The 55458-nt window shown below is 64.4% G+C and carries 60 protein-coding genes (2 of these 60 only partly in view); 24 read left to right on the top strand and 36 right to left on the bottom strand.

The genetic code is table 11. The annotated features are described in order from the left end of the window. The 4 genes from G513_RS0117340 to G513_RS0117325 form a co-directional block, all read left to right on the top strand. On the top strand, positions 1-180 hold the 3' portion of the coding sequence (locus G513_RS0117340) for a 2Fe-2S iron-sulfur cluster-binding protein (RefSeq protein WP_022978130.1). The gene continues 144 nt to the left of window position 1, outside the view; 180 of the gene's 324 nt are visible here — the last part of the coding sequence; its start codon lies beyond the left edge, outside the window; the stop codon is at positions 178-180. Positions 181-270: 90 nt separating this feature from the next. Further along, complete coding sequence (locus tag G513_RS23840; protein ID WP_169560689.1) at positions 271-1653, top strand: OmpP1/FadL family transporter; 1383 nt, start codon at positions 271-273, stop codon at positions 1651-1653. Between the two features lie 19 nt (positions 1654-1672). Beyond that, the gene (locus tag G513_RS0117330; protein WP_022978128.1) at positions 1673-1927 is read left to right on the top strand and encodes a hypothetical protein; all 255 of its coding nucleotides are present in this window, start codon (positions 1673-1675) and stop codon (positions 1925-1927) included. Between the two features lie 33 nt (positions 1928-1960). Next, entirely contained in the window at positions 1961-2884 is a 924-nt protein-coding gene (locus tag G513_RS0117325) for a DUF7064 domain-containing protein (protein ID WP_022978127.1), read from the top strand. On the opposite strand, the gene G513_RS23835 is transcribed toward G513_RS0117325, so the two are convergent. From G513_RS23835 to G513_RS0117285, 8 genes are all read right to left on the bottom strand, one after another. Further along, positions 2881-3753: a 23S rRNA (adenine(2030)-N(6))-methyltransferase RlmJ gene (locus tag G513_RS23835; RefSeq protein WP_022978126.1), complete on the bottom strand. Its 873-nt coding sequence runs from the start codon at positions 3751-3753 to the stop codon at positions 2881-2883. The two genes, G513_RS0117325 and G513_RS23835, sit on opposite strands and share 4 nt — an antisense overlap. A 97-nt stretch (positions 3754-3850) precedes the next feature. Beyond that, the gene (locus G513_RS0117315; protein WP_022978125.1) at positions 3851-4393 is read right to left on the bottom strand and encodes a hypothetical protein; all 543 of its coding nucleotides are present in this window, start codon (positions 4391-4393) and stop codon (positions 3851-3853) included. Positions 4394-4478: 85 nt separating this feature from the next. Then, complete coding sequence (locus tag G513_RS25140) at positions 4479-7118, bottom strand: protein kinase domain-containing protein (RefSeq protein WP_022978124.1); 2640 nt, start codon at positions 7116-7118, stop codon at positions 4479-4481. A gap of 304 nt (positions 7119-7422) precedes the next feature. Then, complete coding sequence (locus G513_RS0117305) at positions 7423-7914, bottom strand: hypothetical protein (protein WP_022978123.1); 492 nt, start codon at positions 7912-7914, stop codon at positions 7423-7425. 139 nt (positions 7915-8053) lie between these two features. Beyond that, complete coding sequence (locus G513_RS0117300) at positions 8054-9169, bottom strand: beta/alpha barrel domain-containing protein (protein WP_022978122.1); 1116 nt, start codon at positions 9167-9169, stop codon at positions 8054-8056. Then, a complete protein-coding gene (locus G513_RS0117295) occupies positions 9166-9681 on the bottom strand; it encodes a hypothetical protein (RefSeq protein ID WP_022978121.1) in 516 nt (171 codons plus the stop codon). Before G513_RS0117295 ends, G513_RS0117300 begins: the two co-directional genes overlap by 4 nt. Beyond that, complete coding sequence (locus G513_RS25860; RefSeq protein ID WP_156891778.1) at positions 9668-10369, bottom strand: hypothetical protein; 702 nt, start codon at positions 10367-10369, stop codon at positions 9668-9670. Before G513_RS25860 ends, G513_RS0117295 begins: the two co-directional genes overlap by 14 nt. A gap of 38 nt (positions 10370-10407) precedes the next feature. Beyond that, positions 10408-10890, bottom strand: a complete 483-nt coding sequence (locus tag G513_RS0117285) for a YHS domain-containing (seleno)protein (protein ID WP_028475686.1) — start codon at positions 10888-10890, stop codon at positions 10408-10410. A gap of 219 nt (positions 10891-11109) precedes the next feature. Here G513_RS0117285 and G513_RS23825 point away from each other — a divergent pair, with 219 nt between their 5' ends. The 3 genes from G513_RS23825 (at position 11110) to G513_RS25135 (ending at position 15860) form a co-directional block, all read left to right on the top strand. After that, the gene (locus tag G513_RS23825) at positions 11110-12927 is read left to right on the top strand and encodes an N-acyl-D-amino-acid deacylase family protein (protein WP_022978118.1); all 1818 of its coding nucleotides are present in this window, start codon (positions 11110-11112) and stop codon (positions 12925-12927) included. Position 12928: 1 nt separating this feature from the next. Next, positions 12929-13573 (top strand): TetR/AcrR family transcriptional regulator, encoded by a 645-nt coding sequence (locus tag G513_RS23820; RefSeq protein WP_022978117.1) that lies wholly within the window; start codon positions 12929-12931, stop codon positions 13571-13573. A 181-nt stretch (positions 13574-13754) separates the two neighbouring features. Continuing rightward, positions 13755-15860 carry a putative bifunctional diguanylate cyclase/phosphodiesterase gene (locus G513_RS25135; RefSeq protein ID WP_022978116.1) on the top strand — a complete coding sequence of 702 codons (2106 nt, stop codon included), beginning with the start codon at positions 13755-13757 and terminating at the stop codon, positions 15858-15860. 9 nt (positions 15861-15869) lie between these two features. Here G513_RS25135 and G513_RS25130 read toward each other — a convergent pair whose 3' ends face one another. From G513_RS25130 to G513_RS0117255, 3 genes are all read right to left on the bottom strand, one after another. Beyond that, positions 15870-16745: a hypothetical protein gene (locus G513_RS25130; protein ID WP_156891775.1), complete on the bottom strand. Its 876-nt coding sequence runs from the start codon at positions 16743-16745 to the stop codon at positions 15870-15872. A gap of 9 nt (positions 16746-16754) precedes the next feature. After that, positions 16755-17576, bottom strand: a complete 822-nt coding sequence (locus G513_RS0117260) for a HEAT repeat domain-containing protein (protein ID WP_169560687.1) — start codon at positions 17574-17576, stop codon at positions 16755-16757. A 127-nt stretch (positions 17577-17703) separates the two neighbouring features. Continuing rightward, positions 17704-19509: an acyl-CoA dehydrogenase gene (locus G513_RS0117255; protein ID WP_022978113.1), complete on the bottom strand. Its 1806-nt coding sequence runs from the start codon at positions 19507-19509 to the stop codon at positions 17704-17706. A gap of 159 nt (positions 19510-19668) precedes the next feature. Between G513_RS0117255 and G513_RS0117250 the strand changes: the two genes are divergently transcribed. After that, complete coding sequence (locus G513_RS0117250; protein WP_022978112.1) at positions 19669-20844, top strand: acyl-CoA dehydrogenase family protein; 1176 nt, start codon at positions 19669-19671, stop codon at positions 20842-20844. A 52-nt stretch (positions 20845-20896) separates the two neighbouring features. Here G513_RS0117250 and G513_RS23805 read toward each other — a convergent pair whose 3' ends face one another. The 15 genes from G513_RS23805 to G513_RS23790 form a co-directional block, all read right to left on the bottom strand. Continuing rightward, positions 20897-22090: an MFS transporter gene (locus G513_RS23805; RefSeq protein WP_022978111.1), complete on the bottom strand. Its 1194-nt coding sequence runs from the start codon at positions 22088-22090 to the stop codon at positions 20897-20899. Positions 22091-22121: 31 nt separating this feature from the next. Next, positions 22122-22439, bottom strand: coding sequence for a hypothetical protein (locus G513_RS0117240; protein WP_022978110.1), 318 nt, complete (start codon positions 22437-22439; stop codon positions 22122-22124). A 9-nt stretch (positions 22440-22448) separates the two neighbouring features. Then, positions 22449-23900, bottom strand: a complete 1452-nt coding sequence (der, locus tag G513_RS0117235; RefSeq protein ID WP_245563142.1) for a ribosome biogenesis GTPase Der — start codon at positions 23898-23900, stop codon at positions 22449-22451. Between the two features lie 178 nt (positions 23901-24078). Further along, a complete protein-coding gene (gene bamB / locus G513_RS23800; RefSeq protein ID WP_245563141.1) occupies positions 24079-25251 on the bottom strand; it encodes an outer membrane protein assembly factor BamB in 1173 nt (390 codons plus the stop codon). Then, positions 25248-25910 carry a YfgM family protein gene (locus G513_RS0117225; RefSeq protein WP_022978107.1) on the bottom strand — a complete coding sequence of 221 codons (663 nt, stop codon included), beginning with the start codon at positions 25908-25910 and terminating at the stop codon, positions 25248-25250. Before G513_RS0117225 ends, bamB begins: the two co-directional genes overlap by 4 nt. Positions 25911-26013: 103 nt before the next feature. After that, positions 26014-27282 carry a histidine--tRNA ligase gene (gene hisS, locus G513_RS0117220; protein WP_022978106.1) on the bottom strand — a complete coding sequence of 423 codons (1269 nt, stop codon included), beginning with the start codon at positions 27280-27282 and terminating at the stop codon, positions 26014-26016. Positions 27283-27353: 71 nt separating this feature from the next. Then, positions 27354-28319 carry a RodZ domain-containing protein gene (locus G513_RS0117215; RefSeq protein ID WP_022978105.1) on the bottom strand — a complete coding sequence of 322 codons (966 nt, stop codon included), beginning with the start codon at positions 28317-28319 and terminating at the stop codon, positions 27354-27356. Next, positions 28316-29092 carry a type IV pilus biogenesis/stability protein PilW gene (gene pilW, locus G513_RS0117210; RefSeq protein ID WP_022978104.1) on the bottom strand — a complete coding sequence of 259 codons (777 nt, stop codon included), beginning with the start codon at positions 29090-29092 and terminating at the stop codon, positions 28316-28318. Before pilW ends, G513_RS0117215 begins: the two co-directional genes overlap by 4 nt. Continuing rightward, positions 29089-30246: a dual-specificity RNA methyltransferase RlmN gene (rlmN, locus tag G513_RS0117205; RefSeq protein ID WP_033418085.1), complete on the bottom strand. Its 1158-nt coding sequence runs from the start codon at positions 30244-30246 to the stop codon at positions 29089-29091. The genes pilW and rlmN overlap by 4 nt, the downstream gene beginning before the upstream one ends. Before the next feature lie 91 nt (positions 30247-30337). Further along, positions 30338-30769: a nucleoside-diphosphate kinase gene (gene ndk, locus G513_RS0117200; protein WP_022978102.1), complete on the bottom strand. Its 432-nt coding sequence runs from the start codon at positions 30767-30769 to the stop codon at positions 30338-30340. Between the two features lie 137 nt (positions 30770-30906). After that, a complete protein-coding gene (locus G513_RS0117195; protein WP_022978101.1) occupies positions 30907-31233 on the bottom strand; it encodes a HesB/IscA family protein in 327 nt (108 codons plus the stop codon). Continuing rightward, entirely contained in the window at positions 31230-32822 is a 1593-nt protein-coding gene (locus G513_RS23795; protein WP_022978100.1) for an aminotransferase class V-fold PLP-dependent enzyme, read from the bottom strand. The genes G513_RS0117195 and G513_RS23795 overlap by 4 nt, the downstream gene beginning before the upstream one ends. After that, entirely contained in the window at positions 32819-33952 is a 1134-nt protein-coding gene (locus G513_RS0117185) for a cysteine desulfurase family protein (RefSeq protein WP_022978099.1), read from the bottom strand. Before G513_RS0117185 ends, G513_RS23795 begins: the two co-directional genes overlap by 4 nt. 35 nt (positions 33953-33987) lie before the next feature. Then, positions 33988-34920, bottom strand: coding sequence for an isopenicillin N synthase family dioxygenase (locus G513_RS0117180; protein WP_022978098.1), 933 nt, complete (start codon positions 34918-34920; stop codon positions 33988-33990). Next, positions 34917-35711: an RNA methyltransferase gene (locus G513_RS23790; protein ID WP_084711601.1), complete on the bottom strand. Its 795-nt coding sequence runs from the start codon at positions 35709-35711 to the stop codon at positions 34917-34919. The genes G513_RS0117180 and G513_RS23790 overlap by 4 nt, the downstream gene beginning before the upstream one ends. An 84-nt stretch (positions 35712-35795) precedes the next feature. Between G513_RS23790 and G513_RS0117170 the strand changes: the two genes are divergently transcribed. Both G513_RS0117170 and G513_RS0117165 read left to right on the top strand, forming a co-directional pair. Next, complete coding sequence (locus tag G513_RS0117170) at positions 35796-36599, top strand: inositol monophosphatase family protein (RefSeq protein ID WP_022978096.1); 804 nt, start codon at positions 35796-35798, stop codon at positions 36597-36599. A gap of 110 nt (positions 36600-36709) precedes the next feature. After that, on the top strand, positions 36710-36928 hold the full coding sequence (locus G513_RS0117165; RefSeq protein WP_022978095.1) for a hypothetical protein: 219 nt from the start codon (positions 36710-36712) through the stop codon (positions 36926-36928). A gap of 73 nt (positions 36929-37001) precedes the next feature. Here G513_RS0117165 and secF read toward each other — a convergent pair whose 3' ends face one another. From secF to yajC, 3 genes are all read right to left on the bottom strand, one after another. Further along, the gene (secF, locus tag G513_RS23785) at positions 37002-37967 is read right to left on the bottom strand and encodes a protein translocase subunit SecF (protein WP_022978094.1); all 966 of its coding nucleotides are present in this window, start codon (positions 37965-37967) and stop codon (positions 37002-37004) included. A 24-nt stretch (positions 37968-37991) separates the two neighbouring features. Next, positions 37992-39860 (bottom strand): protein translocase subunit SecD, encoded by a 1869-nt coding sequence (gene secD / locus G513_RS0117155; protein WP_022978093.1) that lies wholly within the window; start codon positions 39858-39860, stop codon positions 37992-37994. Positions 39861-39976: 116 nt separating this feature from the next. Then, a complete protein-coding gene (gene yajC / locus G513_RS0117150; RefSeq protein ID WP_028475683.1) occupies positions 39977-40318 on the bottom strand; it encodes a preprotein translocase subunit YajC in 342 nt (113 codons plus the stop codon). Positions 40319-40494: 176 nt separating this feature from the next. On the opposite strand from yajC, the gene G513_RS0117145 reads away from it, so the two are divergent. The 4 genes from G513_RS0117145 to G513_RS23780 all read left to right on the top strand — a co-directional run bounded on the left by G513_RS0117145 (position 40495) and on the right by G513_RS23780 (position 44238). Next, entirely contained in the window at positions 40495-41070 is a 576-nt protein-coding gene (locus G513_RS0117145; protein WP_022978091.1) for a hypothetical protein, read from the top strand. A gap of 208 nt (positions 41071-41278) precedes the next feature. Further along, positions 41279-43024 carry an acyl-CoA dehydrogenase family protein gene (locus tag G513_RS0117140; RefSeq protein ID WP_028475682.1) on the top strand — a complete coding sequence of 582 codons (1746 nt, stop codon included), beginning with the start codon at positions 41279-41281 and terminating at the stop codon, positions 43022-43024. Positions 43025-43111: 87 nt separating this feature from the next. Beyond that, the gene (locus G513_RS0117135; RefSeq protein WP_022978089.1) at positions 43112-43597 is read left to right on the top strand and encodes a glutathione peroxidase; all 486 of its coding nucleotides are present in this window, start codon (positions 43112-43114) and stop codon (positions 43595-43597) included. Further along, positions 43597-44238 carry a DUF6989 domain-containing protein gene (locus tag G513_RS23780; protein ID WP_022978088.1) on the top strand — a complete coding sequence of 214 codons (642 nt, stop codon included), beginning with the start codon at positions 43597-43599 and terminating at the stop codon, positions 44236-44238. The genes G513_RS0117135 and G513_RS23780 overlap by 1 nt, the downstream gene beginning before the upstream one ends. On the opposite strand, the gene ypfJ is transcribed toward G513_RS23780, so the two are convergent. The 3 genes from ypfJ to G513_RS0117115 form a co-directional block, all read right to left on the bottom strand. Then, positions 44235-45101 carry a KPN_02809 family neutral zinc metallopeptidase gene (gene ypfJ / locus G513_RS0117125; RefSeq protein WP_022978087.1) on the bottom strand — a complete coding sequence of 289 codons (867 nt, stop codon included), beginning with the start codon at positions 45099-45101 and terminating at the stop codon, positions 44235-44237. The two genes, G513_RS23780 and ypfJ, sit on opposite strands and share 4 nt — an antisense overlap. 103 nt (positions 45102-45204) lie before the next feature. Continuing rightward, positions 45205-45537, bottom strand: a complete 333-nt coding sequence (locus G513_RS0117120) for a DUF4168 domain-containing protein (RefSeq protein WP_022978086.1) — start codon at positions 45535-45537, stop codon at positions 45205-45207. A gap of 66 nt (positions 45538-45603) precedes the next feature. Next, positions 45604-46836, bottom strand: a complete 1233-nt coding sequence (locus G513_RS0117115; protein ID WP_022978085.1) for a tRNA guanosine(34) transglycosylase Tgt — start codon at positions 46834-46836, stop codon at positions 45604-45606. Positions 46837-46943: 107 nt separating this feature from the next. Between G513_RS0117115 and G513_RS0117110 the strand changes: the two genes are divergently transcribed. The 8 genes from G513_RS0117110 to G513_RS25120 all read left to right on the top strand — a co-directional run bounded on the left by G513_RS0117110 (position 46944) and on the right by G513_RS25120 (position 50892). Continuing rightward, on the top strand, positions 46944-47558 hold the full coding sequence (locus G513_RS0117110; protein WP_022978084.1) for a glutathione S-transferase family protein: 615 nt from the start codon (positions 46944-46946) through the stop codon (positions 47556-47558). A gap of 30 nt (positions 47559-47588) precedes the next feature. After that, the gene (locus G513_RS23775) at positions 47589-48008 is read left to right on the top strand and encodes a hypothetical protein (RefSeq protein ID WP_022978083.1); all 420 of its coding nucleotides are present in this window, start codon (positions 47589-47591) and stop codon (positions 48006-48008) included. Between the two features lie 18 nt (positions 48009-48026). Continuing rightward, a complete protein-coding gene (locus G513_RS23770) occupies positions 48027-48320 on the top strand; it encodes a MafI2 family immunity protein (RefSeq protein WP_022978082.1) in 294 nt (97 codons plus the stop codon). Positions 48321-48517: 197 nt separating this feature from the next. Further along, the gene (locus G513_RS0117095) at positions 48518-49057 is read left to right on the top strand and encodes an MAPEG family protein (protein WP_028475681.1); all 540 of its coding nucleotides are present in this window, start codon (positions 48518-48520) and stop codon (positions 49055-49057) included. A 74-nt stretch (positions 49058-49131) separates the two neighbouring features. Then, positions 49132-49716 carry a sugar O-acetyltransferase gene (locus G513_RS0117090; RefSeq protein WP_022978080.1) on the top strand — a complete coding sequence of 195 codons (585 nt, stop codon included), beginning with the start codon at positions 49132-49134 and terminating at the stop codon, positions 49714-49716. Next, a complete protein-coding gene (locus G513_RS26490; RefSeq protein WP_366511665.1) occupies positions 49637-49957 on the top strand; it encodes a cysteine-rich CWC family protein in 321 nt (106 codons plus the stop codon). Before G513_RS0117090 ends, G513_RS26490 begins: the two co-directional genes overlap by 80 nt. Before the next feature lie 68 nt (positions 49958-50025). Continuing rightward, entirely contained in the window at positions 50026-50457 is a 432-nt protein-coding gene (locus tag G513_RS25125; protein ID WP_022978078.1) for a hypothetical protein, read from the top strand. Positions 50458-50469: 12 nt separating this feature from the next. After that, entirely contained in the window at positions 50470-50892 is a 423-nt protein-coding gene (locus G513_RS25120) for a hypothetical protein (protein ID WP_022978077.1), read from the top strand. Positions 50893-50984: 92 nt separating this feature from the next. Here the strand turns inward: G513_RS25120 and G513_RS0117070 are convergent, their stop codons facing one another. Beyond that, complete coding sequence (locus G513_RS0117070; protein WP_022978076.1) at positions 50985-52604, bottom strand: flavin-containing monooxygenase; 1620 nt, start codon at positions 52602-52604, stop codon at positions 50985-50987. Positions 52605-52745: 141 nt separating this feature from the next. Further along, positions 52746-53120 (bottom strand): limonene-1,2-epoxide hydrolase family protein, encoded by a 375-nt coding sequence (locus G513_RS0117065; RefSeq protein ID WP_022978075.1) that lies wholly within the window; start codon positions 53118-53120, stop codon positions 52746-52748. Between the two features lie 102 nt (positions 53121-53222). Between G513_RS0117065 and G513_RS0117060 the strand changes: the two genes are divergently transcribed. Further along, positions 53223-53471 (top strand): DUF1272 domain-containing protein, encoded by a 249-nt coding sequence (locus G513_RS0117060; RefSeq protein WP_022978074.1) that lies wholly within the window; start codon positions 53223-53225, stop codon positions 53469-53471. Between the two features lie 190 nt (positions 53472-53661). Then, complete coding sequence (locus G513_RS0117055) at positions 53662-54456, top strand: LamG domain-containing protein (protein WP_022978073.1); 795 nt, start codon at positions 53662-53664, stop codon at positions 54454-54456. A 9-nt stretch (positions 54457-54465) separates the two neighbouring features. Here the strand turns inward: G513_RS0117055 and G513_RS0117050 are convergent, their stop codons facing one another. Next, on the bottom strand, positions 54466-55200 hold the full coding sequence (locus tag G513_RS0117050; protein ID WP_022978072.1) for a type III pantothenate kinase: 735 nt from the start codon (positions 55198-55200) through the stop codon (positions 54466-54468). Beyond that, a protein-coding gene (locus tag G513_RS0117045; protein ID WP_022978071.1) for a biotin--[acetyl-CoA-carboxylase] ligase crosses the window boundary here: on the bottom strand, positions 55197-55458 show its 3' portion. The gene runs 749 nt beyond the window's last position; only the last 262 of its 1011 coding nucleotides appear in the window; its start codon lies off the right edge, out of view; it ends in the stop codon at positions 55197-55199. The genes G513_RS0117050 and G513_RS0117045 overlap by 4 nt, the downstream gene beginning before the upstream one ends.

Genomic DNA, 55458 nt, shown 5'->3' with positions numbered 1-55458 from the left:
TGCCATGTCTGGGTCGATCAGAAGTGGCTGGACAAGATCGGCCCGGCGCGGCCAGGCATCGAGCAGGAGATGCTGGCGCTGACCGATGGCGCGACGCCGTTCAGCCGTCTCGCCTGCCAGATCGAGCTCGACGACAGCCACGACGGCCTCGTGCTGCGGATGCCAACGGATCAGCACTAATCGTGGTGATGACCCTCGTGCAGAATTTATGTAACACCGTTCACAATACGCGCAGGCCCTCCTGATCCAGTCCCCATGCGCGCGAATCCGATGACCCCTTTCCTCCGCCAGCTGTTCACCGTCGGCGCCTTGCTCGCATCGGTCGCCACGGCGCAGGCGGCCGAGCTGGCAAGAGTCGAAGGCTTCGGCCCGGTATCTCGGGGTCTCGGTGGCGGTGGCCTTGCCCATCCGACGGGTGCGGCGGCGATGCTGCTCAATCCGGCCGAGTTGCTGTCGATCCAGGGCGAGCACGAGTTCCAGTTCCAGTTCACCGAGATCCAGGCGCGAGTCGAGGTGATCAACACGGCAACCGGCGAGCGCGCACGCAACCTCGGCTACGGCGCCAACCGTGGGCCCTACGACCTCCCGGAAGTCGCCTTCGCCATCCGCCGCGGCAACTTCGCATTCGGCACCGGCCTGTTCGCGGCGGGTGGCTTCGGCGTCGAATTCGGGCGCGATACCTTTCTGTCGCGCACCACCACCAACAATGTCGTGACCGGCCTGCCCGCGTCGTCGCGCATCGGCGCGCTGCGGATTCCGCTGGCGATCGCCTGGCGGCCGCATCCGCAATGGCGCATCGGTGCCAGCCTCGATTACGTCAATTCCTCGGTCAACCTGGCCAGCCTGCTCGATGCCCAGCAGGTCGGCGGCCTGATCGCCTCGGGCCGCGCGACCGGCAGCCTGGTGCCGGTGCTGGCCGGTATCCCGAATCTGTCCGGCGCGCACTTCGACTTCATCCGCAACAACTATCTGGCCTCGGCGCTGACCAGCCAGGGCATCGGCGGCCGGCTTGGCGTCACCTGGCAGCCGACGCCGGCAACGGCGGTCGCTCTCGGCTACGAGTTCAAGACCCTGCTGGCCAACTATTCGGGACGCGGCGCGCTCACCGCGATCGACGCCGACAACAACCAGATCGTCCTGCCCGGCACCGGCAAGCTGCCGCGCCTGCAGTTCCCGGACGCCTGGCTGATCGGCCTCTCGCAGCGGCTGACGTCGCACTTCGCGGTGGTCGCCGATCTGCGTCACATGTTCTGGTCCAAGTCCTTCGGCAACACCGTGGTCGCCTTTCGATCAGATGATGGCGGCGATCTGCGCGTATCGCTGCCGACCGGCTTCCGCGACATCACCACCTTGTCCCTTGGCGCCGAGTGGCAGTTCCTGCCGGCCTGGACCTTGCGCGCCGGCGGCTCACACACGTTCCAGCAACTGCAGGACAGCGGCGCACTGAGTGCCGCGTTCTCGACCACCACCCGCAACCACCTGACCTCGACTCTGGTCTGGCGACTCGCCACCGCTCACGAGCTGGGTCTGGGCATGAGCTATGGCTTCACACCAGCGGTCTACAACCCGGGCGGCAACGTCAACAGCGTGCCGCCGATCGAAGTCCGCAATCGCCAGTTCAATCCGGTGCTGAGCTATGGCTACCGGTTCTAGCCCGACAGGAAGAAACGACATGCAGAATCTTGGTCAGAGCGGCGGCGAAGCCTGTCCCTTCTCGTTCAACTTCGATCCGGCCAGCTTCAAGGCTGGCGATCTGGTCAGCTATCGAGTGCCGGATCGCTTCGACGATTTTCCGTTCGTCGGCACCCTGCTCGCTGTCCACGACGATCACGTCGAGATTTCACCGAACGATCCGACCATGCCCGGCAAGCGCATGCGCGGCAGCCGGGAGAGCAGACCGGTCGTGCATAGTTCGGAAGCGCTCTGATCCTCTCAATCCTTTGTCACTGCAACCGAATCCATGTCCCAGAACATGTCTCAAAACTACGAGCAATACGAAGGCCTGATCTCCGGCAACGGCAACCCGCGTTGGAGCCAGAGCTACTACTACAACGCCTATGACCCGGCGACCAAGACCGGTGTGCTGATCCGCATCGGCCTGCTGGAGAACGCGCCCGAAGCCAACACCTGGCTGATCGCGTTCAAGGACGGCCTGCCGGTTTTTACCCGCACCAATCTGAACCTGCCGTACACGACCACGCGCCCGCTCGAGGGCCTGGAACTGGCCGGCATGCGCGTGCACGCCGAAGTGCCGCTGAAGCGCACGCGAATCACCTTCGCGATGCAGGATTTTTCGCTCGATCTGGTCTGGGACGAATTGCAGCCGATGGAAGACTGCATCGCCATGACCCAGGACAAGGAAGGCTCGTTCGCTCGCGAGATCGCCCATATCCATCTCGAAGGCACATCGACCGTCAGCGGCCATCTGATCCATCGCGGCACGCGCATGGAACTCAACGGCCAGGGCTTCCGCGACATCGCCGCCGGCCCGCGCAACTGGGACGCGCTGCAGCACTATCGCCTGGCCTGGCCGATCTTCGACAACGGCATGGCGCTGTCCGGCATCCGCGGCATCTCGACCCACGGCGGCTCGGCCTACATGCGCATGTTCCACGACGGCCAACGCTGGCTGCGCGTGACGCACATCGAAGACCAGCTCGAATTCGGCGCCGAGCCGTTCACCGTCACCAGCGCCCACTGGCGCTTCACCGACGAACTCGACCGCAGCTACGAATTCACCGCGAAGCCGCTGTTCAGCTGGCTGTTCCCGCTCGATACCTTCGTGCTGCGCGAGCAGTGGATGGAATACCGGATGAGCGACGGCACGTTGGGCTACGGCCTGTTCGAAACCGGCTATCGCCTGCCCTGGAACGGACTTGCTTAGTCGACGAAGCTGACCGTCCACTCCGCCCGCGAACCCTGCGCCAGGATCGGCGTGAGGTAGGCCAGCACCGCGCGCATCTCGGCATCGAAACCGAACGGCGGATTGACCACCAGCAGCCCGCAGGTCGACATCGGATGCTTGACCACGCCGGTGATCGGCGACGGCTCTCGCGCCGGAGTATCGACCTCGATCGACAGCTGCAAGGTCGGCTTGCCGGTCTCGCGCGCCACACGGCGCACGAAGCTCGAGGCCACGTGGGTGTTCTTGATCGGATACCAGGCCGCGTAGATGCCATTGGCGAAACGCGCCACCGACTTGCGGATCAGCTCGGATACCGCCTCGTACTCGTCGGTACGCTCGAACGGCGGATCGATCAGCACCAGCCCGCGCTTCTCCGGTGGCGGCAGCAAGGAATGCGCTTCGTAACCATCGCGAACATGGATCGTCGCCCCCGAACCGCGCATCGTGCGGCGCAGTTCGTCCGCCACTTCCTCGATCTTCTCGCACAGGATCAGCCGATCACCGAGCGCCGGCCGCAACATCTGCTGCGCCAGCGGCGGTGAACCCGGATAGAAGCGGCAACCGCCATCGGCATTGCCCGCCCGAACCAGCCGCAGATAGGCCGCAACGGCGGGCGGCGTCGAAGGCGCATCGACCGAAACATCGGCCAAGCGCCCGATGCCATCGCGCCACTCGCCGGTGCGATCCGCAACCGGATCACCGAGGTTGTAATCGCCCGCGCCGGCATGGGTATCAACAAAAGCCCAGGGCTTGTCCTTGCGGCTGAGCGCAGTCAGCAGCCCGGTGACGAGGACATGCTTGAAGACGTCGGCGAAGTTGCCGGCGTGGTAGTGGTGGCGGTAGTGCATGAGGTGGCGAATGAGACGAAGCGATCAGGACCGTCGCTAAGCCGCCAATGATCTACCGTGATCGCCTCGTTGACCACCTCTTTAAATCGCCCGCTCGCTATCCACTAGGCCCAGCATCTACTTTGGGCTGCTTCGGACAACCCGGACCCTGACAATTTCCGCCTCCCTCGACGTCAATCTGTGTATTCAGCGAGAACAGCAAGACTAGGGCGTCGACGGATGCCGGGGCATAGTTCCTTGCTTGCGCAGAACTCACCAGAGCACCACGCAGTGCCTGCAGGTAGCACCCGGCGACGTCTGCGATAAACAGGGCGTCCTTAATCTCGACAGTCCCGTTCAGGGCGATCAAATCGACTTGTCTCGATGGGGTCTCATCAGGCATCAGCACCAAAATTCCATGCACTGGACAACCCGGGCCTTGGCAGTTACTTCGCGAACCCAGATTTTCTTGGAGATTCATCGAGAAGCGAATGGCCAGCTTCAGCGCGTCAGGATCCGACACCCCTTGTTCGATAACCACCTGCAGAAGACTATCCAGATAGCAGTCGGGCACCGTCGTGTGTGACAGGGCATGGCGGACTCCAGCCTCTTGCAATATCTCTGGCAGATCGTCACTTTCGATAACAGTCTTCGTCACCATTCTGATCAATCTCCTTGATTAGTCTTTCAGGACGGGAATATTGGCTTTACAACGAGTGAGTCTGGAATTGGAATAAATGGAATCTTCAGTTTCGCTTCGCGACGATCCCAGAATCGGCCTCGAACTCAAGCCTGTCGCGCCTGATACGCAACAGATGTCGTTCTGGAAGATTTTTGAACGCTGACACCGATATTTCTGCAACCATCGCCTTAGCCTCCGAGTATCGTCCTGCTCCAGTCAACGCCTCGATACACGAAAGCCGGGCGCTTGCAACGCGCAGACTGTCGGACGGGAAACTACTCTCAAAGGATTTGAGCACCGGAAGGACTACATCCAGGGCCTCGTCATATCGACGCTCGTCATTGAGCAACTGCGCTAGATAAACCGCAACGTAGGCCGACTGGTCGTACAAACCGGCAGTCTCACTCGAAATACTGTCGCGCACCGACTTGAGTTCAGATAACCCGTGTTCCTTGCGTCCGGCGAGATAGTCCGCCCGAGCCAGACCGACTTTGATAACGTTATCCCAGCCCGATCCCTCCCGCAGCCACTCGTCAGCGATGCCGCGCGCCTTCTTCAAACGCGATTCGGCCAGCCGGTAGTGCCCTCGAGCCAAATCTACATAGGCAAGATTGCAAAGCAGTGCGATATCTGCACGCGTATGTTCGCCCTTGATCGATGTATTGATTTCCTGTGCGGCACTGAGAACCTTCTCTGCCTCATCAAGATCTTCAAACTCCGTCAGCGCTACGCCGAGCAGCCGGCTGGCGGCGACGAAGAATTTCTGGTCGCTGGAACCAAAAAGAGCCAACAGATCACGAGCCTGTTTGATCGCCAAGTCATACTGTCCAAGGAAGAATCTTGCGCGTGCTATCTCGAGCCTCAGGTCACGGAGCGCTGCATTATCCTGACCATGTTTCGATATCAGGGTAACAATCGTCCGTTCGAATTGCGGAAGATCATTCTTCAGCCGCCCCAAGCCATAGCTGAGCGCCAGACGCTTGGCTAACACAGGAACGAGTAATTCTGAATCTTCTCCGAACTGTTTGCGATAACCCTGCTCGGCGCGCGCCAACTCGGCATCAGCCTCAATGTTGTATTCGAGTGCGTCATATGCAGACCCCAATGCATAGTGAAGATCGGTCTTTACATCAGGCTGATCTTCGAACTGCTCAGGCATCTGTGCCGCGGCGCGATCAACAAGCTCTTTTACTGAAAGATCCCTGACTTTCCGGACGTCGTCGTTAACGTGGGCGAACATACCTCCGGCCAGGAATTCGCCAACTGCGCGTGCCCTGGCGGCCTCCTTCTCTGCATGCTGACGGGCATCGTTGGCGCGCCAGGCGAACAGACTGGTCGTGATCATGCCGATGATCAGAGTGGCTGCCGCCAGCATCAGACCGATGCGCCGGGCTCTTGCCCGCTCCAGGGCTCGTGCGAGGCGTTCGCTCCGCTCCACCACTAACCGTTCCGCTTTGCGAAACGATCGACGAGCTTCGATCGTCCTTAACCTGCGCGCGAGCTCCCGTGGATCTGCTAGGCGTCGCTGCGGATCGCCATCGGCAGCGGCGTTAATGTCTTCGCGGAGGATTTCGTCGTCCACTGCGGCTTCCCAGCCGGCTTCGAGCCGGCGGGACAGGTTGCCGGTGACGAACTGGTAGAGCATCACGCCGAGGGCGTAGATGTCCGCCTTGACTGTGGCCGGCTGGCCGGCCAGCACTTCTGGTGCGAGATAGAGCGGTGTGCCGCTGGTTTCGCCCTGGTTCGGGTCGAGCACTTGGGTGAAGCCGAGCTTGGTGATCTGCAGGCGGGCCAGGTATTCGGAATCGTACAGGCGGCTGCTGCCGAAATCGGCGAGGCGGATGGTCGGCCGGCCGTCGTTGTCGAGGACGACGAAGACGTTGGCCGGCTTCAGGTCCTTGTGGAGCACGCCGACGGCATGAATCTCGGCCAGCGCTTCGGCGATCTGGGCAATCAGTTCCAGGCGCGCCGACAGCGGAATTCGTTCGACGCCGCCACGGGCGGTGAACCATTCCTGCAGGCTGCCGGCGGCGCAGTATTCGGCTTCGACGAACCACGGCGGCTCGTCGAAATTCCAGTCCAGCAGATCGACATAGCAAGCCTTGTCGCCAAGGCTTTCATGCAGCAGGCGGTAGACGGTGACTTCCCGCTTCAGGGCCGACAGGCCGTGCAGTTCGGTGGTGAACTTGAACACCCGCTGGGCGCGGGTCTTGGTGTGCTCGGCCAGCCAGCAATCGCCAGAGCGGCCTAGCCGACGTATCAATTTCCAGTTCGGGCGCATCGGCGGAGAGTCGCCGGGCTGGAACGCGAGTTTCGGCGGCGCGATGGTGACGGCGTCGTCCGACAGCAGCTGGGCTTCGACGTCGAAGCGATAGCCGAAACCGAACACCGTCTTGATCAATGCCGCGCCATCATCGCCGAGCACCTGACGCAGCTTGGCCACGCAGTTGCCGAGCACGGATTCGGTGACGATGCGGCCGGTCCACAGCGCATCGATCAGATCATTCTTGGTGATCATTTCGCCGGGATGGCGAAGCAGCATCATCAGCAGATTCAGCGGCTTGGCTTCGATCTTCAGCAGCTCGCCACGCAAGCGCAGTTCACGCCGGGTTTCGTCGAGTTCGAACTCGCCGAAACGCCAGCGTGCACTGTGCAGCGACGGACCCGACTCGTCGCCGAATTCTGGTGGTGCCTTCTTCGACATCCCCTGACCCTGTTTGCGGTTTGCGAGCGCCCGAGCTCGTCCGACTTTTTAACTACTGATCAATGACCGTGAGCAACTGACGAAAATCGGCGCTTCCCGGCGCCCGATCAGCCCTCTAAGGTTGCGTGATGCATTCGCGGCGAACATCTGAGACGAATGTCACATCTGCATTGATCATGTGCGCAAGACGCGGACTAAGCGAGGACAGCGGCAGCTCGCTTTGAGAACTGGCTCACAATCTGCCTGTGACGCGGCAGGACTTGCTCCGGTCGTCCATTTTTGGAAGCGGCTTGGAGGCGTCGAATCAGACAACCATCATCGGTCGCCGAATGCCGATCAGCCCGAGCAGTTCGTTACGGCGAACGAACGCGATCAGCAGGCAGGACAGCCAGACCAGGCAAGCCATCCCGAACAGCTGGCCGCCGTCGAAGCTCCCGTCGGCATTGCGCACTGACACGCCGAGCGGCGTGAACAGATGGAACATGATCGCGCCGCTGATCACGCCAAGTCCGATCAAGGCGCCGAGGCCCTGGATGCGTGGCCGGGCGGTCAAGGTGCCGAACAGGATCAGACTCGAGGCGACCAGTTCTGCAGAGCCGACGACGTAGGCGCTGAACAAGCCACCCGGCGCGAACAGGCCGGGGAAGCCGAGGCTGGCGGCCCAGGGGTCGAGCTTTTCTTCGAAGATGTAGATGGTTTCGACGTTGCGCGTGAATTTGAAGAACAGCGATTGCACGAACACGAAGCAGACGAACAGCGCCGGCAGCTTGATCGCGTGTTTTCTGATGAAGTCCATGAGCAGGCTCCTGTGGCATCGATGGGCCGCAAGGGCCAGATGCAGGCAGCTTGCGCGTCGACAACACTCTCGGCCAGTGGTCTGCGTACGGGCTTTGCTACCAATCGTTCAACGCGGCTGAGTCAGCCGAAGAGGCCGCTCAAAACCAGCGTTCGCCGCGCTTCATGTCGGTGCGCCACAGTTTCAGCAACTCGATGAAGCTGATCGTCGGTGCGCCCGCCGCGGCATTGGCTTCACCGATTTCGATCGCCAGCTTCCACTGCGCAATCATCGCTTTCCAGCCTTCCAGCAGCGGCGTGCCCGGATGGTAGATGTGGGCCGATTCGGCGGTGACGCCGTTCAGCTCCATCACCTTGATGCCGCGCCCATTGCGCAGCGCTTCGTCATCGGGGCAGCGCAGATCGATGCGGCCGAAGTGATAGCCGGGCACGGCATCGACGATCGCCGTCATCGCCAGCCGCAGCGGCTCGCTCTTGAACTGCTGGCCGTCGAGAAACAGCGAGCCGCGGCAATGGGCGCCTATTTCGACCAGCGGCACGACAACATCAGCCGCCGGAATTTCATCGAGCCTCGTGGCAAAACGCTCGAACAATCCGGGCGCGATCAGCCGCGCGCGCGGGTCATCGAGAATCAGCTCGCCGAGCGAGCGATGGCCATCGCCGGTGACTGTCGGAAAGCACTTGTTGACGATCGACAGCAGCTCGACTCGCGCGGTGTTCGGATCGCGATAGACGAAGACGCCGAACTCGGCGCCGCTGATGTGCCGCTGAAGCACGACGTCATCGAACGCAGCAGCGAGATAGTCGGCCGCCTGTTCCTCGTTGCGAATCACTGCGACACCGCGGCCGCGCTGGCCGATGTCCGGCTTCAGCACGATCGGATAGCCCGGCCCCGTTTCGACAAAGCGCCTCAGCGCTTCGACGCGTTCGGCCAGCGGCCAAACGACCGGCAGCATCATGAACTCGGCAACGTAGTCCGGCGCGTTGGCCTGCAGTGGTCGCAGCGCGTCCTGCTTGGTCTCGCCGATGATGCCGCTGGCTTTCAGGCAGGGATTTGCTGCGGTCACGGCCATGAACGGCGTGGCGCGCGCCGAGCGGGCCAGGATGTAGACGACGATCGGCGGATAGAACGCCCAGGCCGGCCAGAATTCCCAGCGCGCGAGCCGCGACAGCTTGATGCCGAGGCGATCGCGGAGGGTCGTTTGAAAGCCTGCCGCTGCGGCCTGCTGCTCCGCCCCGTTGTCTGCGCTGATCAAGCCTTGTGCTCGCGCTCGTAGCGGATCGTCGCCGCCGCCTTTCCGACGCTCTCGGGCAGGGTCAGGCCCTGCGGCTTGAGCACCAGGCGCAGCAGCGCATAGTGGTGAACGGCGTGGCCAGCGACGAACAGTAGTTCCCGCAAGGGCGTCGAGCCGCTGACGAAGCGATCATCGCCCGCCACGCCGCCATCGAAAGCCACGGCGATCGTTTCCGGCCAGGGGCGATCAAGTCTTTTCTTGAGGCCTTCGGCAAGCCGTTCGCAACGCGCCTTGGCAACCGCCGGATCACGCTCGACGCTGCGATCCCGGTCCCGGTTGTCGTAGTCGACGACGCCCTGATCGATGCCGGCAAGCAGCACTTCGTAGTGCTCGATGATGTGGCGCAGATGCGGGCCGATCTGCTCTTCGAAACGCAGGCCGGCACGCTCGGCGATTTCGGCGATGCCGGCACCTTGATGAAGCATGTCGATGGCATAGACCACGGCACGGCCGAGAGGATCACGCGCGTGCATGCGGACCTCCGAGCGGCGCCAGAGCTGTCGGCTCGCAGCGCTTCAGCGCCAGCGTCCAGGCGATATCGGCATTCTCGCGGTACATCAGCATGGAATAGGTAACGGCGAATCCGATCGTCGGTGCCAAACCCGGCGCCAGTGTCAGCAAAATACTCGGCGTGCCAATGAACAGATGCACGCTGATCAACAGGGTATAGGTCAAGGTCAGGCTGCCGGTGATCGACAGACACGCTCCGCGCTTCGGCGTGCTGGGCAGCCAGAACAGCGTCCGCATCAGCACCACGCAGCTCATGGTGATGATCACGCTCATCATCCAGTGCGTGAGGCCGATCAGCGCCGCGTGCGGCAAGCCGACATGGCGATTCACGAAAAAGGCCCAAAGGCCGTAGACCATCGCACCGAGGACTGCACCCAAGGGGCTGTCCATCAGGCGATACAGGCCTCCCAGAAAACGGTCTCGCATCCGTGACAACTCCGCACGAGCGCCCTGTGCGCCGTTATGAACCACGTTGCCGCCAAAGAACTCAGCACGGGCTATACCCGATAGGTCCGATGTCATGCTTGATCCTGCCAGCGGCTCCGATTGCCACGCCTGCAGCTTTGATCGGAGCGCGCAAAACACCTGAGGATGTGCAGATAAGCGGGCGTTATTTGAACAATATTCTAACGTGACAGCGCCGACGTCCATGCTGGCTGCTCCGAAGGCGCTGTCGAAGACGAGCCGAGCTACTTCTTGATCACGCTATCGAAGCTGGCATCGGCCTTCTTGATGTAGCCAGCCTTGTCCTGCTTCCACTTCTTGGAAACGTCTGCGTCATAGTTCAGATACAGCTTGTCGTTGACGATGCTCCACTGATCCGGCTCGATCTTCACCACGTGACCCTCGGCGATGCCGTAGGCGCAGTAGCCGCCGTACTGCGGCGCGTACTTCGCCGGCTCGGCCTTGAACTTGTCGAGATGATCCTGGCTGGCGAACTGCCATTTGGCGCCCATCCATTCGTGGACGAACTTGTCGCTGCCCTTCACCGGCTTGCCATCGGTGAAATAGGCCACCGGGTCATAGCCGCGGATCGCGGTGTCGGTGCGTTTCGGATCGCTGAAGTAGCCGCCACCCTCGCCGAAAGTGTTGATCGCCGGCGCCGCCAGTGCGGGGCCGACGGCGGCCAGACTCAACAGCAAGGTGCCGGCAAAACGTTTGATCGAATTCATGATGTTCACTCCTGGACTCGCGGAACGGTGTCCGCTTTGGTGAGTTGCATGATCCTCGCGGCAGCCACTGCCTGCCAGTTGGAGGCGTCCGGCTTTTGCTACCGATCGTTCATGGCTGGCTGATCGCAAAAGCTCGGATCGATAGAAAAATTTAGATTGCATTCACTCTCTATGTTTCATATCGTGCCCGAACACAGCGACCCGAGCGGAGCGAGAACCATGACTGCGAACGCAGCGTTTGACCTGATCATCAACAACGGCCGTCACTTCGACGGCAGCGGCGGGCCATCGGCGATCCGCCATCTCGGCATACGGAACGGCCACGTGGCCGCGATCTCCGACACGCCGCTCGATGAAACCGGCTGCCCCGAGGTCATCAATGCGGCCGGCGAATGGGTGATGCCCGGCTTTCTCGACACCCACACGCACTACGACGCCGAACTGCTTGCCGGTCCGGGCCTCAAGGAAAGCGTGCGCCATGGCGTGACCACGGTGACCTTCGGCTCCTGCTCGATCGGCATGGTCTGCTCCGACGCCGAGGACTGTTCGGACCTGTTCACCCGAGTCGAATCGATCCCGCGCGAAGAAGTGCTGCCGCTCCTGAAGCGGACCAAGACCTGGAACACGCCGCGCGGTTACGTCGCCCATCTCGAACAGATGCCGCTGGGCCCGAACGTCACCGCGTTTCTCGGTCACTCGGATCTGCGGGTGTCGGTGATGGGCCTGTCGCGCGCCGTCGACAAGCAGGTGCAGCCCACCGCCACCGAGATGCAACGCATGGAAGCGGTGCTCGAAGAAGGCCTGGATGTCGGCCTGCTCGGCCTGTCGACGATGACCACCAAGTGGGACAAGCTCGACGGCGACCGCGAGCGCAGCAAGAGCCTGCCGACCACCTATGCGAAATGGCCTGAGTACGCGCAGCTGAATCGCATCCTCAGGCGGCGCGGCCGCATTCATCAGGGCGCGCCGGACATCGTCACCAAGATCAACATGTTCGCGTTTCTGTTCGCGAGCTTCGGCTGGTTCCGCAAACCGCTGAAGACGACCCTGATCACCTTGATGGACGTGAAATCCAACGGCCTGCTGCATCGCGTGGTCGGCAAGCTCGCCCATTTCTGCAACCGTTTTCTCGGCGCCGATTTCCGCTGGCAGGCGCTGCCCTGCCCGTTCGAGGTCCACGCCGATGGCATCGATCTGGTGATCTTCGAGGAGTTCGGCGCCGGCGAAGCGGCGCTGCATCTGGCCGACGAAATCGAGCGCAACAAGCTGCTGCAGGATGAAAGCTACCGCCGCTGGTTCCGCAAGAACTACGAGTCGAAGCTGACGCCCAGAGTCTGGCATCGCGACTTTCACGATGCGGCGATCGTCGGCTGCCCGGATGCCAGCGTCGTCGGCAAGAGCTTCGGCGAAGTGGCCGATGCCCGCGGCATCCATCCGGTCGATGCCTTTCTCGATCTGGTCGTCGCCCACGGCAAGGCGCTGCGCTGGAAGACCACAATCGGCAACTACCGCAAGCACCGGCTGGAAGCGATCGTCCAGGAAAAGGGCGCGATCCTGTCGTTCTCCGATGCCGGCGCTCACATCCGCAACATGGCCTTCTACAACTTCCCGCTGCGGATGCTGAAGCTGGTCAACGACGCGCAAACCGAAGGCCGGGCTTTCATGAGCCTGGAGAAGGCGGTCTGGCGGCTCACCGGCGAGCTTGGCGACTGGTTCGGCATCGACGCCGGCCATCTTCGCCTCGGTGATCGCGCCGATATCGCAGTCATCAATCCACACGGGCTGGACGATAGCCTCGCCGCCTACGCCGAAGCGCCGATGCCGGAATTCGGCGGCGTGGCGCGCATGGTCAATCGCAACGATGCTGCGGTGACGGCGACGATCATCAACGGCCGTGTGGCCTACCGGCAGACCCGGTTCGCGACGGACTTCGGCAACCAATCCGGCTACGGCCGCTTCCTGCGGGCCGGCGAGATTCCGGCGCGTGCGGTCGACTTCAGCCCCGCCCCCGAATCATCCCTGGCACGCGCCGCCTGAGATGCAGGCCGCCGAAGAAATCGCCGCAGTACCGCCCCGCCGCACCCAGGCCGAGCGCCGCGCCGGCACCACGCGGCGGCTGCTCGATGCCGCCACGGCGGCCTTGATCGAAGTGGGCTACTACCGGACCACGGTGCAGGACATCTGCAGCCGCGCCGGCCTGTCGCAAGGCGCGCTGTTCCGCCATTACGCGACCCGACTGCAATTGCTGATCGCGGTCGCCGAGGACATCGAACGCGGCCTGCGCGAGTTGTATCGCAGCGACTTCCTGCGTCTGCGCGCCAGCCGCGAGGACGAACTGCGGCTGGCGCTCGACGTGCTGCGCGCCAATGTCCGCTCGCCGCTGCATCAGGCCTGGTTCGAACTGCTGATCGCCGCCCGTACCGATCCGGCCCTGCATGAAGCACTACTGCCGCTGTGGCAGCGCCGCGCCGCCGAAGATCAGGCGCTGGCCACCTTGCTGCTGCCGGAAGCGGCAAGGTCGCTGCCGGATTTCCCGGTGATCGTCGACACCATGGTCACGCTGTTTCACGGTGAGGGTGTCGACCGCTTCCTGCGCCACGATGCCGCCGCCGAGGACCGACGTCTGGAATGGTTGCTGACCCAAGTGCGGCCCTTGCTGACCGCTGCAGTCTCGATGCCCTGAAACGGGGCAACCGTGCATTAATGCAAATATCTTGGGGTCTTTGACTCACGCGACTTCCAGTGTCATTGACCTATCATCCGGACATCGTCTTGCTGTCATTTCGCGCGAGGCCGAACGCAACCCCTGCCGGCACGCTCTTACCCGGATGAAGAGACCGACTTTCAGCGTCAGAACTCGGCTGATGACCCTTTGCCTGGGTCTGGTCGCGGTGCTGGGCGGTGCCAGTCTGGTGATCGGCTCGGTGATGCTGCGCGACCAGGAAGCCAACGCGGCGCGCGTCCAGCAATTCGATCGCTTCGAGACCATTTACGCAGCCCAGCAGGCGATGAGTCTGGTGCGCCGCTACAGCGGCCAGTTGGGCAATGCGATCCAGACGCCCAACCGGCAGCAGCAGGATGCGGCCAGGAAAGCGCAGCGCGAAGCCAAGGCCAGCTTCGATGGCGAATTGCTCAAGCTTTCCGGTGCTGACCCGATCAGCGCCAGGCTGATCGAGGAAGCCAGCGACGAGATCGATGGCCTGTCGGTGCGCGCGCTCGATTCCGCGACATCCGGCGATCCCGAACGAGCAGCGCCCCTGCTGCTGGCGCTGCAGCAACGCATCGATCTGATCGATGAAACCCTGCAGACCGCCAGCAAGCGCGAACAGCTGCGCACCGGCGAGCTGCAGGCGGCCGAGCACAGCCGGCTGAAGGATCTGGTGCGTCTGTGTGCGGCCATCATCGGCGGTGCCGGACTGCTCGGCGTGCTGATGACGCTCGGCATCGTGCGTTCGGTGATCCGGCCATTGCAGGCCACCACCAACGCCATCCGCCAGGTCAATGCCGGCGAGATCGACATCGACCTGCCGCCGATCCGCCCCGACGAGTTCGGAGACATCGCCGTGGCGCTGCGCCAGTTCCGCGATCAGGCCGAACGCCTGCGCCGGCTCGCCTACCAGGATCCGCTGACCGGCCTCGGCAACCGCGCCCGGCTTGAAGAAACCCTGCAGCGAGCGATCGACCGCTCGCGGCAAACCCGCGAACCGGTGGCGCTGTTCTATGTCGATCTCGACAACTTCCGCGCCGTCAACGACAAGTTCGGCCACAAGGCCGGCGATCGCTATCTCTGCGAAGCGACCGCACGCCTGCACCGCTTCATGCCACCCGGCGCGCTGCTGTGCCGGCACGGCGGCGACAAGTTCACGATCACCGTCGACGGCCTCGATGCCGGCAGCGCGCTGGAAACGCCGCTGCGCGAGCAGGCCGATTGCCTGTTGCGTGGCCTCGCCGAAAGCTATCCGTTCGGCGATCACCTGCTGAACATGTCGGTGTCGATCGGCATCGCCGTGTTTCCCGGCGATGGCGAAACCGCCGAACAGATCATCGCCAGCGCCGATGCGGCGATGTTCGTCGCCAAGAAGAACGGCCGCAACAACGCCCGCTTCGCCTCGGCACAACTGACCGGCACCATGCGCCGGCAACTGGCGCTGGCCAGCGAGATCCGTCGCGGCCTGGAGCGCGACGAGTTCGAGCCGTTCTACCAGCCGGTGGTCGATGTCGAGAAGGGTCTGGTGGTCGGTGCCGAAGCGCTGCTGCGCTGGCGCCACCCCGAAAACGGCCTGATGCCGCCGAGCGAGTTCATCCAGGTCGCCGAAGATTCCGGCCTGATCAACCAGCTCGGCGAGCTGTGCCTGATCAAGGCGCACGAGCAGGCGCAGATCTGGGCCGCCAAGAACCGCCGCCTGCGGGTATCGGTGAATCTGTCGGTACGTCAGGTGCACGATGGCCGCATCCTGCAACTGCTGCGCGGCTTCAGCAGCGCGCCGGGCTCGCGCGAACGGCTGATCGATTTCGAGTTGACTGAAAGTGCCCTGCTCGACTCGACCGAGTACAGCCACACGATGCTCACCGAGATCAAACGCCTCGGCTTCCGCATCGGCCTCGACGACTTCGGTACCGGCTATTCCTCGTTCAGCTACCTGCAGCGGCTGCCGATCGACAAGATCAAGATCGATCGCCAGTTCGTGACCTCGATGGGCGCTTCCAAGCAGGCACTGGCGATCGTTTCGGCGACCTTGACCCTGGCCCAGAATCTCGATCTTGGCGTGATCGCCGAAGGTGTGGAGAACACTGCCCAGATGCGCCAGCTGCGCATCCTCGGCTGCAAGCTGCAGCAGGGCTTCTACTTCACGCGAGCGCTGCCGGCTGCCGATTTCGAAGCCTGGGCCGTGGCCTTCGAGGAGAACGGCATGGATGCCCATGCCACCGCCGTGGCGGCGCGCGAGCCGGTGACCGTCGGTATTCGCTGAAACCCTGCTTCAGCCGGCCAGCCGCGCCCGCGCCTCGTTGGCCACCAGGGGCGCACTGTCGCCCGCCGCGCGCTCCCAGATTCCCACCGCCTCCGCAGGCCGCAGGCGCACCAGCGCTTCATAGGCGGCCAGCCGCGTGCGTCGGCAGGGATGGCTCTGCGCCATATCGTTGAGCATCTGGCAGGTGTCGTCATTGCCGGCCTGTCCGGCCATGCTGATGATGTCGATCCGCCGCGAGGTTTCCGAGTGCGGCGCGAAGCCGCTGATCGTGCGGTGCTGCAAATTGAAGAAGAACTGGTCGCGGCTGCGTAGTTCGGGCAGGTCTGCCATCAGGCTCAGGGTGATGCTGAGATCCTCCGGCGGGAACTGGATGTGCAGATCGCGGCTGGCGCGGTAAAGCATCGCCCGGCCGGCCGAGAACTGGGTGCGTTCGAGAAAGCGCAACTCGACCATCTCGCCGATATAGCCTTCGACCCGTTCGTAGTCGTACTCGTAGATTTCCGTGACGTAGCCGGTGCCGAAGTAGGCAATGGTCATGAAATGGAAGTTGTGGTCGTGCGCGTGGTCGTACGCGAACTGATCCGGCAGCACCCGGCCGGCGGTGATGTCGGAGGTCGACGGCCAGACATTGGCGCGCAACCGGAAGTCACCGTGAACGGCGAGCGGAATCGACTGCTCGAGACCCGGCATCGAACCCTTGAAACCCAGCTTCAGATACTGATTCAGCGGCCGCACGATCAACTCGCGATCATTGGTCAGCGCGCTCAGCATCGGCGCCGCACTGGCGATGCTGTCGACATCGCGCGGGTCGATGCCGTTCTGCTCGAGATATTCGATGAACTCCTCGATGCTGGCGTTCTTCTGAGTCGCAGAGGTCACGGTCATGGCCATGGCTCAGCTTTTCCGTACCGGCCGCTCGGCCTCGTCGATCACCTGCTTCGCCGCGTGACGCACGGTGGGATGCGGATCATCGAGCGCGGCCCGCAACACCTTCTGCGCTTCGGCACGGCTCAGGCGGCCGAGGCTCTGGATCGCCGCCCAGCGCACGTTCTGGTTGGCGTGCGCGGTCAGCGTCTTGATCGGCTCCAGCGATGACTGGTGGGCGAGGCGGCCCAGCACATAGGCGCCGACTCTCAGATTGGTCATCGCGGCATCGGCATCGTTGGCCTGCCAGGGATGCAGGGTGGATTTGCTGAACAGCCACTCCAGGGTCTGCACCGGCGCCGTGGCCAGCTTCAGCAGCATCATCGGCCGCTCGACGCGAAAGTCGGCCGCATGGCAATCGGCATCGATGGCCAGAATCTCGCCGGCCGCGAGCTTGAATGGTCCGGCAGGCACGAGCTTCAGTGAGGGATCGAACACCGCGTTGTCGTAGCCGGGCGGCAGATCGTAAAGCTCGCCGCTCAGCGGCAGACCACTCAGCGCCGTGATCAGCAGATGCGAAGGCGAGCTGTGGATGTAGCGACGCGGCCGATCGATCAACTGCAGCGACAGGGTCCACGCCGGTTCGCGCACCAGCACGATCTGCCGGGCCGACCAGTCGCCAGAGTGGTGCGGATCGCAATTCAGCGCATGCAAGGTGTGATTGATCATCTGCCCAGCGAAAGTCGGATCGGCCAGGCGGCGAAACAGCGGCGTGCAGGCCCAGAACGATTCGGGCTGGTCCGGTTTGTAGCGTTCGCGAACATGCTCGGCGAACGCAGCGATCATGGGCATCGGGACGATCATTGATGCGTAGAAGGCATCCGGGTTGCGAGCGACAGAGCCGCCTCGTGCTCATGCATTTAAGCCGGTCCACCGGAGCGGCGCCAGCAAACAGTTACATTTTCTTGATCTTCAGAAGCTAGAACCCTGCCAAGTCCATTTTCAGGACGGTGTCGTCGAGGCTGTCGAGCAGCGCCGCCTGCGCCGAGGTCTTCGGCAACTCGTGGCGGAAGAACCAGCGGCAGGTCTGCAATTTGCCGGTGTAGAACGCCGCATCCGCCGTCGAGGCCGAGGCCATTGCAAGCTGGGCAACACAGGCCTGACGCAGCCACAGCCAGGCGATGACCGTGTGGCCGACCAGGTCCAGATAACTGCTGGCATTGGCGAGGAACAGCTCCGTTTCACCCCGCTGAGCGACGGCCGCGAGCCGCCGCGTGGTGCCGGCGATGCGCGCCACCGCAGCGGCAAGCGCCTGCGCATGCTCGGCCAGAGCCGTGAACTCGCCAGCGGCCTGCGCCGTCGCCGCGATCCGCGACAGCAGCAGCTTCAGCGCCGCGCCGTTGTTCATCAAGGCCTTGCGGCCAAGCAGATCGAGCGCCTGGATGCCGTTGGTGCCTTCGTGGATCGGGTTCAGGCGGTTGTCGCGATACAGGCGTTCGACCGGATAGTCGCGCGTGTAGCCGTAACCACCGAGCACCTGGATCGCCAGCTTGTTCGCTTCCAGGCACCACTCGGACGGCCAGGCCTTGGCGACCGGCGTCAGGATGTCCAGCAGCAGCCCGGCTTCGGTATGCGCTTCGCTACTGTCGGCCGTGGCCTGTTCGTCGACCAGGCTTGCACAGCAAAGCCCAAGCGCCAGGCCGCCTTCGACGTAAGCCTTCTGCGCCAACAGCATCCGCCGCACGTCACTGTGCTCGATGATCGCCACCGGCTTCGAAGACGGATCGCGGTTCGCGGCCAGTCGCCCCTGCAGCCGGGTCTTCGCGTAGTCCAGCGAGTAGCGATAGCCGGCGTAGCCAAGCATGGTCGCGCCGAGCCCGACGCCGATGCGGGCCTCGTTCATCATGTGGAACATGCCCGCCAGACCTTCGTTGGCTCGGCCGACCAGCTCGCCGTAGCAGGGCTCGCCCGCGACGTCGCCGAAGTTCAGCGCGCAGTTGGTGGTGCCGCGATAGCCCATCTTGTGGTTCAGGCCGGCCAGCCGAACGCCGTTGCGCGGGCCGGGATTGCCATCCGCATCGAGCCGGTATTTCGGCACGATGAACAGCGAAATGCCCTTGGTGCCTGCCGGCGCGCCGTCGATCCGCGCCAGCACGAGATGGATGATGTTCTCTGCCAGTTCGTGCTCGCCGCCGCTGATCCACATCTTGTTGCCGCTGATGCGATAGCGGCCGTCCGCTTCCGGCGTGGCGCGCGTGAGGACGTCGGCGAGCGAGGAACCGGCCTGCGGCTCGGACAGGCACATGGTGCCGAAGTAGCGGCCGGCCAGCATCGGCTGCAGATAGCGGATCTTCTGCTCCGGCGAGCCATGCACGCGCAGCAGATTGGCCGCCGCCGTGGTCAGGAACGGATAGGCGGCGGTGCCGCAATTGGCGCCGACGAACAGGCCGTTGACTGCCGACGCGATGGTGTACGGCAACTGCAGGCCGCCGAGTTCAGCGTCGAAGGACGCGCTGAGAAAACCGCCGTCGACATAAGCCGCGAGCGCAGCCTTGACCTCCGGGATCATGGTCACCGTCTGGCCATCGAAAGTCGGCTCTTGGGCATCGGCCTTGGCGGCATGCGGCAGGAACTGCTCCACGGCCAGGCGATGCGCGGCGTCGATCACCGCTTCGAAGCTGTCGCGATCGTGCATCGCATAGCGGCTGCGCGCGCACAGCGCTTCGACATCGAGCAATTCGTAGAGCAGGAACGACAGATCGCGGCGATTGATCAGCGGGGACATGGCATCGGCTTCCGGGGGCAGGTTCGGCCCGAGCGGACGCTATGTCAGCCGGCTCGACGCAGCAAGATATGGCCACTGGCGCGGGCTGCTCCGCTGCTGCTTTTGCCGCAGCGCGGGGCTATCCTTTACGTCAACACTTGTACTCTTCCGGATCCCCTGATGAACGCTCCCCTGCCTGCTTCCTCCGCGCCCGCCGTCGACGCCGCCGAACTCGAACTGTTCCGCGACAACGTCATCCGCTTCTTCGCGGGAAACGTCGAACCGCATTACGAGCAATGGGAGAAGGGCGGCAAGTTCCCGGCCTCGCTGTACACGGACATGGGCGCCAACGGCCTGCTCTGCGTCGACATGCCGGAGCAGTACGGCGGTGCCGGCGCGCCGTTCGAGTTCTCGATGGTGGTGCTCGAAGAAGCTGCGCGCATGGGCTTCCTGGCGCTGGCTTCGAACCTGTCGGTGCATTCCGACATCGCCGCCCCGTACATCCTCCATCTCGGCACGGAATTCCAGCGCCAGAAGTACCTGCCGAAGATGGCCAGCGGCGAGTGCATCGGCGCCATCGGCATGAGCGAACCGGGCGCCGGCTCCGACCTGCAGGGCATCAAGACCAGCGCCCTGCCGGACGGTGAAGGTGGCTACGTCATCAATGGCTCGAAGACCTTCATCACCAATGGCCAGCACGCCGGCGTCGTGGTCCTGGCGACCAAGACCGACCCGAAGACCGGCGCCAAGGGCACCACGCTGTTCACCTTCGATACCTCCCTGCCCGGCTTCAAGCGTGGCCGCAATCTCGACAAGATCGGCCTGCACTCGGCCGATACCAGCGAGCTGTTCTTCGACAACGTGAAGATCTCCGCCGATGAAGTGCTCGGCCGCGTCGGCGGCGGCTTCGGTCACCTGGTCGACGAGCTGCCACGCGAGCGCCTGGCCCTCGCCGTCACCGCGGTCGGCCATGCGCAGGGCGCGCTGGAAAAGACCATCAAGTACACGATGGAGCGCAAGGCCTTCGGCAACCCGATCGCCAGCTTCCAGAACACCCGTTTCGAACTCGCCAAGTGCAAGACCGATGTCGAAGTGCACCGCGCCTTCGTCGAGAAATGCAGTGCGCAATACGCGCTCGGCAAGCTCGACGTGCCGACCGCCGCGATGGTCAAGCTGTCGACCACCGAGATGGAAGGCCGGGTCACCGATGCCTGCCTGCAGCTGTTCGGCGGTTATGGCTACATGACCGAATACCCGATCAGCCGCTACTGGGCCGACGCGCGCATCCAGCGCATCTACGGCGGCACCAGCGAGATCATGAAGGAAGTGATCGCGCGCAGCCTGGTGGGGCGCTGAGCCCAGACTCACCCGTAGGTCGGCCCTTGGCCGACCTACGAAGGCGCCTGCCTCAAGCCTCGCCGCCAACCTCCGGCACCGCATCCTCAACCGGATGCGGCTCGTCCTTTGGGAAGCGGAAGCTGCGCCAGCCGATCAGCGCCGCGATGCCGCCGGCGCAGCACATCAGCCCGACCACGCCGGGCCAGCCGGCCCAGTGCCAGACCACAGCCGGGATCACGCCGCCGGCGCTGCCGCCGAGGTAGTAACAGGTCACATACAGGCCAACCGCCGGGCCGCGCTGCAGTCCGGCCGATTCGCTGACGAAGCTGGTGGTCGCGGTCTGGGCGATGAACAGGCCGAGCGAGAACAGGCACAGGCCGACACCGATCACCGGCAGCGGCGGGAACAGGGTCAGCAGCAGCCCGGTCACGCCGAACGCCCAGGCCATCACCAGCACCTTGGCGTGGCCATAGGCGTTCAGCAGCCGGCCCGAGTACGGCGTGATGACGATGCCGGCGAGATAGACGACGAAGATCGTCGACAGCGCCGCCGGCCCCAGCGAGTACGGCGCCTGCGACAGATGCAGAGTCATGTAGGTGAAGCCGCCGACCAGCGCGAACAGCATCAGGAAACCGGTCGCGTAGGCGCCGCGCAGGCCCGGACGCAGCAGCAAGGGCAGCAGCGGCGTGCGCGGCGTGCCGCGCAGCCGGGGGATATCTCGACCCGGCGGCAACCAGACCCGGATCAGCAGCGCGAGCGCCAGTTGCAGCAGTGCCAGCGACGCGAATGCCCATCGCCAGCCGGCGAATTCGGCCACCACGCCGGACAGCAGCCGGCCGCAGAAACCGCCGCCGATGGTGCCGGCGACATACACCGCGGTCACCGCCCTCGCCTCCGCCGCCGGCCATTCCTCGGCGATGTAGGCAACGGTCACCGCGAAGATGCCCGGCAGGCACAGACCCTGGACGAGACGGATCAGCATCAGCGCTTCCGGCGTCGGCGCCAGACCGGCGAGCAGGCCGGGAACGACGGCGAGGAAGGCCGCGATGACGATCACCCGGCGGCGCCCGAAACGATCGGCCAGCAGCCCGGCGAACGGCGCGGCGATGGCGACACCGAATGTTCCTGCTGAAACGATCAATCCGGCGCGCGCGGCATCATTGCCAATCCAGTCGCGCAGCAGCGGCAGCAGCGACTGCGGCGCGTAGAGATTGATGAAGGCCGCGATCCCCGCGAGGGTTACGGCGATGCGGCGACGGTTCATTTTGCGCGCCCATGTGGTCGAGTCGCGGGATTCAGCACGAACCCTTCCCGATCGCGAACCACGCCACGCGAAGGTATTCAGGAATCGACGCAGGCATTCCCGGATACAACGGCGCCAGCGCGCCCCGCGAAAGCCAGTAAACGCCTAGAACAGCCCCCGCAAACGAAAGTCGGCGCCCCGCAGTCGCTGACTCGCCGCTTGGCAGCAGACCGGCTACTGTCACCAGGATCAGCAAGATGATCAGACGAAGGAAGTTGTGCTCTGCATAGCCTCCGCAGGAGAACAGCGCAGCGTGCGCGCCGCAGAGGATCGCCCCGATCAGCAAGCTTCCCAGAATGACGCTGCGCACCACTAACGCCTACTTCTTGGTTCTTGCCGACTGCGCCGCCAGACGCTTCGCCTTCATCTGCATCGCCGGCGAAAGGTCGCTCTTCTTGTTCTTGAACGGGTTGTCGCCGGTCTTGAACTCGAGCTTCAGCGGCACGCCCTGCAGCTTGAAAGCTTCACGGAAAGTGTTCGCCAGGTAGCTGACGTAGCTGTCCTTGAGTTTGTCGGTCTGGTTGCCGTGAATCATGATCGCCGGCGGATTGCGGCCACTCTGATGGCAGTAGCGCAGCTTGATGCGGCGACCAAGGATGGCGTGCGGTGCGTGCTTTTCGACGGCGGCGATCAGCACCCGGTTCAGTTCCGGCGTCGCCATTTCGCGGGTCGTCGCTTCGTAGCCGGCGACCACGTGTTCCATCAGCTCGCGCAAGCCCGAGCCGTGCAGGGCCGAGACGAAATCGACCGGCACGTAGTCGAGAAACGGCAGCTTGAAATCGACCATGTCGCGCACCCACTTGCGCTTGTCCATGTCCAGGCCGTCCCACTTGTTGACCGCCAGCACCATCGCGCGGCCGTGATGGGCGACCAGGCCCATGATCCGTGCATCGTGAGTGCCGATCTCGTCCTGGGCGTCGACCATCGAGATCACCACATGGGCGCGGTCGATCGCCTGCAAGGTCTTGACGATCGAAAACTTTTCGATCACTTCGGTGACCCGGGACTTGCGGCGCACGCCGGCGGTATCGATCAGCTCGAACTTGCGGCCACCCCACTCGAACGGCACGCTGATCGAATCACGCGTGGTACCCGGCTGTTCGGACGACAGCACGCGGTCTTCGCCGATCAGGCGATTGACCAGGGTCGACTTGCCGGCGTTCGGTCGGCCGACGATCGCGACGCGAATCGTGCCGTCGTCCCATTCCGGTTCTTCGGTGTTCTGCGGCGTGTTGGCCAGCAGGTCGCGCAGCAGTCCGCCGATGCCGTCGCCAAACTCGGCGGAGATCACCGTCGGCTCGCCGAGGCCCAGCTTGTAGAAGTCGGCGACCAGCATCTTGGTCATGCCTTCCGACTTGTTGGCCAGCAGGCGTACCGGCTTGCCCAGCTTGCGCAGCACGTTGGCGATCTCGATGTCCGAGGCCATCAGGCCAGCCTTGGCATCGACCAGGAACAGCACGGTGTCGGCGTCCTCGATGGCGATCCGCGCCTGCTGTTCGGCGAGCAGCGCCAGCGCATCGGCGGATTCCGGCATCAGGCCGCCAGTGTCGACGACGATGAAGCGCTTGCGCTCGAAGGTGCCCTGACCGTACTGGCGATCACGCGTCAGGCCGGCGTAATCGGCGACCAGGGCATCGCGACTGTTGGTGAAGCGATTGAACAGGGTCGACTTGCCGACGTTCGGACGGCCGACGAGGGCGATGACCGGCAGCATGCGCGCGGCTTCGACGTCGGGGGATGCTGCAGGGGGCACTTCAGGGATGCTGCTCATGATTCACGACCATCAGGAAAACATAGCGGTGGCGGCCAGCCTACGCGGGCGACGCCATGACGACAAAAGCCCCGGAGCGCTGACGCTACCGGGGCGTGGACTGCAGCCCGATGCAATAGGCATCGAACCTGGCTTCAGCCGAACCGGATTCCCGGCTCGGCCTGCCACTTGTGCGTGCCTACTTCGTCGGGGCGAGCTGGTAGGCGGCGATATCGCCGGAGACGTTGAGCACATACAGGCGCTCGCCATCGCTGACCGGCGACGCAGTCACAGCATCGCCACCCAGATTGCCCCGCATGACCTCGTGGCCATCACCCGATTCGAACCAGTGCAGATAGCCCTTGTAGTCGCCGGCGACGATGTACTTGCCGAACACGGCAGGCGGCGACAGGCGACGGAACTTCAGCGTCTCCTGCTTCCAGTTCACCGCACCGGTATCGGCGTCCAGCGACCACAGCAGGCCATCGTTGTCGGTGACGTAAAGATGGGCATCGTCGGCGCTCATGCCGGTATAGCTCTTGATGCTGCGACGCCAGCGGCTTTCGCCGGCCACAGGGTCGATCAGCGCGATGTCGTTGCCGTAGCTGACCGCGTAGATGCCGTTGTCGGCCGCGAGCAGATCGGCGTCGACATCGGTCAGGCGTTCCAGCTCGGAACGGCCGGTCGGCACCGACAGGTTCTGCTCCCAGGCCGGCACGCCGTCGGCGAGGTTCAGCGCCACCAGCTTGCCGCTGTCCAGACCGATGTAGACACGATTGCCGAGGATCAGCGGCTTCGACAGTCCGCGCAGCGTCAGATTCGGCTCGGCACGATCGAAGTTCCAGACCCGGCTGCCGTCGGCAACCGACAGGCCGAACTGGCGGCCATCGACGCTGCGCACGACGACGATGTCGCCGCTCGCCACTGGCGCCGCGACCACTTCGCTGAGCAGGCGATGACGCCAGGCTTCCTTGCCATCGGCGCGCTTCAGGGCAATCACGTCACCATCGAGCGTGCCGACGAAGACCAGGTCGGCAGCGACCGTGGGGCCGGAAATCACTCGCGACTTGGTCTTGCTCTGCCAGATGGTGGCACCGGTCTTCGGATCGAGCGCGAACACGCCACCATTGATCGCAGCGGCGTACAGCGCATCGGATTCCAGGTCCAGACGCAGGCCGGAATAGAAGCCGCCGCTGCCGTTTCCGGCCGAGCGCGACCAGAGCTGCTGGACCTTGATTTCCGGCTTGACCTCGACCAGCTTGGTCGGTTCGCGCAGCTTCGGCTTCGACGAGCAGGCGGTGGTCGCGGCCAGCGCCGCGATCAGCAGCAGACTCAAACTGCTGCGGAGTGAATTGTTAAAGGCTGGCTTCACGATTTCACCGCCGCGACATCGGCCAGATCATCGATCTTGTGCTGCAGCGATTCGGCGATCGGCGCGTTCGGCGTGCCAGTGGTCTCGCCGTCGAGTCCACTGATCGCCTTGGTGTAGGCCGCGAGTGCAGCCGCGCGATCGCCTTCGGCGAGCTTGATGTCGCCGCGCAGTTCGTCGAACAGCACGGCGTAGCTGTCGGCACCCGCATCGAGCAGCTTCAGCGCGTCAGGCGCCTTGCCCTGCTGCCAGAGCACGCGGGCCAGGCGCAGATGGATCAGCGGCTTCAGCGCTTCGTCATCGGCGTGGGCATAGGCCCATTCGAGACGGATGCGCGCATCGTCGAGCTTGTTGTCGTCGACGGCCGCCTGGGCCAGCTTCATCGCACCGGCCGCCGCGTACGGCGTGGACTCGAAATCGCTGGCCAGACGATCGGCCATCTTCACCGCGTCGTCGTACTTCTTGGCGGTGACCGCGGTCTTCAGTTCCTCGAACAGCTGCGAGGCTTCGGCGCGCGTCTGGTTCTTCTGGGTGCGGTAGTACTCCCAGCCGAAGATTGCAGCGAGACCCAGGCCCAGACCGACGGCCAGCGGCAACCAGTTGTCCTTCCACCAGCGGCGCAGGTCTTCGACTTGGGCTTCGTCGTCGTAATGGGTGCTCATCGTTGCAGTCTCGGGTCAGCGTCGCGTCAGGGCCGGATTTGAATCGGGTTCGAACCGCTTCCAATCAGGTGAGAAAATGTGTGTCGAGGAGAGGCTCGCGGCTTCAGAGCGCGAGCCGGCGCGAGAGTTCCGCAGCCAGTTCGGTTCGGGCACAGGTGAAGGCTTCGCCCTCGCCGCGCAGCGATTTTACTTGAACGGCGCCGGCAGCCGCTTCGTCGTCGCCAATGATCAGCGCCAGCCGCGCGCCGCAGCCATCGGCACGCTTGAGCTGGGACTTGAGACTGCCGCCGCCGGCGTTCAGCACCAGGCGCAGACCGGGCAGCTGATCGCGCAGCGTTTCCGACAGCTGCAGCGCCACGCGCTCGGCTTCGGTACCGAAGCGGCAGAGGTAGACCTGCGGCTGATTCGACACCACCGGCACCTGCTGCACGGCCATCAGCAGGATCAGCCGCTCGATGCCGAGGCCGAAGCCGACGCCGGTGGTCTTCGGGCCGCCCAGCTGCTCGACCAGACCGTCATAGCGGCCGCCGGCACAGACCGTGCCCTGGGCGCCGAGCTGGTCGGTGACCCACTCGAACACCGTGTGCGTGTAGTAGTCGAGTCCACGCACCAGCCGCGGATTGATGACGTAGGCGATGCCCAGCGCTTCGAGCCCGGCCTTGACGGCATCGAAGTGCGCGATCGAGGCCTCATCCAGGTAATCGAGCAGCGACGGCGCGCCTTCGACGATCGCCTGGGTCGCCGGCACCTTGGAATCGAGCACCCGCAACGGATTGGCATGCAGGCGGCGCCTGGCGTCTTCGTCGAGCGCGGCTTCGTGCTGGACCAGATAGTCGATCAGGGCCGCGCGATGCGCCGCCCGCGACGGCAAGGTGCCGAGCGTGTTGATCTGCAGCTGGAAGCCGCTCATGCCGAGGCGCTTCCAGAGCTGCGCGGCGATGGCGATGATCTCGACATCGGCATCCGGCGTGGCGATGCCGAAGGCTTCGACATCGAGCTGATGGAACTGCCGATAACGGCCCGCCTGCGGACGCTCGTAGCGGAACACCGGGCCGGTGCACCAGATGCGCTGCTGCTGGTTGAACAGGATGCCGTGCTCGATGCCGGCGCGGATCACGCCGGCGGTCAGCTCGGGACGCAGGCTCAGGCGCTCGCCGCCACGATCCTCGAACGAATACATCTCCTTCTCGACGACATCGGTCACTTCACCGACCGCGCGCTTGAACAACTCGGTACGCTCGACCACCGGCAGGCGCAGCTCGCCGTAGCCGTAGGCGGCGAACACCTGGGCAGCGACGGCGTGAACGTGCTGCCAGGCCGACGAATCGGCCGGCAGGACATCGTTCATGCCGCGTACGGACTGGATCTTCATGACGGAATTCTGGGAACCGGCAGGGCTGCGGCGCAAAGCCGGAACGGGAACAGGAGGGGCAACGGCTGGACTCAGGGCGTTGTGGCTGGCGCAGCTGCGGGCTCGACAAACGGCAGGCTGATGCGGGCCGTCGAGTTGTCGCGCATGTGCGGCTTGAGGTCGAACGGCTTGCCGTCGAACTCGATGGTCACGCCCGGCACATAGCCGATGAACAGCGCGTACGGCAGGCGTCCGCGCAGCACCTGATGATCGCCGGCCCGCTGGTTGCCGGACAGCAGCAAGCGGCCGTCGGCATCGTCGACTCTCACCCAGGAGGTGGCGGTGAAATTGAGCACCAGCGCGCCGGAGCCGGCGACAACGGGTTCCGCTGCGCTGGCGGCAGCCGGCTCGGTGCCGGTTACGGCTGCGCCAGACGCTGGCGCTTCGCCCGGCATCGGCGTCGCGAATTCGCTGGCGGGAACACCCGGCTGTGCTTCGAGGGACGAAGTCGGCGCCGGAGCCGGCTCGACCACGGCAGCCGGCGGCGGCGTGGTCGGCTCGATCGTCGGCACCAGGCTCGGCGACTCGTGGACCAGGAACCAGAGTCCGACGCCGACTGCCACCGCAATGGCGAGCACCAGCGGCAGGCTCGGGCCACCGCCGCGGCGGCTCATCGAACCCATCGTCGAACCGTCACTGCCGAGCAGCAGCTTGGTCGGCAGCGGCGGCGCCTTCGGCCCCAGCAGCTTGTCGTAGGCGCCGATCAGCTCCGCCTCCGGCAGCTTCAGCACCTTGGCGCACTTGCGGTAATAGCCGCGCACGTAAACCGCTTCGTGCAGGGTCGAGAAATCATCGCTTTCCAGCGCTTCGAGCGTCGGCCGGGCGAGGCGCGTCTGCACCGCCAGCTCCTCGATGCTCATCGAGGCGCGTTCTCGCGCCGTGCGAATCATCCGGCCGGGGCCGCCGGCGGCGCTCGGGGCAACGGAGTTCGAGTCAGGCTTTGCAGCGTCGGTTTCGGTAGCCACGCGCAGGGTCGGAATGATCGGATCGGAAGTCATGGTGCAGGCAGATTCTTCTGTAGTTGCACAGCCTGGTCGGATTCTGGGAACTCGCGCAGCAACGTCTGTTCGTAGCGACGGGCCGCCACCTTGTCGCCGAGCTTGCGTTCGGTGAAGGCGGCGATCAGCAGAATTTCCGGCGTCCGAACGCCCACTTTCTCATAGCGCTGAATGAAAGCGCGGGTGCGCAGCCAATCGTTGTGACGGAAAGTCAGCAGCGAAATCTGCGCCAGCGCATCGGCAAAGTCCGGATTGATCTTCAGCGCCTGGCGAAAATCGTTCTCGGCCACCGGCAGATTGCCGGCCTTCATCTGGCAGACGCCGGCATTGGTCCAGGCCGCTTCGGGCGTCTGGTAATTGCGATCCGCCAGCGCCACCTTGAACGCGCGATCTGCCTCGGCGTACTTGCCCTGGCCGCACAGAAAGACGCCGAAATTGTTGTGCGTGCCGGCGTCATTCGGCGCCAGCGCCAGCGAGCGGCGGTACTCGCGCTCGGCATCGATGCGGTTGCCGGTCTGGGTCAGCACATAGGCGAGCGCGGTGTGTGCCGGGGCGTAGCGTTCGTTCTGCTCGACCGCCTTGCGCAGCTTTTCCTCGGCCACGTCGTAGCGACCCTGGCGGGCGTAGTCACTGCCCAGCTGGGTGTTGATGCGCGCTGCTTCGACCAGATCCGGCGGCGACTGCGGACGCAGATTGCCGGTGGTTTCGGTGACGCAGCCGCTGATCGCGGTGGTGATCAGAACGAGCAGCAGACCGCGTGCAGCGAACCTCACTGCACGCGCACCAGAATGTCACCCAAGCGCTTCTTCTGCTTGCTCTGAACCTTCCCCACCAACTGACCGCACGCGGCGTCGATGTCCTCGCCACGGGTGCGACGCGTCATCGTCAGCAGCCCCTTGGCGCGAAGAATCTCGGAGAAACGGGTGATCGCTTCCGGCGTCGAGCGCTTGTAGCGCGCTTCCGGAAACGGGTTGAACGGAATCAGATTGACCTTCGCCGCCTGACCCTGGCTGTTGAGCAACCTGGCGAGTTCGCGGGCGTGTTCGGGCTGGTCGTTGACGCCGTCGAGCATCACGTACTCGTAGATGATGTGCGACTTGCGATCCTTGCCTGCGAGATACCGCTTGCAGGCCTCCATCAATTCGGCAATCGGATACTTCTTGTTGATCGGCACCAGCTGGTCGCGCAGCTTGTCGTTGGCCGCGTGCAGCGAGATCGCCAGCGCGGTGTCGACATCACCACCAAGGCGATCGATGAACGGCACCAGGCCGGACGTCGACACCGTGACCCGGCGCTTGGACAGACCGAAGCCGAAGTCGTCGAGCAGAATCCGGATCGCCGGCAGCACGTTGTTGTAGTTGGCGAGCGGCTCGCCCATGCCCATGAACACGACGTTGGAAATGACGCGTTCGTTCTGGAAATCGCCACCGAGCGTCTTGCCGGCGAACCAGACCTGGGCAACGATCTCGGCCGTGCTCATGTTCCGCGAAAAGCCGCCCTGGGCGGTCGAGCAGAACGAGCAATCCATCGCGCAACCTGCCTGCGAGGAAATGCACAAGGTGCCGCGATTGGCTTCCGGGATGTAGACGGTTTCGATCATCGTCACCGGCTTGCCGGGTTTTTCTCCGAGGGCCTGCTCGAGCTTCAGCACCCACTTGCGGGTGCCGTCGACCGAGACCTGCTCGGTGACCAGTTCGGGCGGACGAATGACGAAATGCGCAGCCAGGCGCGCCCGCAGCGCCTTGCCGATGTTGCTCATCAGTTCGAAGTCGGAGACGCCGCGCCGATAGATCCACAGCATGACCTGATCGGCACGGAATCCGGCTTCGCCCATCTTCTCGAACTGCTCGCGCAGCGCAGCGCGATCGAGACCGAACAGGTTGACTCTGGGGTTGACGCCTGAGCCGGGAGACGCAGCCGATGACAGCAACGGCGCCTGCGTGTCCGCAGTCGCCGCGTTGTCCACCGTATTGCTGCTTACCTCACCGGTCACGCCTCACTCCTGCCGCCATGCGGCTTCAGCGCGTACGCGGCGCCAGTTCGGTGATGCGGAAGAAATAGCTGATTTCGCGCGTGGCATTTTCGAGGCTGTCCGAACCGTGGACGGCGTTCTCGTCGATCGAATCCGCGAAATCCGCACGGATCGTGCCCGGCGCGGCCTTCTTCGGGTCGGTGGCGCCCATGATGTCGCGGTGCTTGGCAACCGCATCTTCGCCTTCCAGGACCTGGATGATGACCGGGCCGGAAATCATGAAGCCGACCAGATCCTTGAAGAACGGACGGGCGCTGTGCACTGCGTAGAAACCTTCGGCTTCTTCGCGCGTCATGTGTTCCATGCGGGCGGCGACGATGCGCAGGCCGGCAGCTTCGAAACGCGAATAGATGCCACCGATGACGTTCTTGGCAACGGCGTCGGGCTTGATGATCGAAAGGGTGCGTTCAACCGCCATGATGAGTTCCGTGTGTTGGTGAAGAAGTCGCCCACGGATCATCCGGGGGCGGAAAAACGCGGAATGTTAACGGTTTAGCGATGACAGCGGCAATCTGCCGCGTCGCAGCAAGCCAGATTGTGGCAGCTGAACAGCGTTCAGCTGACTGCGAAACTCTCGCCGCAGCCGCATTCACCGGTGACGTTCGGGTTCTTGAACTTGAACGCTTCGTTCAGGCCGTCACGCTGGAAATCGAGGGTCAGGCCGTTGAGGAAGGACAGATGCTCCTTGGCCACCACGACCTTGGCACCGTAAGCATCGAACACTTCGTCCGCTTCGCCGGGCGCATCGGCGTAATCGAGCACGTAGGCATAGCCCGAACAGCCGGATTTCTTGACGCCGATACGCAGGCCGTAGCCCTTGCCGCGCTTGGCCAACTGGGACTGGATGCGGTTTGCCGCCGTTTCGGTCAGGACGATGCTCATGCCATTTCTTCCTTGTGACGGGCGAAAACCGCGCGAAGCGCGTCCTCACCCAGCAATGCACAGTGTGCACGATCTTCCGGAATTTCAAGCGCGGCACGCAGCGCTGGCGCCTTCAGCCCCGTCAGATCCGCCATCGACTTGCCCCGCGCCCAGCCAGCGACATACGCGCCGACGGCGATCGTCGTCGGGCAGCCGTACGCCAGGAAGCGCGCTTCGGCGACGCGATCACCGTCGAGCTGCAGCGCCAGCCGCAGGACCGAACGCGCTGCCGGCGTACCCGCTTCGGCGCTGATCACGTCCGGCGCGCCATCCGGAAAACGCCCTGCGCTCGGCGTTTCGCGAAACAGGCGCCAGATCTCCGCGCCGTAGCCGTAGGGATTGCCGGCCGCTTCCTCGGGCGGATTCGCGATCGGCGCATCGGTGCCGAACGGCGACAAGGCCCGCAAGCGTGCGACCTGCGCGATCACCGTATCGGCGGCCTGCTCGATGTCGGCCCGGGCGGTCATCCGGCCGAACGAGAAACGCAGGGACGCATTGGCGGTTTCGTCATCGCGGCCGAGCGCGCGCAGCACGTAGGACGGCTCGGCGGTCGCCGACGAGCAGGCCGAACCGCTCGATACCGCGATGCCCGGCAGCGCGGCGCGCAGTGATTCGCCTTCGACACCGGGAAAACTCAGGTTCAGCAGATGCGGCGCGGCGCGCTCACCTGGCGCCGGGCCATTGCGCAGCACGCCGGGAATGGTCTGCAGCCGCGCCCACAGCGCATCGCGCAGCGCGCTGAACTGCACGATATCGGCATCGAACCGCTCCACCGCCAGCGCGCAGGCGGCGCCGAAGCCGACCACCTGATGCGTCGCCAAGGTACCCGAGCGCATGCCCTGCTCGTGGCCGCCGCCGTGCATCTGTGGGCTCAAGCGCGCACGTGGCTTGCGCCGCACATACAGCGCGCCGATGCCTTTCGGCCCGTACAGCTTGTGCGCCGACAGGCTCAGCAGATCGACCGGCAAGGCGCGCAGATCGATCGCCAACTTGCCGGCCGCCTGGGCGGCGTCGACATGCAGCATCACGCCGCGCGCGCGCAGCAAGGGCGCCAGGCGCTCGATGTCGTTGACCGCGCCGATCTCGTTGTTGACCCACATCAGCGACACCAGCGCGGTATCCGGCGTGATCGCGGCGAGCACCGCTTCCGGGGTCACCATGCCGCGCTCGTCTGGCTTCAGATAGCTGACCCGGGCACCGAGCGTTTCCAGATGCCGGCAGGTATCGAGCACGCATTTGTGCTCGCTGCGCGAAGTGACGATGTGCACCGCGCGGCCGGCCTTCGGAAAGCCGCGGAATTCCAGCGCGCCCTTGATCGCCAGGTTGTTCGATTCGGTGGCGCCGGAGGTCCAGATGATCTCGGCCGGCTCGGCGCCGATCAGGGCCGCGACCTGCGCCCTCGCCCGCTCCACCGCCGCCCGCGCCGCGAAACCCGGACCATGGGTCGACGCCGGATTGCCGTGCAGGCCATCGGGCTTCAGGTACGGCAGCATCGCTTCGAACACTTCTGCCGCAATCGGCGTGGTCGCCGCGTAATCGAGATAGATCATGCGGCGGCCACCTGCTGACGCAACTCGCCGAGCACGGCGAGGAAGCGCTCGATCTCGGCCTCGCTCGTGGTGATGCCGAGGCTGACCCGGATCGCCGAGAACGCGATGTCGCGTGGCCAGCCCATGCCGATCAGCACATGGCTAGGCTCGCCGGTGCCGGACGCGCAGGCCGAGCCGCTCGATACCGCGATGCCCTTGCGATCGAGCGCCATCAGCAGCGCTTCGCCTTCCCAGCCGTCGACGCCGAACTGCACGGTGTTCGACAGACGCGGGCTTCCGTCGCCAAAGATGGTGATGCCCCGCATCGCACGCAGGCCGGCTTCGAGACGCGCTTTCAGCGCCGTCCAGTGCGCGATGCGCTGCTCGCGCTCGGTGATCGCCAGTTCGGCAGCGACACCGAAACCGACAATCGCCGCCAGATTCTCGGTGCCGCCGCGAAGACCGCGCTCCTGGCCGCCACCGTGCAGCTGGATCGCCAGTTCGACGTGCGATTTCACCAGCAGCGCACCGACCCCTTTGGGCCCGTACAGCTTGTGCGCGGACAGGCTCATCAGATCGGCGCCGGATTCGCTGAAGCCGAACGCCAGCTTGCCACCGGCCTGCACGGCGTCGACATGCAGCAGCGCACCAGCGTCATGGACGAGCGTCGCCGCACGCGCGGTGTCCTGGATCACGCCGGTCTCGTTGTTAGCCAGCATCAGGGCCGCCAGCCGCAGCGGACCGCGTGCGAGCTGCGCTTCGAAGGCCGGCCAGTCGACGATGCCGGCACGGTCGACGGTAATGGTCTCCACGCCCCAGCCGTGGCCGACCAGCGACGCCGCCGCTTCGAGCACGGCTGGGTGCTCGGTTGCGCCGTAGAGCACCCGCGTCGGCCGCGCGGTTTCGGTCAATCCCTTGAGCGCCAGATTGTTCGACTCGGTGGCGCCGCTGGTAAACGTCAGCTCCGAAACTTCGGCACCGGCCAGTGCCGCCACCTGCACCCGTGCTGCTTCGATCGCATCACGCGCCGCGCGGCCGTAGCGGTGAACGCTGGAAGCATTGCCGTACGGGCCGCTGAGATACGGCAGCATCGCTTCGAGCACCCGCGGGTCCAGCGGCGTCGTCGCGTTGTAGTCGAGATAGATCGGCATGCGGCAAGTTTACCGCCGACGGCCCGACGACCCGTTCAGCCCAAGCCGATCTCGCGCAAACGTTGCCACAGGTAATCGTTCGCGGTGATCGGCTCGGGATATCGCTTCGGATTTTCCGCCGTGACGCAGGACGGCAGCACATCGATCAGGAAATCCGGATTCGGGTGCAGGAAATACGGCACCGAATAGCGAGCGCGGCGGGCCGCTTCGCCTTGCGGATTGGCCACGCGATGAGTCGTCGATGGATAGACGTGATTGCTCAGCCGCTGAAGCATGTCGCCGATGTTGACGACGATCGCATCGCCCTCGGTAGTCACCGGCAACCAGTCGCCGCGGCGACTCAGCACTTCCAGCCCGCTGTCGCTGGCGCCGACCAGCAGGGTGATCAGGTTGATGTCTTCGTGCGCGCCGGCGCGCTCATGAGCAGTGTCATTCGGCCCGATCGGTGGGTAGTGCAGCGCCCGCAGGATCGAATTGCCGTGGTCGATCTTGTCGTCGAACCAGTGCGGTTCGAGATTCAGGTGCAGGGCCAGCGCCGACAGCACGCGGGCACCGAGCGCACCGAGCGCGTCGTACAAGGCACTACCAGCTTTGCGGAAGCCCGGCACTTCCGCCGGCCATAGATTCGGCGCCATCGTCGCGGCGTACTTCGAGCCGGACGGCAGTTCGCGGCCGATGTGCCAGAACTCCTTGAGGTCGGGATGGCTTGCACCTTTCGCGGTCTCGACCTTCAGCGGCGTCAGCCCGCGAGTGCCGCCGGGCCCGGCCAGGTACTGATGCTTGACAGCATCCGGCAGCGCGAAGAACGCGACGAAGGTTGCGTAAGCCTCGTCGATCAGCGCCTTCGGAATGCCATGGCCGCGGATGCAGCAGAAACCGTATTCGCGATACGCCGCGCCGAGTTCGGCAACGAAGGCCGCGCGATCATCGTCCCAGCGGCCGATGTCGAGCGTCGGCACGCCGCTCACGGTTCATCGTTCTCCGTGGCGGCACCGGCGCGCAGGTGCGGGAAGGTCTTGGTCGTCTGCTTCAGGCCCAGCGCCTCTTCGACCGAGGTCAGCATGCCGCGCAGGATGTTGATCTCGTGGCTGTCCGGCGCTGCGCGGCCGTACATCCGGCGCATGCGCCGCATGATGAAGCGCGGCGCGGCTGGATCGATGAAGGTGGTCGCGATCAGCACCTTCTCCAGATGGCCGAAGAAATGCTCCATCTGGCCCTGCGGCACCGGCTGGTGCTCGGGCAGTTCGGGCAGCTTGGCGCCAGCCGCCAGGCGCAGTTCGTAGGCCATGATCTGCACCGCCGCCGCGAGGTTCATCGAACCGAATTCGGGATCGGTCGGGATCGCCACCGCTTCGCGGCAGTGATCGAGTTCCTCGTTGAACAGGCCGGTGCGCTCGCGGCCGAAGACGATCGCGACCTTGCCCGGATGCTCGCCGGCCGCCAGCCGCGCCACGCATTCGCGCGGCTCGGAGAACGGGATCGACACGTAGCGCACGCGGGCCGTGGTGGCGATCACGTGCTCGCAGTCGGCCACTGCATCGGCCAGCGTCGGATAGATCGTCGCGCCTTCCAGGATGCTGTCGGCGCCGCTGGCCAGCGCGGTCGCTTCAGGGTCCGGAAAACGGTGCGGTTCGACCAGGGCGAGATCGTTCAGGCCCATGTTGCGCATCGCGCGGGCGGCGGAACCGATGTTGCCGGGATGGCGGGTGGCAACGAGCACAATGCGGATGCGGGATAATAGTTCCACTTCTTGATTCATCGACGGCAAAGCCGGAAGTTTCCGGCTTTGATCGCGCGGATGCCAGTTTCAGGCGCCGCCGTCGTTCACCGGAACCCGCTTTCCATGCATCCGCTCGTCAACATCGCCGTCAGCGCCGCCCGTACCGCAGGCAATTTCATCAGCCGCAGCATCGATCGTGTCGACACGCTTACCATCGAAAGCAAGGGGCGGAATGATTTCGTCACCCAGGTCGATCGCAGCGCCGAAGCCGAGATCATCAAGGTGATCCGCAAGGCCTATCCGCAGCATGCGGTGCTCGGCGAAGAGACCGGCGCCAGCGGCGACAACGAAGTGGTCTGGATCATCGATCCGCTCGACGGCACCACCAACTTCCTGCACGGCCTGCCGCACTTCGCGGTGTCGATCGGCATCCAGGTGCGCGGCAAGCTCGAACACGGCGTGATCTACGCGCCGTCGACCCAGGATCTGTACATCGCCACCCGCGGCGGCGGCGCCACCTTGAACAACCGCAAGATCCGTGGCAGCACCGCCAAGGAACTCGACAGCGCGCTGATCGGCACCGGCATTCCGATCAAACCGGAACTGCTCGATGCCTATCTGCCGATGCTGAAGACCATCGCCAGCAACAGCGCCGGCATCCGTCGCGCGGGTTCAGCGGCGCTGGATCTGGCCTATGTCGCCGCCGGCCGTCTCGACGGCTTCTTCGAACTTGGCCTAAAGCCCTGGGACATGGCGGCCGGCATCGTGCTGGTACAGGAAGCCGGCGGCACCGTCACCGAGCTGTATGACCCGCGTGGCGATGTGATGAAAACCGGCCACATCCTGGCCGCGCCGCACAAGCTGCACGCGCAGCTGAGTGATGCGCTGCGCGGTGCGGCGCAGCCGATTGTGCCGGCCTCTGAATAAGCCCGGCAGTGCGGGCGACTCTTCCGCTCCGTTACGCGTATAAACGCTGCGGGGCCTTCGCCCCACGAGCCAGCGGTGCCGGCTCTCCCGCCTCATCACGGAGTTGATCGATGCGCTACGGAATCATCATTGTCGGACTGGTGGTCGCTGCCATAGGCGTGGCCGCGCTGCTGGGCAAGTTCGAGTACGAGAAGACCAGCACCCTGGCGCAGATCGGCGATCTGAAGGCCGAGGTCAAGCACGACAAGACCGTGCCGCAGTGGGCCGGCATCCTGGCGCTGGTGGTCGGCGGCGGGCTGGTGCTGGTCGGCTTCACGCGCAAGGCCTGAAGACAACGCCAAGCAGCCAACAAAAAAGCGGCCCGGATTGCTCCGGGCCGCTTTTTTTGTGCCTCAGGTTCGCTTAAACGACCGCGCCGTCGTTCTCCTGCTTGGCGATCTTTTCCGCCTTGATCAGCTCGTCCCGCTCTTCCGGCGGCAGCAGGTCGTCGCGCTTGACGCCGAGGGCGACGGCCAGACCGGTCGACACGTAGATCGACGAGTAGGTGGCGACGATGACACCGACGATCATCGACACCGAGAAGCTGTGCACCGTCGAGCCGCCGAGCGTGAACAGCGCGACGCAGACCAGCAGGGTGGTGACGTGGGTGATGATCGAACGCAGCAGGGTCTGGTTGACCGACAGGTTGACCACCTCGAACACGGTCGCCTTGCGGGTGCGGATCAGGTTTTCGCGAACGCGATCGAAGATGACGATGGTTTCGTTGTTCGAGTAGCCGATCAGCGCCAGGATCGCCGCCAGGGTGGTCAGATCGAACTCGACCCAGGTCAGCGACAGGAAGCCGAGCACCATCACCGCGTCGTGGACCAGTGCTGCGATCGCGCCGATCGCGAACTTCCACTCGAAGCGGAAGGCGATGAACGCGGCGATCAGGCCGAAGGCGACGATCATCGCGATCGAACCCTTTTCGCTCAGCTCTTCGCCAACCTGCGGGCCGACGAACTCGACTCTGCGCATCTGCACGCCTTCGGCACCGGCGCCGACCGCGGCGAGCACCTTGGTGCTCAGATTGGCCGAGGTTTCCTGGTTCGGCGGCAGGCGGATCAGCACCGTCGACGAGCCGCCGAAGTACTGGACGATGCCGTGCTCGTAGCCGCCCTTGCCGAGGTCCTCGCGGACTTTTTCAAGCTGCACCGACTGCGGGAACTGCACTTCGACCAGTACGCCGCCAGTGAAGTCGATGCCGAAATTCAGGCCGCGGAAGATCACCAGCAGGATCGACGCCGTAGTCAGCAGCGCCGAGACAGCAAGGCCGACCTTGCGCTGGCGCATGAAGTCGAACTTCGGGACATTGGAAAAAATTCTCATTGGTTCAGGGCCTATTCCTTTGCCTTACCAGATCGGCAGATCTTTGAGGTTCTGGCGCTTGCCGAACACCCAGTGGGCGAGTGTGCGCGAACCGACGATCGCGGTGAACTGCGAGGTGACGATACCGATCGCCAGGGTGATCGCGAAGCCCTTCAGGGCACCGGCACCGAGGAAGAACAGGATCAGGGTGCCGATCAGCACGGTGACGTTGGCATCGGCGATGGTCAGGAAGGCGCGGTCGTAACCGGCGTCGATCGCCTGCAGCGGCTTCAGGCCGGCCCGCAGTTCTTCACGGATGCGTTCGTAGATCAGCACGTTGGCATCGACCGCGATACCCATGTGCAGCACGATGCCGGCGATGCCGGGCATGGTCAGCGTCGCCTGGAACAGCGACAACACGGCGGTCAGCAGCAGCAGGTTGACGGTCAGCGCAGCGATCGCGAACAGGCCGAACACGCGGTAGTAGACGACCATGAACACCATCACCAGGCCGAGGCCGAGCAAGGCGGCGGACATGCCGCGACGGATGTTGTCGGCACCCAGGCTCGGACCGATGGTGCGTTCCTCGATGATCTCGATCGGCGCGACCAGCGCGCCGGCTTTCAGCAGGTCGGCCAGATCGCGGGCTTCGCGGCTCGACAGGCCGGTGGTCTGGAACTGGGCACCGAAGACACCGCGCACGGTGGCTGCCGAAATCACTTCCTGCACGTCGCGGCGTTCGCGAATCGCTTCGCCGCGGGTGTTGTAGGTGGTCTTGATCTCGGTTTCCTTGTAGACGACGGCCATCAGCTTGCCGACGTTCTTCGAGGTGAAATCGAGCATCTTCTTGGCGCCGTTGCCATCGAGCTTGACGCTGACCGCCGGGGTGCCGGATTCGTGGTCGATGGTCGGCGTGGCGCTGGTCAGTTCGGCACCGCTGGCGATGGTTTCGCGCTTCAGCAGATACGGGCGATGCGAGCCGCGCTGGTAGAACAGCTCATCGCCGGCCGGAATCACGCCGCTGGCCGCGGCACTGGCGGCATCGGCGTTCTCGTCGACGGCGCGGTATTCCAGGGTGGCGGTCGCGCCGAGCAGTTCCTTGACCCGGGTCGGGTCCTGCACGCCGGGCAGCTGGACGACGATGCGATCCGCGCCCTGACGCTGGACGATCGGTTCGGCGACGCCGAACTGGTTGACGCGATTGCGCAGGGTGATCAGGTTCTTCTGCACCGCATCGTCGATCAGGCGCTTGGCTTCGACTTCCGACAGGCTCACCGCCAGCGACGGCACGGTCGCATCCGGCGGGGTCGATACGGTCAGCTCGCGGTATTCGCGGGCGATCGCGGTGCGGGCCTTCTCCAGACGATCGGCGTCGGCGAATTCGATGACGATCGCTTCGCCGGCCTTGCGGCGACCGGAATAGCGGAGGTCCTTGTCGCGCAGGAATTTCGGCACGTCGTTGATCAGGCGTTCGACGGCGGCCTTCTTGACGTCCTCGACGGCGACCTGCAGCAGGAAGTGCACACCGCCACGCAGATCGAGACCGAGCGCCATCGGCTTGCCGCCGACGGCCGACAGCCACTTCGGCGTCTTCGAAGCCAGATTCAGCGCCGACACATAACCCTGGCCTTCGAGATCGCGCTTGATCGCGTCGACCGCGTGCAGCTGCACTTCCGGGCTGGCAAAGCGAACCACCCACTGCGTGCCTTCGAGCCGCGAGCCGCGGTCCTCGATCTTTTCGGCTTCCAGCACCTTGGCGATGCGGTCACCGAAATCGGCAGGCACCGGATCGCCGGAGCTGGTGCTGATCTGCACGGCGGGATCTTCGCCATAGACGTTCGGCAGTGCATAGAGCAGGCCGAGCAGCGTGACGACGATCAGCGTCACGGGCTTCCAGAAGGGGTACTGATGCATGGCGGCGTTCGTCGGGCGGCGTGAGGTCCGGCACGAAGCCGGGTTCTGCGGATTCAGTTCAGCCGCCGCATCGCCCCAGGTGCTGACCCGGCGGCGGCGCGGCGGGCGCTACTACTTCAAAGGTTCTTCAGCGTGCCCTTGGGCAGGATGCTGGTGATCGCGGACTTCTGGATCTTGACCTCGATCTTGTCGGCGATCTCCAGGGTCACGTAGTTCTCGCCGATCACCGTGATGCGGCCGGCGAGACCACCGCTCGACACCGCTTCATCGCCCTTGGCGAGCTGGCCGAGCATTTCCCGCGCTTCCTTCGAGCGCTTCATCTGCGGCCGGATCAGCATGAAGTAGAACAGCGGCAGCAGCACCAGCAGCGGCCACGTCGCTTCCAGCAGGCCAGGAGCCTTCGGTGCGCCGGTGGACTGGGCGTGGGCAACCGGGATCAGCAGATCGAGCAATTCCAGCACGGCGGCAACCTTGTGTGATGCGAAAAGGGGCTGGATTATGCCACAGGCCCCCGGCGGCACTTTATGACCGTTTCGGGCCTGGGCGCGGGCCGAAAGCGCATGAGGCCCGTGCCGACGATGCCGGCGACGATGCTAGGCTTCCGGCCTTCCCTGACCTCGCTTGAGCCGCATCGATGACCGCTTCCGCCTCTGCCGAAAACCCCGCTCCGCGTCGCGATCTGATCACTGCCGTGCTGCTCTGTGCTGGCATTGGTGCCGCACTGGCCGTCGGCTACCGGGCACCGAATCCGGCCGCCGAGCAGCAGGCCGCTGCCGCCATTCCGGTCGTTGCCGCACTCGCCGAAGCTCCGGCCGGCGAGCCGATCAACACCACCTTCAATCTCGATATCGCGATGCGCCTGGCCGGCACCCAGGTGCCGGAGGAAACCGAAAGCTTCTATTTCTTCCCGATGGTCGACGAAGTGCCGGAAGCGGTCGACGTCCATGAACTCGGCGGCAAGCTGATGCAGGCCGCAAAGGAGCATGACTACCTCGGCATCGCCGGGCCGGACCCGGAACGCAATCGCCGCACCCTGCTGGCGGCGCTGGCTGCCCACCAGACCGATGATCTGAAAACGCTGGTGCTGATCTATCTCGGCCCGGACAGCCATCGCGACGAGATCAGCGCCGCTGCCCGGAAGGCCGGCTTCGAGGCGCGCTTCGTCACTTATCCGGAACCGGGCGACGCGTCGGCGAAAGCACCGATCTAAAGCGACCGGCTGGCAGCGGGTCACCCGGACTGTCTCCAGGATGTGACGGGGCTGACCCGCTGGCGGCGCGGAAATGACATGGCCCGTGTTAATCTTGGCAGTAGTTTTGGGGCATCGAACGAGTGTTTATCCACGCCACTTCTGCCTGATTGTTCGCGGTCGAGGTGGCTTCGATAAACCCTTCACCTTCTAACGGAGTTGCTCGATCATGGCGACCTACGCTGCGCCTGTGCGCGAAATCCAGTTTGTCCTCAACGACGTCCTGAACGTCGGTTCCCTGGCCGAAATGCCCGTGATGGCCGATGCCACGCCGGACACGCTGAACGGTCTGATCGAGGAAGCCGCCAAGCTCATCCAGAATCAGGTCGCGCCGCTGAACGCGCCCGGCGATGCCGAAGGCTGCAAGCTCAGCAACGGCGACGTCACCGTGCCGAAGGGCTTCAAGGAAGCCTACAAGCAGTATCAGGAAGCGGGCTGGGTCGGCATTTCCAACCCGGCTGAATGGGGCGGCGCCGGTCTGCCGTACACACTGGGCAAGGTCATCGACGAGATGCTCTGCTCGGCGGACGTCGCCTTCGCGCTCTATCCGGGCCTGACCGTCGGCTGCTTCGAGGGCATCCTCGCGGCCGGTTCCGACGAGGTCAAGCAGAGCTATCTGCCGAAGCTCGCCACCGGCGAGTGGACCGGCACCATGTGCATCACCGAACCGCAGGCCGGCACCGACCTCGGCGCGATCAAGACCAAGGCCACCCCGAACGACGACGGCAGCTACTCGCTCGACGGCGGCAAGATCTTCATCACTTCCGGCGAGCACACGATGGTGGACAACATCGTCCACTTCGTACTGGCCCGCATCGAAGGCGGCCCGGCAGGCGTCAAGGGCCTGACGACCTTCGCGGTGCCGAAGTTCCTGGTCAATGCCGACGGCAGCATCGGCGCCCGCAACAAGGTCACCTGCACGTCCATCGAGCACAAGATGGGCATCCACGGTTCCTGCACCTGCGCGCTACAGTTCGAGGGCGCCAAGGGCTGGCTGGTCGGCGCGCCGAACACCGGCATCCAGAACATGTTCGTGATGATGAATCTGGCGCGCATCCTGGTCGGCATGCAGGGCCTGGGCTTGTGCGAACTGGCCACCCAGAACGCCATCGCCTACGCCAAGGATCGCAAGCAGGGCAAGGCCTTCAACGGCGGCGCCACGATCATCGACCACCCGGACGTGCGCCGCATGCTGCTGACCATGCGCGCCACCACCGAAGGCGCCCGCGTGCTGGCCTACGAGACCGGCATGTATGTCGATATCGCCCATCATCATCCGGACCCGGCGGTCCGCGAGGAAGCCAATGACTGGGTCGAGCTGAACACGCCGCTGGTCAAGAGCTTCTGCACCGATTCGGCGGTCGATCTCGGCAGCCTGGCGATCCAGGTCTACGGCGGTCACGGCTTCATCCGCGAGCACGGCGTCGAGCAGATCATGCGCGACGCCAAGATCCTCTGCCTCTACGAAGGCACCAACGGCATCCAGGCAATGGATCTGGTGCGCCGCAAGCTGATGATCGACAACGGCCGCCTGCCGGCGCGCTTCTTCGCCAAGGTGCGCTCGGAATCGACCGGCGACGCGCCGCTCGGCTTCATCGCCAAGCCGCTGCGCGACGCCATCGACGAACTGGAAAAGACCACCGCCTGGCTGCAGGAATCGTTCAAGACCAACCCGAACGATGCCGGCTTCGGCGCCGTCGATTTCCAGCGCGCGTTCTCACTGACCTACCTCGGCTACAACTGGCTGCGCATGGCCAAGGCGGCGATGAACTCCAGCGACGAGATCTTCAAGGCCCAGAAGCTCAACACCGCGCAGTTCTTCGCGGCCCGCATGCTGCCGCAGGTGATGTCGCTGTGTGCCAACGTGCGCCAGCCGGCAAGCGAGCTGATGGCGCTGGATGCGGCGAATTTCTGAGCTTGCCGAGACGCTGAATCTTGTTGAACTGGGCGGGCCGACCATCGTCGGCCCGCTTTCGTTGCACCATCTGCTTCGGAGAAACCCATGTCCACGATCTACGATTTCAGCGCCACCACCATCGACGGCAAGACGGTCAAGCTCGATGCCTACAAGGGCAAGGTCCTGCTGATCGTCAACGTCGCTTCGAAGTGCGGTTTCACGCCGCAGTACAAGGGTCTGGAAGCGGCGTATCGGGACCTGCATGACAAGGGTGTCGAGATCCTCGGCTTCCCCTGCGACCAGTTCGGTCATCAGGAACCGGGCGACGAGAAGGAAATCCAGCAGTTCTGCTCGCTGACCTACGACGTCAGCTTCCCGATGTTCGCCAAGATCAAGGTCAATGGCGACGACGCGCACCCGCTGTACAAGTTCCTGAAGAGCGAGGAGAAGGGCATCCTCGGTTCGGAAGCGATCAAGTGGAACTTCACCAAGTTCCTGGTCGCCAAGAACGGTGACGTGCTGAAGCGCTATGGGTCGATCGACACGCCGGCGTCAATCGCCAAGGACATCGAGAAGCTGCTCGCTGCCTGATGCGTGAAGTCCGTGATGCACTGATCCTCAACGGCCTGCTCGCTGCCGCCGGCTGGGCCACGTTCCGGTACCTGCAGTCGCCGATGCTCGGGCTGGCGGTGGTCGCGCTGGTGATCGGCTACAACCTGCTGCTGCCGCTGATCGCGCGCGGCAGCGGCCACGGTCACTGGTTCGATCTGTGGTGGTTCCTGCTGCCGCTGTCGATCTGTCAGGTGGTGCCGGACTGGGTGCTGTCGCAGCTGATCGGCATCCTGAGCTTCCCCGATCACGGCGCGCCACGCATCGGCACGGTGCCGGTCTACATGGCCGGCATGTGGGCGATTCCGCTGTTCTGGATCTTGCTGATTGCGCGGGGCTCGCCAGCAGTTGCTGGCCTGCTCGCGCTGGTCGTGTTCGCGGCCTCCGAATGGGCGGCGCCGGTGTTCGGCCTGTGGCGGCCGCTACAGGTGCCGACCTGGCAAGGCATCGCCCATTACGTGCTGCTGCCGGAAGCGCTGCTCGGTGCAGCGGCGGCCTATGCCTATCGTGAAGTCCGCTCGGCGAACGTCATCACGCGGCTCTCCGCCGCAGCGGCCGTCAGCGTGTTCTACACCGGCGCGCTGATCGTTTCGTACTTCCTGATGCAGCGAGCCGGGCTCTAAAGCGCCTTCGCCGAAAAGGTATCGCAGCCGGCCACTGCACCACCGTCGAAACCGGCCCTGAACCAGCGCACCCGCTCCGCCGACGTGCCATGCGTGAAGGCATCCGGCACCACCGTGCCCTGCGCCTGTTTCTGCAGACGATCGTCACCGATCGCGGTGGCCGTGCGCAGCGCTTCGTCGATGTCGCCGGCCTCCAGCCACTGATGCCGTGCCTGCGCGTGATGAGCCCAGACGCCGGCCAGGCAATCGGCCTGCAATTCCTGTCGCACCAGCAGGCCGCCGTCGCCGCGAACTTCGTCGCCGCGCTGGCGGGCTGCGTTCACTTTCGCGGACACGCCCAGCAAGGTCTGCACGTGGTGGCCCACTTCATGGGCGATCACATAGGCCTCGGCGAAATCGCCGCCGCCGCCGAGTTGATCGCGCATCTGGGCGAAGAAGCTGGTGTCGAGATAGACCTGCTGATCGGCCGGGCAGTAGAACGGCCCGCTGGCCGAGGTGGCGCCGCCGCAGTCGGTCTGCACACGGCCGGCGAACAGCACCAGCTTCGGCTCGACATAACGGCTGCCCGTCTGCTGGAAGATCGCGCCCCAGACATCCTCGGTATCGCCCAGGATGCGAGCCACGAACTCCGCTTCACGATCATCCTGCGGCGGTGCCGTGCCCTGCTGGCTGCTGCCCTGGATGGCATCGGCGACGCCGGACTGTTCGAGCAGGCCGATCATTTCCAGCGGGTTCTTGCCGAGCAGCACGCTGATGACGACGACGGCGAGCATCGCGCCGGCGCCGAGCTTGCCGCCGCCTCCACCGCCGCCACTGCGTCGGTCTTCGACATTGCTGCTGCGCCTGCCCTTGTTCCAGTCCATCGTCTGCCCCGTTAGTTCAGGGGCATTCTAGGGGCGTCTGAGGGATGTCGACAGCGCGGCAAAGGCCGTATCCCCGATCGATCAGGGATGCGGCCTCGCAGCTTTACTTGCGGTGCGGCTTCGCCAGCGCGACCACCTTGGCCTTGATCGCGGGATCGTTCTGCGTCGCCGTGTAGATCTCGGCGTAACGATCGGACGTCAGGCCCTTGGCCTCGATCGCCTTTTCCATCTGCGCAGTGGCGTCATCCTCGAGCTTTTCCGCAGCGGCGGCGGTGCTGGCGGCTTCCCGCTTGGCCAGCGAAGCGCTGTTGATCTTGTTGACTTCAACGGATGCGGCCACGAACTGCTGCAGTTCCTTGTCGCTGGGTGCCGCGTCTGCAAATGCTGCGCACGACAAGGTGAGCGCGAACAACGGGGCGATGTGACGAAGTTTCATATGCGGTCCTCATGCTTGGGGCTGGCGGAACGCCTGCCAGTTTTTGGTGCACCTAATCGACCCTTCTCACTCCGGCAAGTTCAGCCCCGCGTCCTGATCGGCCGCCACTGCGGCCTCCGCGCCGCGGCGCGACTGCCCTTCCGGCCCGGCCAGAAAGGCCGCCGCGAAGGGCGCGAACGTGCCGGCATCGAGCGCCGCGCGGATCCGCTTCATCAGGTTGAGGTAGTAATGCAGGTTGTGGATGGTGTTCAGCCGCGCGCCGAGAATCTCGTTGCAGCGGTCGAGGTGATGCAGATAGGCGCGCGAGTAACTGGTGCAGGTCTCGCAGTCGCAGGCCGGATCGAGCGGGCCGGGATCGGTGCGGTGCCGCGCGTTGCGCAGCTTGATCACGCCCTCGGACGTGAACAGGTGGCCGTTGCGGGCATTACGTGTCGGCATCACGCAATCGAACAGATCGATGCCGCGCGCCACACCCTGCACCAGATCGCGCGGCGTGCCGACACCCATCAGGTAGTGCGGACGATCGGCCGGCAGGATAGGGCCGATGGCATCGAGCACCTTCAGGCGTTCGCCTTCCGGCTCGCCGACCGACAAGCCGCCGATCGCGTAGCCATCGAAGCCGATCTCGGTCAGCCGCTGCAGCGATTCGGCACGCAGATCCGCATGCATGCCGCCCTGGACGATGCCGAACAGCGCGCCGCGCGGCTCGGTCTCCGGCAGCGGCGTGCCGCCCGATTGAGGTGGCGGTGGTGGCGGTGCGGCTTCGGGTGTCCAGGCCAGATGCGCGGTCTTGCAACGAGCCGCCCAGCGCGCCGACAGCTCCATCGACTTGCGCGCTTCCTCGGGTGTGGCCGGATACGGCGTGCACTCGTCGAACTGCATGATGATGTCGCTGCCCAGGCCGTGCTGGATGGCGATCGACTTCTCCGGCGACAGGAAAACCTTGTCGCCATTGATCGGCGACGCGAAGTGCACGCCTTCCTCGGTCAGCTTGCGCAGCTCGGCCAGACTCCAGACCTGAAAGCCGCCGGAGTCGGTGAGGATCGGCCCGTTCCAGTTCATGAAGCGATGCAGGCCGCCGAGCGCGCGGATGGTTTCGTGCCCCGGCCGCAGCCACAGATGGAAAGTGTTGCCGAGAATGATCTGCGCCCCGCCCGCGCGCAGTTCGGCCGGCGTCATCGCCTTCACCGTGCCGTAAGTGCCCACTGGCATGAACTGCGGCGTCTCGATGCTGCCGCGCGGAAAGTGCAGACGGCCGCGCCGGGCGGCGCCCTCGGTGGCAAGAAGTTCGAAACGCATGGTGTGGAGACGGCAGATGGAAGCGGAATGCCGACGATTATCCGGCATCCGGCGGCTATGATCCGGATGGCGAATTCGCCGCCGTCAACCACAGGACCCGCATCCCGATGATCCGCCTGCACTACCACCCGTTTTCGACCTACGCCCGCCGGGTCCGCATCGCGCTGATCGAAAAGAACATTCCGCACAAGCTGGTCGAAGTCGACATGGCTGCCCGCCAGCACAAGACGCCGGAATACATGGCGCTGAATCCCTACGCCCGGGTGCCGACGCTGGAAGAAGACGGCTTCGTGCTCTACGAATCCTCGGCGATCATGATGTACCTCGAAGACGAGCACCCGGAACCGGCGCTGATCCCCGGTGACAGCAAGGGCCGCGCCGAAGTCGACATGCACCTGCGCCTCTGCGACGCCCAGATGGCGACGCCGGCCGGCGTGATCATCTTCCAGAAACGCTTCTTCCCGGAAGCGAAATGGAATCTCGAATCGATCACCAAGGCCTCGGCCGACATCACCAAGCACCTGAAGATTCTCGACCGCCAGCTCGAAGGCGTGGACTACCTCGTCCACGATCGCTACACCCTGGCCGACATCGCCTACATCCCGTTCCTGCAATTCCTGCCGATCATGGTCGACGCCGCCAGCGTTCCAGCCAATGTCGCGAAATGGAGTGCCGAACTGCTGGCGCGCCCGAGCAGCGTCGAAACCGCACCCGCCAAGTGATCCGTTCGGTCAATCGGAACCGCGCCTGACATGAAGTTGCCGAACTACGATCACGTCCCGCCGGAAACGGTCCGCTTCTGGGCCATGTTCGATACCGGCGTGATGTCGCTGGCACTGCCGTTCACCGCACCGTTCTTCATCCGCTTCCTGTACTGGCTGAATGGACTGATCGGCGGCAGCACGACAGCACCGGCGTTCGATCCGCTGGCGATGTTCTTCGTCAACCTCGCCGGCATGCTGGTGCTGGTCTGGGTTGCGGCGCGGATGATCCAGCCGCTTGGCGTATTCGCATTGATCGACGCCATCGGCCGCTGCGTGGTGTCGCTGCTGATTGCCTACTACATTCTGTTCGAGAATGTGATCCCGGTACTGTGGCTGTTCGTGCTGACCGAGATGCTGGGGGCGGTGGCGCAGTTCAGGGCGGTGGGGCGGCGCGATGCCGGCGCGTAAGAGCCGGACTTCGGACTCATGAAAGACATCGATGATATTCGACTGAGCGCGCAACGAGCCTTGTGGGGTGCGGTACCTCGATCGCTTCGGGCGTTCTCTGCAGAGGTCAATGATTACGTAATTCGAGTTCGCAGTGTCTTCGATGAAACGGCAACAGACGAAGACAGGGAACTACTCTCGATCGTCGGAACAGAGATCATCGCCGACTATTCCAGCGCTTTCACGATCACTGAGGAATTTCTTACAGTGCCAGCCTCCCAGGCTATCCAGCATCTCGAGATACTCATCTACCTGCGGCACGAGCCGAGATGAGCCGGATAACAACCAGCTCGCAGAGGAAGCGTAGGACGGGTCGCGACCCGCCGCTTTCAATGACGGCACCTCCGTATTGAATCTGCTGTTGGCGCTTGAACACTAAAACGACTGAATGAGGCGCTACATCTATGGCGGGTCTTGACCCGCCCTACATTTCTGAACCTTGAATGAGTTCGCACATTCCGACGGACGCCTTGAAAGCAAGCAACCTCAGCCAGAATCAACGCGGCGTGATCAAGGGCATGGCCACCGGTCTAGCACTCGCTGCCGCTGCGACGGCCTTGTTTGCATATGTGCTGTATCCACTCGGGGCCTCACTTGCAGAAAGAGCGTCACTGCTGGCGCTCTGCTTGCTGCCTCCGGCCGCGATGCTGGCGATCTCGATTGCTCGACTGGCGAAGCACCGTTTCTTCACGCCAGCCGATATCGATGGCAGTGCGCTGACCGAGGGCAGCGACCGCGCCAGGCTGCTGCAGGCTTTGCTGCAGAACACCCTGGAGCAAGTGGCGCTTGCGGTGCCGATCTATGCCGCATGGGCGTTCCTGGCGCCGGCCCGCTTGCTGGGCGCGCTGGCAGCGGCATCGGGGCTTTTCCTGCTGGCGCGATTGCTGTTCTTCAAGCATTACGCTTCCGGTGCCGCGGCTCGGTCGCTCGGTTTCGCGCTGACTTTCTATCCGACGGTTCTGCTCCTGATCGGGCTGGTTCCTCTGAGTCTGCAGAAGGTTTTCGGCTAGGTCCTGACCCGTCCTGCGTTCTGGAAAATCCGCGGCCCAGTGAACTTAGGCGCCGGGCCTGCTGACATAAGCAGATGAAAACCGAAAAACAGAAGATGCTCGCCGGCGAGTTGTATGACCCGATCGATTCTGTGCTGAGCCAGGAACGAGACCGTTGCCGCAACCTGTGCCTGGCGCTGAACGCGACGCGCGAAGAGCAGAAGGAAGAACGTCAGCGCCTGCTGAACGAGCTGTTCGGCAAGGAGACCGATGCCTGGATACAGCCACCGTTCTTCTGCGATTACGGCAGCAACATCGTTCTGGGCACCAAGGTGTTCTTCAACTTCAACTGCGTGGTGCTCGATGTCATGCCGGTGACCATCGGCGACAACGTGCTGTTCGGCCCCGCGGTGCAGATCTACACGGCCACGCATCCGATCAGCGCGGCGGAGCGGCGCAAGTGGCTGGAGTCCGCAAGGCCTATCACCATCGGTTCGGATGTCTGGGTCGGTGGTGGCGCAGTGATCTGCCCGGGCGTGACGATCGGCGATCGATCGGTGATCGGCGCCGGCAGTGTGGTCACTCGCGATATTCCGGCGGATGTCTTTGCCGCCGGCAATCCGGCGCGCATCGTTCGTCGCCTCGATGAAGAGGCGTCAGCACCCAGTGGCGCAGGCTGAAGCCCTGCCACAATCTGATCCGATGACTCAGCCAACACCCTTTCGCAATCTGTCCTGCCCCTTGTGCGGCGGCGCCAACGCCTGTGCGCCGGCGCAATGCGGCAGCTTCGACACGGCGTGCTGGTGCCAGACCGCGTCGTTTGATCCGGCGCTGCTGGCCGCGGTTCCCGAGGCTGCACGCGGCTTGGCCTGCATTTGCGCCCGCTGTGCGGCAGCATCGATTTCCACCGTCCTGCCGTAGCCGAATTGATGCCCGCTCGAAGCGGGCGCCGAAGCGCCGCATACTTCGCCTAGAACCGGAGGCTCATCATGTCCGTTACCTCTAGCAGCAACGCCGCTGCCAACGCCCTTGCCAATGAACTCGCCGCGCAGCGTCAGCGCGCACGTTCGGCTTCGCTGAGGTTCAATCTGCTGCTCGGCTGTGCCACTGCGGTGGCGATGGCGGTATGGCTCGGCGTGCCCGTTCCGACGATCGCCGACGACCCCGAACTGGCGCGCCTGCTGCGCGGCATGGCGGCGATCAAGGCAGCGATCGTGGTGGCCACCGTGGCGGTGCTGCACTGGCGTTTCGGCCGTGCGTTGTCGGCCCGGCTTGCGAGCCTTTATCTGGTCGGCGCCTGGTTGATCTCCGGCGCCAGCATGATGATCTGGCAGCTCGCGCAGATTCCCACCGCGGCGTTCTCCTTCCATCTTGGTGCCTTCGTGCTGCTGGCCACCGCCTGGCGCGATCGCGCGAGTTAAGACCCCGAAACCATGATCGAAACCATCATCGGCGTGCTGGCAGGACTGGCCACCATCGCACTCGCTCGCAAGATTCGCGGCGAGCACTGGGTCTACGCACTGAGCCTGATCAGCCTGCCGACGATCTACGCAGGTTTCGCCTGGTACGCTGGCGAGACGCGCATCGGCTGGCAGGAAATGTTCTTCGGCCTGCCGTTCCTGATCGGTGGCGTGGTGCTGACCTTGGCGCGGCAGCAGTTTCGCTGGGCGGCGGCCATCGTCGGCGCGCTGTGGCTGGCGCATGGCGGCTACGATCTGCTGCACCCGCAGCTGTTCATCAATCCGGGCGTGCCGGCCTGGTATCCGGCGTTCTGTGCCGGCGTCGACATCGTCGTCGGCCTGTATCTGCTGAGCCTTGCGGCGACACCCGCGCGTCGCGATCTGCAGACTGCCTGAGGCAAAAAAATACCGGAGAGCTGCTTGAACAGCTTCCGGTAAGTCCTCTCTGCTGCAAGCAGGCGGTGCGAGCGCCCTTCTGAAGAGTTGTGTCAGGCGATCTCGAAACCTTGGTACTGCTTGGCCTTCAGGTCATCGCAGACCGCACGGTAATTCTGGGCGCCACCGGCATAGGCCAGCAGGCGACGAGGCTTGCCTTCGACGTTGCTGCCCATGTACCAGGAGTTGGTTTTCGGCACCAAGGTCAGGTTCGCCACTTCGTCGTGATGGGCCAGCCAGTTGTTCTCGATCTCGGCGCCGGGCTGGATCGCCTGCTTGCCGGTCTTGCGCACGTAGTCGACGCAGTCGGCAATCCAGTCCACCTGCTGCTGCAGGCAGGTGGGCACGTTGCAGAACGCGGCGGCCGGCGAGTACGGCGCCATGGTCATGAACATGTTCGGGTAGCCGTGCACCTGCAGGCCCATCGTGGTGTGGATGCCGTGCTGGTTCCAGTCGTCCCGCAGTGACTGGCCACCTTCACCGCGCACATCGACTCGGGTCAGCGCGCCGGTGCCGGCATCGAAGCCGGTGGCGAAGATGACGATGTCCAGCTCCTGCTCGCCTTCGGTGGTGCGGATGCCGTGCTCGGTGAATTCGACGATCGGCGTCTTCTTGACGCTGACCAGCTTCACGTTCGGCTGGTTGAAGGCTTCGTAGTACTTGGTTTCCAGCGGCACGCGGCGGGTGCCGAAACCGTGATCGTCCGGCACCAGCAGATCCGCAACCTTCGGATCATGGACGCGGGCGCGAATCTTCCGCTTGACGAAATCCGAGAACACCGCGTTGATGCTCTCGTCCATCAGCACGCCCTGGATCGAGCCGATCCAGAAACCCAGCGAGCCGTCGGCGAACCATTCGTTCAGCTGGGCCTCGCGCGCTTCCGGATTCATTGCCATCAGATCGGTGGCCTGCCAGTCGTAGTCGAAGCCGGCGAAGGTGCTGTTGACGCGCTTGTGCATCGCCTTGGCACCGGCCTTGAGCCCGGCGCGATCGGCATCGTCGTACTTCGGGTTGCGCATCGGAATCGTGTAGTTCGCGGTGCGCTGGTAGACGGTCAGCTGGCCGACCTGCGGAGCGATGGTCTGGACTACCTGGATACCGGTGGCGCCGGTGCCGATCACGCCGACTTTCTTGCCGGCGAAATCCACACCTTCCTTCGGCCAGCGGCCGGTATGGATGATCTGGCCCTTGAACTTCTCGTGATGCTTGAACGGCGGCACCAGCGGCGCGGACAGGCCGCCCGTGCTCATCAGCAGGAACTGGGCGCTGACTACATCGCCCTTGTCGGTGGTCACCGTCCAGCGCTTGGCGCCGTCATCCCACTTCGCGGCCTCGACCTTGGTCTCGAACTGGAAATCCTTGCGGATCTCGAACTTGTCGGCGACATGGTTCAGGTACTTCTCGGTCTCCGGCTGGGCTGGAAAGCGCTCGCTCCAGTCCCATTCCTTGATCAGCTCGTCGGAGAACCAGTACTGGTAGATGTAGGCCTGGCTGTCGACTCTGGCGCCTGGATAACGATTCCAGTACCAGGTGCCGCCAACGCTGTGCCCGGCTTCGAAGCCCTGCACCTTCAGGCCTTTCTCGCGCAGGCGCTGGATGCCGTACATGCCGGCAAACCCGGCGCCGACTACCACTGCATCCACCTGCTTCGCTGCGGACTGGACCTGACTCATGCGTTCTCTCCTCGCTCTTGGACGCCGTGATGGCCACGGTTCTATCTAGGCTGATCTTCTGTACGGATCACCTTAGCGCGCAGTTGCATATCGCCCCCCACCCGAATGAGCAGTCGAGCGATACCAGGGGTCAGCCCTTCATCAGCCTTTGAAGGGCGTGGTATCGAAGTAGTCGCGCCACTCGCAGATCTTGCCGTCGCGCAGCTTGAAGATGCCCATCAGCGGGATCGTCAGCAGCGTGTTGCCGTCCTTGTCCTTGAGGTAATCGATGCGTTCGGTCAGCACGGTGTCGCCGACGGCGGCGATCGCCAGCATGTCGACATCGATCGAGACGAACGGCAGCTGCGTGCTCATCATCGTGAACCAGGCGATCGCTTCTTCCGGCCCGGTGGTCTTCGATACGCCGATGTTTTCGTACAGGCAATCGGCCGTGAAGTATTCGCGGACGCAGGGATAGAAGCGGTCGGCCTTGGGCCAGTTGGCGATGAAGGCTTCGACGGTTTGCTGGGCGGTCATGGTTGTATCTCCTGAGGGTGGCGCGTTGGGGGAACAGGATGGATGCTAGCGCGCCGCCCTCGTGCACGAACCTGCGGGAGCGCCCTTCAAGGAGATATCGCCATGCTCGAACTCAGACCGAACTGCGAATGCTGCGACCGCGACCTGCCGCCGGATTCCGATCAGGCACGCATCTGCTCGTTCGAATGCACGTTCTGCGACAGCTGCGCGACCGAGGTGCTGCACGGCCGCTGCCCGAACTGCGGCGGCGAACTACTGGCCCGGCCGCGTCGGCCGCTGCTCAAGCTGGCCTTGAATCCCGCCTCTACGGTGCGTGTGCTGAAGCCGGTGGGTTGCGGCCCGTTACCTTGAGCGGGCGCCATAGAAATTCGTATCTGACCCTGATTTTTGGGGCTCGATGGAAATCCGTTGGCATTTCGTTGGGACTGCGTGAGGACTTCGGGTGCGCGTGAGATGAGGCTGCGTCGGCCGCTTGAAAGCCCCCGACCTGTCGCCGGAGATTCGGGACGGCATCACCTGAATCAACTAATGGAGCCTCGAAATGAACATCCACTTCTCACTCTCTCGCCGCGTGCTGACCGTGCTGGCCGGCACCCTGCTCGTCGCCGGACAGGCAACTGCCGCAGGCCCGACGCGCGGCCTGATCGCCCACTACTGCTTCGACACGAGCCTCACCGCCGACTGCTCGACGGGCGGCATCAACGGAGTTGTCACTGGCAGTGTTTCGCTGGACAAGGGTGTGCTCGGCCAGAGCGCGAAGTTTGGTGGCTATCAGAATCTGGGATACATCTTCGTGCCGAACAGCCTGCCCCTGGCGGCAGCCCTGGGCAACAACTTCACGATCAGTTACTGGGTACGGCTGGATTCATTCGCCGGCGAGAATGCCTTTGCCCAGTTCGTGCCCTACGCCACCCAGATAGCCGTGGCCAAGCGTCATGACCGCACTGGCTTCTTCAGCTACATCGGCGCCACCAGCCCGACCACCGGCAATGCCGGCTTCATCGACTACGGCGCCGGCGCCAACCTGGCCAGCCCGATCACGCCCCAGCTCGGCAAGTGGATGCACGTCGCCTACACCCACAGCCAGACACCTAACCGTGACCGGCTGTATGTCGATGGCCTGCTCAAGCAGACCATCGACGACGGCCGCTTCGACTACTTCAACGCCATCGACGAACCGATCTATCTCGGTGCCCAGGCACCGATATTCGGACAGGGCGTCTATCAGTACCCGCTGGCTGGCGCGCTCGACGAAGTGCGCATCTACAAGCGCGAGCTGTCGCAGATCGAACTGTTCCTCACCGTGCTGTCGGACCGTCTCGGCATCAAGAACTGAGCGCCGCCCTCAGGCCGGCATCTGCTGCAAGCCTTCGAGCACCAGATCCGGCACCACGATCCAGTCACCGGCCAGGTAAGGGCGCAAGGTCTCGGCATCGCCGCCGGTGAGATAGCGGCGCTGGCCGCCGTAGCGGGCAGTCAGCCGTTCGACCAAGCCCACGCAGGCATGCAGCGCGCCCTGGCGCACGCAGGCTTCGGTATCGCTGCCGAGGCCTGCGGTGTACTGGAACTCGGGGCCGGCGGCGGCGAAGCGCGTTGCGCCGAGTACCGCCTGCTGCGCGGTGGTCAGGCCGGAGGCGATGATGCCGCCGAGGTGCTGGCCGCGATCGTCGACGGCATCGAAAGTCAGCGCGGTACCGGCACTGACCACACAGGCCGCGGCCCGGTCTCGCGACCAGGCCGCGAGCAGCGCCAGCCAGCGATCGACGCCAAGGCGGGATGGATCTTCGTAAGCGATCCGCAAGCCTTGCAGACCGTCGATCGGCTTCGCAAAACGCGGGCGCAGGTGATGGCGCACTGCCAGCGCCGCTGCCAAGCGCTCGCCGTGCGCCTCGCCGGTGACGTTGGCGATCCAGGCCTCGCGAATATCGGCTGCCAAGGTCAGCAACTCGACCACCGATGCCGGATCGCCACCATGCGCCAGCGCCTGCGCCGACACGAGCATCGCGTGATCATCAGCCAGCGCCCATTTCAGCCGGCTGTTGCCGACGTCGATCAACAGCCGTGTGGCAGCGTCGCTCATGCGGCGGCGGCCGGCAGCCGCAGGCTGACTTCGCCGGCGTGGACATGATGGCGTTGACCGTCCGCACTTTCGACGATCAGCGCGCCATCCGGATCGATGCCGCAGGCGTGGCCTTCGAGCGTGGTCGCACCTTCGATGCGCACCGCGCGGCCGGCAGCGAGATCGAGGCGATTCCAGTCGGCGAGGAAGCTGGCGAAGCCGTCCTGCTCGAACTGCGCGAGCGCGGCGAGCAGGCTGTCGAGCACGGCGGTTGCCAGC

Source organism: Nevskia ramosa DSM 11499 (assembly GCF_000420645.1).
GTDB lineage: Bacteria > Pseudomonadota > Gammaproteobacteria > Nevskiales > Nevskiaceae > Nevskia > Nevskia ramosa.
Note: the sequence above shows the minus strand (reverse complement) of the source record. Positions and strands in the feature narration are given on the sequence as shown.

Bases quoted from the DNA above. Each gene is read 5' to 3' on its own strand.
- G513_RS23840 (WP_169560689.1), top strand. From the start codon at position 271: ATGACCCCTTTCCTCCGCCAGCTGTTCACCGTCGGCGCCTTGCTCGCA.
- G513_RS0117330 (WP_022978128.1), top strand. From the start codon at position 1,673: ATGCAGAATCTTGGTCAGAGCGGCGGCGAAGCCTGTCCCTTCTCGTTC.
- G513_RS0117325 (WP_022978127.1), top strand. From the start codon at position 1,961: ATGTCCCAGAACATGTCTCAAAACTACGAGCAATACGAAGGCCTGATC.
- G513_RS23835 (WP_022978126.1), bottom strand. From the start codon at position 3,753: ATGCACTACCGCCACCACTACCACGCCGGCAACTTCGCCGACGTCTTC.
- G513_RS0117315 (WP_022978125.1), bottom strand. From the start codon at position 4,393: ATGGTGACGAAGACTGTTATCGAAAGTGACGATCTGCCAGAGATATTG.
- G513_RS25140 (WP_022978124.1), bottom strand. From the start codon at position 7,118: ATGTCGAAGAAGGCACCACCAGAATTCGGCGACGAGTCGGGTCCGTCG.
- G513_RS0117305 (WP_022978123.1), bottom strand. From the start codon at position 7,914: ATGGACTTCATCAGAAAACACGCGATCAAGCTGCCGGCGCTGTTCGTC.
- G513_RS0117295 (WP_022978121.1), bottom strand. From the start codon at position 9,681: ATGCACGCGCGTGATCCTCTCGGCCGTGCCGTGGTCTATGCCATCGAC.
- G513_RS25860 (WP_156891778.1), bottom strand. From the start codon at position 10,369: ATGGACGTCGGCGCTGTCACGTTAGAATATTGTTCAAATAACGCCCGC.
- G513_RS0117285 (WP_028475686.1), bottom strand. From the start codon at position 10,890: ATGAATTCGATCAAACGTTTTGCCGGCACCTTGCTGTTGAGTCTGGCC.
- G513_RS23825 (WP_022978118.1), top strand. From the start codon at position 11,110: ATGACTGCGAACGCAGCGTTTGACCTGATCATCAACAACGGCCGTCAC.
- G513_RS23820 (WP_022978117.1), top strand. From the start codon at position 12,929: ATGCAGGCCGCCGAAGAAATCGCCGCAGTACCGCCCCGCCGCACCCAG.
- G513_RS25135 (WP_022978116.1), top strand. From the start codon at position 13,755: ATGACCCTTTGCCTGGGTCTGGTCGCGGTGCTGGGCGGTGCCAGTCTG.
- G513_RS25130 (WP_156891775.1), bottom strand. From the start codon at position 16,745: ATGACCGTGACCTCTGCGACTCAGAAGAACGCCAGCATCGAGGAGTTC.
- G513_RS0117260 (WP_169560687.1), bottom strand. From the start codon at position 17,576: ATGCCCATGATCGCTGCGTTCGCCGAGCATGTTCGCGAACGCTACAAA.
- G513_RS0117255 (WP_022978113.1), bottom strand. From the start codon at position 19,509: ATGTCCCCGCTGATCAATCGCCGCGATCTGTCGTTCCTGCTCTACGAA.
- G513_RS0117250 (WP_022978112.1), top strand. From the start codon at position 19,669: ATGAACGCTCCCCTGCCTGCTTCCTCCGCGCCCGCCGTCGACGCCGCC.
- G513_RS23805 (WP_022978111.1), bottom strand. From the start codon at position 22,090: ATGAACCGTCGCCGCATCGCCGTAACCCTCGCGGGGATCGCGGCCTTC.
- der (WP_245563142.1), bottom strand. From the start codon at position 23,900: ATGAGCAGCATCCCTGAAGTGCCCCCTGCAGCATCCCCCGACGTCGAA.
- G513_RS0117225 (WP_022978107.1), bottom strand. From the start codon at position 25,910: ATGAGCACCCATTACGACGACGAAGCCCAAGTCGAAGACCTGCGCCGC.
- hisS (WP_022978106.1), bottom strand. From the start codon at position 27,282: ATGAAGATCCAGTCCGTACGCGGCATGAACGATGTCCTGCCGGCCGAT.
- G513_RS0117215 (WP_022978105.1), bottom strand. From the start codon at position 28,319: ATGACTTCCGATCCGATCATTCCGACCCTGCGCGTGGCTACCGAAACC.
- ndk (WP_022978102.1), bottom strand. From the start codon at position 30,769: ATGGCGGTTGAACGCACCCTTTCGATCATCAAGCCCGACGCCGTTGCC.
- G513_RS0117195 (WP_022978101.1), bottom strand. From the start codon at position 31,233: ATGAGCATCGTCCTGACCGAAACGGCGGCAAACCGCATCCAGTCCCAG.
- G513_RS23795 (WP_022978100.1), bottom strand. From the start codon at position 32,822: ATGATCTATCTCGATTACGCGGCGACCACGCCGATTGCGGCAGAAGTG.
- G513_RS0117185 (WP_022978099.1), bottom strand. From the start codon at position 33,952: ATGCCGATCTATCTCGACTACAACGCGACGACGCCGCTGGACCCGCGG.
- G513_RS23790 (WP_084711601.1), bottom strand. From the start codon at position 35,711: ATGAATCAAGAAGTGGAACTATTATCCCGCATCCGCATTGTGCTCGTT.
- G513_RS0117170 (WP_022978096.1), top strand. From the start codon at position 35,796: ATGCATCCGCTCGTCAACATCGCCGTCAGCGCCGCCCGTACCGCAGGC.
- G513_RS0117165 (WP_022978095.1), top strand. From the start codon at position 36,710: ATGCGCTACGGAATCATCATTGTCGGACTGGTGGTCGCTGCCATAGGC.
- secF (WP_022978094.1), bottom strand. From the start codon at position 37,967: ATGAGAATTTTTTCCAATGTCCCGAAGTTCGACTTCATGCGCCAGCGC.
- secD (WP_022978093.1), bottom strand. From the start codon at position 39,860: ATGCATCAGTACCCCTTCTGGAAGCCCGTGACGCTGATCGTCGTCACG.
- G513_RS0117145 (WP_022978091.1), top strand. From the start codon at position 40,495: ATGACCGCTTCCGCCTCTGCCGAAAACCCCGCTCCGCGTCGCGATCTG.
- G513_RS0117140 (WP_028475682.1), top strand. From the start codon at position 41,279: ATGGCGACCTACGCTGCGCCTGTGCGCGAAATCCAGTTTGTCCTCAAC.
- G513_RS0117135 (WP_022978089.1), top strand. From the start codon at position 43,112: ATGTCCACGATCTACGATTTCAGCGCCACCACCATCGACGGCAAGACG.
- G513_RS23780 (WP_022978088.1), top strand. From the start codon at position 43,597: ATGCGTGAAGTCCGTGATGCACTGATCCTCAACGGCCTGCTCGCTGCC.
- ypfJ (WP_022978087.1), bottom strand. From the start codon at position 45,101: ATGGACTGGAACAAGGGCAGGCGCAGCAGCAATGTCGAAGACCGACGC.
- G513_RS0117120 (WP_022978086.1), bottom strand. From the start codon at position 45,537: ATGAAACTTCGTCACATCGCCCCGTTGTTCGCGCTCACCTTGTCGTGC.
- G513_RS0117115 (WP_022978085.1), bottom strand. From the start codon at position 46,836: ATGCGTTTCGAACTTCTTGCCACCGAGGGCGCCGCCCGGCGCGGCCGT.
- G513_RS0117110 (WP_022978084.1), top strand. From the start codon at position 46,944: ATGATCCGCCTGCACTACCACCCGTTTTCGACCTACGCCCGCCGGGTC.
- G513_RS23775 (WP_022978083.1), top strand. From the start codon at position 47,589: ATGAAGTTGCCGAACTACGATCACGTCCCGCCGGAAACGGTCCGCTTC.
- G513_RS23770 (WP_022978082.1), top strand. From the start codon at position 48,027: ATGAAAGACATCGATGATATTCGACTGAGCGCGCAACGAGCCTTGTGG.
- G513_RS0117090 (WP_022978080.1), top strand. From the start codon at position 49,132: ATGAAAACCGAAAAACAGAAGATGCTCGCCGGCGAGTTGTATGACCCG.
- G513_RS26490 (WP_366511665.1), top strand. From the start codon at position 49,637: ATGTCTTTGCCGCCGGCAATCCGGCGCGCATCGTTCGTCGCCTCGATG.
- G513_RS25125 (WP_022978078.1), top strand. From the start codon at position 50,026: ATGTCCGTTACCTCTAGCAGCAACGCCGCTGCCAACGCCCTTGCCAAT.
- G513_RS25120 (WP_022978077.1), top strand. From the start codon at position 50,470: ATGATCGAAACCATCATCGGCGTGCTGGCAGGACTGGCCACCATCGCA.
- G513_RS0117070 (WP_022978076.1), bottom strand. From the start codon at position 52,604: ATGAGTCAGGTCCAGTCCGCAGCGAAGCAGGTGGATGCAGTGGTAGTC.
- G513_RS0117065 (WP_022978075.1), bottom strand. From the start codon at position 53,120: ATGACCGCCCAGCAAACCGTCGAAGCCTTCATCGCCAACTGGCCCAAG.
- G513_RS0117060 (WP_022978074.1), top strand. From the start codon at position 53,223: ATGCTCGAACTCAGACCGAACTGCGAATGCTGCGACCGCGACCTGCCG.
- G513_RS0117055 (WP_022978073.1), top strand. From the start codon at position 53,662: ATGAACATCCACTTCTCACTCTCTCGCCGCGTGCTGACCGTGCTGGCC.
- G513_RS0117050 (WP_022978072.1), bottom strand. From the start codon at position 55,200: ATGAGCGACGCTGCCACACGGCTGTTGATCGACGTCGGCAACAGCCGG.